Raw genomic sequence first — 55,622 nt, 5'->3', positions numbered from 1 at the left:
TGTCAAGGAAATGTTACACTAGGATTCGTTGTTTTGCCGAAACACTGTGTCTGCTTGTTTTCTTAAAATACCTTTCAGGCGAGTTTTCGGCCGGCATGGGCCTGCTGTCTATCTGCGGGCAGACTCCCGTCAAGAAGGGTTTTCAATCAGCCGCGGCGGCTCACTACCCGCGGTCCCTCTGTTCCACCCTGGCTCCAATGTCCATTCAATGATAAGAAACATCCCATAAATAGAGTCCTGCCCCGCTCACATTGAGTCCTGAGATATCCCGTTTCTTTTCCCGGAGCATTGTGCCGATCTCTTCAGGCGCAAGCTTCCCCTGGCCGACACGGAGCAGGTCGCCGACGATGAGGCGGACCATGTTGTACAAAAACCCATTGCCGGCGACCCGGATGACGAGCTCATCCGCTTCTTCCATCAGCTCAAGCTCATAGATCGTTCTTATCCTTGAATCGACCTCCGCTTTCGCTGAGGAAAACGCCGTGAAGTCATGTGTGCCGATAAAATAGGGAATGGCGGATTTCACTGCATCAAGATCAAGATCGTACGGCATATGAAGCGTGTAATGCCTCCGGAACACATCACGATCCTTCGTCCGCAAAATGAAGTAGCGGTACTCCTTGCGGGTTACATCGAAACGGGCGTGGAAGTCAGGCCTTGCCTCCTCTGCCTCCAAAATAACGATATCCGCCGGAAGCTGGGCATTCAAGGCCGTCTTCCACTTATCCTTCTCAATTATAAGAGGGCTGTCGAAATGAAACACCTGTCCGCGGGCATGCACGCCGGCATCTGTCCGCCCGGAAGCGGTTATCCGGACCGGACCGCCTTTATGCATCACAGCCAGCACACGTTCAATTTCTGCCTGGACGGTTCGCGCCCCCGGCTGCACCTGATAACCGGAAAAATGAGTGCCGTCATATGAAACTTTGCATTTTATCCGCTTCATGTCCATCACCTGTCAGCTTCGTAAGTATAAAAGTGCTGCTGCAAGCAAGATGACCAGCCCCAGTGCGGCTGTGTCAGCGCCTGACCATTTCAGTTCACGCAGTTTTGTCCTGCCTTCGCCGCCCTGGTATCCCCTTGCTTCCATTGCAAGCGCAAGGTCCTCAGCCCGTTTGAAGGCTCCGATGAAAAGCGGAACGAGCAGGGCCGCAATCGCCTGCAGCCTTTCTTTTATCGGTCCGTGTTTAAAATCGACCCCTCTGGCGCTCTGCGCTTTGATCAGTTTTTCCGTCTCCTGCATGAGGGTAGGAATGAACCGGAGTGAAATCGACATCATCAGTGCCAGCTCGTGGACCGGAAACTTGACTTTCTTCAGCGGTCCAAGCAGCGTCTCCATTCCATCGGTAATTTCAATAGGCGTCGTTGTAAGCGTGAGGAGCGATGTCATCATAATTAAAAACAAAAAACGCATCGAGATGAATACCGCTTGCCTGGCCCCTTCTTCATACACAGTGAACCAGCCGTACTTGAACAGCAGTTCGCCTTCCTTCGTCATGAAGATATGCAAAACCACTGTGAATAAAATGATCCAGAGCACCGGCCGGAGCCCCCGCAAAATGAAGGACGCCTGAATCCTGGAAGCTGCAACAGCCAAAATTGAAAATGCGCCAAGCGCCAGATACGACCACATATTGTTCGCAAGAAAAACGATAAAGACATAAAAAAAGATAATCGTCAGCTTGGCGCGCGGATCGAGACGGTGGATGAATGAACTGCCCGGCACATATTGGCCGATGACCGCATACTGCATCATGAAGGATCGCCCCCTCTCATGAGCGATTCAATGAGATCTGCGGTTTCCTTAAGCGTAAAACGGTCATATGAAAGCCGGGTGCCGAATTTTTCTTCCAGTTCCATTGCAAACCGGGTCGTCTCCGGAACATCAAGGCCAAGGCCGATTAATTGTTCGGGATTTGAAAAAATCTCCTGAGGCGCCCCTCTGGCAACGAGCGTGCCTTTATCCATCACGGCGATTTCATCGGCATAGCGGGCAGCATCCTCCATGCTGTGCGTAACAAGGATAGTTGTCAGCCCTCGCTGTTTATGCAGCATGGAAAACATATCCATGATTTCATGGCGTCCTTTTGGGTCCAGGCCGGCTGTCGGTTCATCGAGAATCAGAATCTCCGGCTCCATTGCCAGCACACCGGCTATGGCTACACGTCGCATCTGACCTCCGCTCAAGTCAAAGGGTGACTTCTGCAGAACATCTTCCGGGAGCCCAAGCATCAAGACGGTTTCCCGTGCCTTTTTCCGAGCTTTCTCCTCAGGGACACCGAAATTCCGCGGACCGAACATCACATCTTTTTCCACCGTTTCCTCAAACAGCTGGTGTTCGGGATATTGGAAGACAATGCCGGCCTTTTTCCGCAATGGTTTCAAGCTTTTATCCTTTTTATCTGCCGTGATGACGGTTTCACCGATACGGATTTCGCCTGATGTCGGTTTGAGCAGGCCGTTCAAGTGCTGGACGAGTGTCGACTTTCCCGAACCGGTATGGCCGATCACCGCCAGGAAAGTGCCTGAATCGATATGTGTTGTCACGTCATGGAGTGCGAGCCGTTCAAAGGGCGTGCGCGGCATGTAGCGGTGCTCTAGGTTTGTGATTTTAATTTCCATAACGCATCCACCAATTCCTCTTGAGAAAGATATGGGCCTGATGAGAGAATGCCGCGCCGTGACAGTTCATGACTCAGTTTCACACTGAAAGGCAAATCAAGCCCGATTTGAGTCAGCTCTTCTTCTTTGCTGAAAATATCCGCTGCACGCCCTGCAGCATGTACTTCACCCTGGTTCATGACAAGCACGCGGTCCGCTTTCGCTGCCTCTTCCAGGTCATGAGTGATGGAAATGACTGTAATGGCGCCTTCATCGTTAAGGGAGCGGACGGTATTGATCACTTCAAGGCGGCCGCGCGGGTCAAGCATGGAGGTCGCTTCATCAAGAATCATAATTGACGGCCTGAGAGCAATGATACCTGCAATTGCCACCCGTTGTTTTTGCCCGCCTGACAGATGGTGAGGCTCTTGATCAAGAAATTCAATCATGCCGACAGATTTAAGGCTTTCCTGAATCCGTTTTTTCATGATATCTCGAGCGACGCCGTTGTTTTCCAGACCAAAAGCCACATCATCCCTTACTGTTGTCCCGACAAACTGATTATCGGGGTTTTGGAAGACGACCCCCAGCCTGCGGCGTATATCCGCTATATCGGTTTCTTTGGCCGTACTGAACCCTTCTACTGATACAGTGCCGGTTTCAGGAAGCAATAGGCCGTTCATAAGCTTGGCAAGGGTTGACTTGCCGGAGCCGTTATGTCCGACAATTGCCAGCCACTCGCTTTCATACACGGAAAAACTGACGTCATTTACTGCCCATTTTCCTTCCCGGTCATATCGAAAACTTACATCCTTTACAGAAACGAGTTCTTTCATGAAGGTCTCTCTCCCGCTTCGACATATTTCCCTGGAAATAGGGAAATCGTGCCGATTTTCTCTTCTAATCTCGACAAGCTTTTCTCACCTGGTGCCGCTTTGAAAAACGGGCGGCAAAAAAGCTGGATAAACAAAAAAAGGGCACAGAATCAGACCCGTGAAGAGTTTCTGTCCCGCCCTTTTCGTTACATGTGTATGATTGTTACACAAGCTCGATAATAACCATTGGTGCACCATCACCGCGGCGAGGCCCAAGCTTCATGATACGAGTGTATCCGCCTTGACGGTTTTCATAACGAGAAGCGACATCACCGAACAGTTTTTGGATTGCATCTTCGCCAGTCTCTTCGTTTGCAGTTTCCTTGCGAACGAAAGCAGAAGCTTGACGGCGCGCATGCAAATCACCGCGCTTGCCGAGAGTGATCATTTTTTCAACAACTGACTTGAGCTCTTTCGCTTTCGCTTCAGTTGTTTCGATGCGCTCGTTGATGATCAGGTCTGTCGCAAGGTCACGAAGAAGTGCTTTACGCTGTGAACTAGTGCGTCCCAGTTTTTGATATGCCATGAGAGATTCCCTCCTTTGTTGAAAGTCTATCCGTTGTATCTATCGTTGCTCACCTGCAGGGAACTACTCTTCCTTACGGAGTCCGAGTCCCAGGTCATGAAGTTTATGCTTTACTTCTTCAAGAGATTTCCGTCCGAGGTTGCGGACTTTCATCATGTCCTCTTCAGACTTATGGGAAAGCTCTTGAACTGTATTAATGCCAGCGCGCTTCAGGCAGTTATATGAACGGACAGATAAGTCCAGTTCTTCAATTGTCATCTCAAGAACTTTTTCTTTTTGATCTTCTTCTTTTTCGACCATGATTTCTGCATTTTGGGCTTCATCAGTCAGGCCGATGAAGATGTTCAGGTGCTCATTCATGATCTTGGCACCTAAAGAAACGGCTTCTTCCGGTCTAATACTTCCATCTGTCCATACATCGAGGGTTAATTTATCGTAATTAGACACTTGGCCTACACGTGTATTTTCTACCTGGTACGTTGCACGGGCAACCGGTGTATAGATGGAATCAATCGGAATCACGCCGATTGGCTGATCCTCCGTATTGTTATCATCAGCCGGTGAATAGCCGCGGCCGCTCTGGGCAGTCATACGTATGTGAAGGTTGGCGCTGCTGGATGACAGTGTCGCAATATGAAGATCCGGATTCAAAATCTCTACATCACTGTCATGCGTAATATCCGCAGCAGTAACGGGACCTTCGCGCTTCACGTCAATTTCCATCGTCTTCTCTTCATCAGAGTAGATTTTGAGTGCGAGTTTTTTAATGTTCAAGATAATGGAAGTGACGTCTTCCACTACACCTTCAATTGTTGAGAATTCATGAAGGACCCCATCAATTTGAATAGATGTTACAGCGGCACCAGGGAGTGAAGATAAAAGGATACGACGTAAGGAGTTCCCTAATGTGGTACCATAGCCACGTTCAAGCGGTTCGATGACAAATTTCCCAAACTTGCCGTCATCGCTGACATCAACCGTTTCAATTTTTGGTTTCTCAATTTCGATCATTCAATAACCCTCCTTCAAAACGTCGAAACCCCGGTTAGACTGTTACAGAGTCTAACCGAAATTCCCCATTTGCAGTTCCCGATTGTGTGCACAGCGGATCTGGTTAAGATCCCCTTAGAACCTTCTATGAAACTTTTTTCATCATAACCCAGTATAGACAGTGTGCCAAAATCTATACAGGATGATTAGACGCGTCGACGTTTTGGCGGGCGGCAGCCGTTATGAGGAACTGGCGTTACGTCCTGGATTGCAGTTACTTCAAGGCCTGCAGCCTGAAGGGCGCGGATGGCAGCTTCACGGCCGGCACCAGGTCCTTTAACTGTAACCTCAAGAGTTTTCATGCCATGATCAACTGAAGCTTTAGCTGCTGTTTCTGCAGCCATTTGTGCCGCAAAAGGAGTGGATTTACGGGATCCTCTGAAACCTAATGCACCAGCACTTGACCAGGCTATTGCATTACCATGGGTATCAGTGATCGTAACGATTGTGTTATTGAATGTAGAACGGATATGAGCAATTCCGGACTCAATATTCTTTTTCACGCGCTTTTTGCGTGTGTTTGTTTTACGTGCCATATGATCGTTTTACCTCCTTTACTTCTTCTTGTTCGCTACTGTACGGCGAGGTCCCTTACGCGTACGTGCGTTGTTTTTTGTGCCCTGTCCACGGACTGGAAGACCGCGGCGATGACGCATTCCACGGTAAGAACCGATTTCGATCAAACGTTTGATGTTAAGTGATGTTTCACGGCGAAGGTCACCTTCAACCTTGTACGTATCAACGATTTCACGAATTTTTGTCAACTCGTCTTCCGTTAGATCACGCACACGTGTATCTTCAGAAACACCAGCTTCTTTCAAAATTTGTTGAGCCTTCGACTTCCCAATACCAAAGATATATGTGAGAGAGATTACTATGCGCTTTTCACGCGGAATATCTACACCAGCAATACGTGCCATTCAGACGTGCACCTCCTTCAAGATTAACCTTGTTTTTGTTTGTGTTTCGGATTTTCACAGATAACCATTACTTTACCTTTACGGCGGATAACCTTACATTTTTCACAGATTGGTTTAACTGATGGTCTTACTTTCATCTTTCCTACCTCCTCATTCACGGAGTGATGCAACTATTTGTAGCGATAAGTAATCCGGCCACGTGATAAATCATATGGAGATAATTCTACAGTAACTTTATCTCCAGGCAAAATGCGGATGAAATGCATGCGGATTTTGCCCGATACATGAGCAAGAACGGTGTGCCCGTTTTCCAGCTCTACTTTGAACATAGCGTTAGGCAATGTTTCAACGATGGTTCCTTCAACTTCAATTACATCATCTTTCGCCATCGAGTTGCTCTCCCTTCTTCAAATCAGTAACTTGTTCATCGACAAACACTTCCGAATGCTCGCTCAAAAAACGCGTCATCACATACCGGAGTTTCGAGTTTGTCACACGACCCGTTTCTTGGATACTGCTCTGAACTTCCGGAGATACGTAATCTATTAACTCAAGGTGATTTACGTTTTTCTTCTTGGGACGGTCATATTTTCGTTTGTCTCCGTCTGCCAGCAAAACGATCCGTTCGTCTTCAATACCGATGATGACACTGTACTGTCCGTTATCCCTTCCTTGAAGGATACGGACAAACTGCCCTAACCGCGGCATCGTCTCGGTTTCACTCACCCATTATCACCTTCACTTAGGCTTTTGTTAGTATTTCATACCCGATTTCTGTTATGGCAATCGTGTGTTCGAAGTGCGCACACATTTTACCATCTTCTGTTACAACAGTCCAGTTATCTGCCAGAGTACGCACATAACGCTCTCCGGCATTCACCATTGGTTCTATCGCCAGCACCATTCCTGGTTTCAAGCGCGGTCCTTTATTCGGCGGACCATAATGGGGGATTTGGGGATCCTCATGAAGGTCCTGACCCACTCCGTGCCCTACATATTCTTTGACAATGGAAAACCCATTTTCTTCAACATAGGTCTGGATCGCATGTGAGATGTTGGATAACCGTTCTTTCGGTTTGGCTTCCGCCAGCCCTTTATATAAAGCTTCTTCCGTTACATCGAGAAGACGCTGGTTTTCCTCGCTTATCTCTCCAACTCCGTAGGTCCAGGCGGAATCACCATGATAACCATTATACTTTGCACCGATATCAATGCTGATGATATCGCCTTCCTTCAGTATGCGGTCACCTGGAATGCCGTGAACCAATTCTTCGTTGACAGATGCACAAACACTTCCCGGAAAACCATTATACCCTTTAAATGACGGAATTGCATCGTTTTCGCGAATTATCTTCTCCGCAATGGCATCCAGCTCTTTTGTCGTGACGCCGGGTTTAATATGCTTCTTGAGCTCCTGGTGTGTCAAAGCGACGATTCGTCCGGCCTCACGCATTATCTCAATCTCACGCGGGGTTTTACTAATGATCATTTAGTGATTCCCCCAATAATGGAATCAACATCTTCAAAGACTTTATCGATATCCTGATCTCCGTTCACTTTTTCCAAATAACCTTTTCCTTCATAAAAGTCAATCAAAGGCTGCGTTTGCTTCAAATTGACTTCCAGACGGTTGGCCACTGTTTTTTCGTTATCATCTTCACGTTGATACAGCTCGCCACCGCACTTATCACATTTCCCCTCTGCTGCCGGTGGATTAAACACAACGTGATAAGTTGCTCCACAATTCTTGCAGATCCGTCGTCCAGTTAGACGTTCCATTAAAATATCTTTATCAACATCTATATAAATAACGTGATCTATCGGGCGTTCCAGCTCACTGAGCAGTTTTTCCAGCGCTTCAGCCTGAGCTGTCGTGCGCGGAAAACCATCCAACAAAAAGCCCTTACGGCAATCATCTTTTCCTAAACGGTCGCGAACAATACCAACAGTTACTTCATCAGGTACGAGTTCGCCTTTATCCATAAAGGATTTTGCTTCCAGACCCAGTGGAGTTCCTTCTTTAATAGCTGCACGGAACATATCTCCAGTCGAGATATGAGGGACGCCGTATTTTTCAACGATGCGTTCAGCCTGGGTACCTTTTCCGGCCCCGGGAAGACCCATTAACACTAAGTTCATGATTATACCCCCCTCGATCCCATTTGAGGTGAAGGGAAGAGTATCCTTCCCAACCTCCTCTTACTTGATAAAACCTTTATAATGGCGTTTAACGAGCTGGCTTTCAAGCTGCTTCATTGTTTCCAGTGCAACACCGACAACAATCAGCAAACTTGTTCCGCCAATTTGTACGGACTGCGGCAACTCTGCAAACTTGATGAACAAGATTGGAAGAACAGAAACGGACGCCAGGAAGATGGAACCTACGAATGTAAGGCGGTACAAAATCCTTGTGACATACGTCTGTGTGTTCTTGCCTGGACGGATACCAGGAATATAGCCGCCCTGTTTTTTCAGGTTTTCAGCCATTTGCTCCGGGTTGACTTGCACGAACGTATAGAAGTAAGTGAAAGCAATAATTAAGGCAACATAGACGATCATTCCCACCGGCTGTGTGTAATCAAATGCGTTTTGAATCCACAGCGTAACGTCATTGCTTCCGAAGAAGCTTGCGATCGTCGGCGGTGTGATAATGAACGAGATTGCAAAGATTACCGGGATAACGCCCGCGGCATTCACTTTCAACGGCAAATGCGTTGACTGCCCGCCAGTTGTGTTGCGGCCGACAACCCGCTTGGCATATTGAACCGGAATCTTACGCAATGCTTGCTGGAAGAAGATAACGCCAACCACGATAGCCAGTACTGCCAGAAGCAGAAGGGCAACAGTGACGATTCTGATGAAAAGTGCTTCCCCAGCACCTTCAATTTGCTGCGCATATATTTGGTTGACTCCATTTGGGATAGCTGCAACGATACCCGCAAAGATGAGAATGGAAATACCGTTCCCTACACCTTTAGCGGTGATCTGCTCGCCAAGCCACATCAGGAATGCTGTTCCTGCTGTAAGCACCAGTGCAATCAACAGATAAGCCTGGAACCCTGTGTTGGTGATCAACTGACCGCCAGCAAGGTTGTTAAAACCGATTGACATTCCGATCGCCTGGATGAAACCAAGAGCGATAGTGAAGTAGCGCGTGAACTGTGCCAGTTTACGCCGTCCGACTTCACCCTGCTTTGACCATTCTGTAAACTTGGGAACAACATCCATTTGCAGAAGCTGCACGATAATGGATGCTGTGATGTAAGGCATAATCCCCATTGCGAAAATGGAGAAGTTGCTTAACGCACCGCCCCCGAATGTATTCAGAAGACCAAAAACACTGTCATCCTGGATCTGCAGGACTTCCGGGTTAACACCCGGTACCGGAATGAAACTCCCAACACGGAAAACAATCAGCATTAAAAGGGTGAATATTATCTTATTTCTAATATCACCCACGCGCATAAAATTGGAGAGTGTTTGAAACATTAGATCACCTCTGTAGTACCGCCGGCAGCTTCGACAGCTTCTTTAGCAGACGCTGAGAACTTGTGAGCCTTAACAGTAAGCTTCTTCTCAAGCTTGCCGCTGCCAAGTATCTTCACGCCGGACTGCAGCTTGCTGATGACACCAGTTTCAAGCAGCAGCTCAGGAGTTACTTCAGTACCCTCTTCAAAACGATTCAACGTTTCAAGGTTTACAATTGCGTATTCCTTACGGTTGATGTTCGTGAACCCGCGCTTCGGAAGACGCTGGAACAATGGCATCTGGCCGCCTTCAAAGCCAGGTCTTACTCCGCCGCCTGAACGGGCGTTTTGACCCTTATGGCCTTTTCCTGATGTTTTGCCGTTGCCGGAACCCATTCCGCGCCCTACCCGGTTGCGTTCTTTACGGGAGCCTTTTGCTGGCTTTAACTCATGAAGTTTCATTGGTGCACCTCCTCGTTATTAATTTCTATTTATGCTTCCTTAACCGTAACAAGGTGAGCGACTTTGTTGATCATGCCGCGAATTGCAGGATTATCTTCTTGAACGACTGTCTGATTGACTTTGCGCAGACCAAGTGTTTTAACGGTAACACGCTGGTCCTGCGGACGACCAATTACACTGCGTTTGAGGGTAATTTCAAGTTTGTTTGCCATCTAATTTCCCTCCTTATCCTAACAATTCTTCTACAGATTTACCGCGAAGTTTTGCAACTTCTTCTGCACGCTTAAGATTTTGTAAACCGTTCATTGTAGCACGGATCATGTTGATCGGTGTATTGGAGCCCAATGACTTGGACAGAATGTCGCCGATACCGGCCAATTCCAATACCGCACGGACTGGTCCGCCTGCAATAACTCCAGTACCTTCTGATGCCGGCTTAAGAAGTACGCTTCCTGCACCGAAACCACCAGTGATTTCATGTGGAATTGTAGTTCCAACCATCGGTACGCTGATCAAGTTTTTCTTGGCATCCTCAATCGCTTTACGGATGGCTTCAGGCACTTCCTGTGCTTTACCTGTTCCGAAACCTACGTTGCCGTTCTTGTCTCCTACTACCACCAGTGCAGCAAAACGGAAACGACGTCCGCCTTTTACAACTTTAGCTACACGGTTAATTGTAACTACGCGTTCTTCAAGATCTAACTTGCTTGAATCAATGCGACGCATCAATATCCCTCCTTCTTTTTAAAATTCAAGTCCGCCTTCACGTGCGGCTTCTGCCAATGCTTTCACACGTCCGTGATACAGATATCCACCGCGGTCGAATACTACCTGGCTTACACCGTTGTCTACTGCACGCTTGGCGATAAGTTCGCCAACCTTTTGAGCAGCTTCGACATTGCCTGTAGCATCTAAGGTAAGCTCGTTATCAACTGTAGATGCGCTTGCGATTGTTTTCGCGTTCACATCATCAATGATCTGAGCATAAATGTGGTTGTTGGAACGATATACATTCAAACGCGGGCGTTCAGGAGTTCCTGTCAGTTTCGCACGAACACGCGCGTGGCGCTTTTTACGAGTAGCGTTTTTATCAGGCTTAGTGATCACTTGTGTCACTCCTTTCTTCTACCTAACCGGATTACTTCGCTGTTTTACCTTCTTTACGACGTACATATTCACCTTCATAACGGATACCTTTGCCTTTGTACGGCTCTGGCGGGCGAACAGCGCGGATGTTGGCAGCAAGGGCGCCTACGCGCTCTTTGTCGATGCCTTTAATGATGATTTTTGTGTTGGTTGGCACTTCGATCTCGATGCCTTCTTCAGGCGTCATTTCAACCGGATGTGAGTAGCCGACGCTTAACACAAGGTTCTTTCCCTGCTTGGCAGCACGGTAACCGACACCGATCAGTTCAAGGGCACGCTCATAGCCGTTCGTTACGCCCTCTACCATGTTGCCAAGGAGGCTGCGGGTAGTACCGTGAAGTGCACGGTGCTCTTTATGTTCAGTTGGACGCTCAACAGTAAGCGTACCATCTTCTTGTTTGATTACCATATCAGGGTGGAATGAACGAGTCAATTCTCCCTTCGGTCCTTTGACTGTTACAGTGTTATTGTCGTTTGTAATTGTTACACCTTCAGGAATCTGAAGGATTTTATTACCGACACGGGACATATCTTACACCTCCATTCACTCTTTACTTTATTACCAGATGTATGCCAATACTTCGCCGCCGGCTTTTTGTTGGCGGGCTTCTTTGTCAGTCAATACGCCTTTAGAAGTTGATACCACTGCGATTCCAAGGCCGTTAAGCACGCGAGGCACCTCTGTCGCTTTCGCATATACGCGGAGGCCAGGCTTACTGATTTTTTTCAAACCAGTGATGATGCGCTCGTCGTTCGGGCCGTATTTAAGGAAAATACGGATGATTCCCTGCTTGTTATCTTCGATAAATTCTACGTCACGTACGAAACCTTCGCGCTTAAGGATCTCCGCGATTTCTCTTTTCATTTTAGAAGCCGGGATCTCCAGCTGATCGTGACGCACTGAGTTCGCATTACGGATACGAGTCAGCATATCTGCGATTGGATCTGTCATAACCATAAATAGATTACCTCCTTCCCTAAATCGGGTTTACCAGCTAGCTTTTTTAACACCAGGGATTTGACCCTTGTATGCAAGTTCACGGAAACAAATACGGCAAAGCTTGAATTTACGGATTACTGAATGCGGGCGGCCGCAGCGTTCACAGCGAGTGTATTCGCGTACTTTGTACTTTTGCTCGCGCTTGTGCTTTGCGATCATTGATTTCTTAGCCACGCTTTTCCCTCCTCTTAATGTTGATTACTTTTGAAATGGCATGCCGACTTGAGAAAGCAGCTCTTGTGCTTCTTCGTCAGTGTTAGCCGTTGTTACGATAACAATGTCCATACCGCGAACTTTGTTTACTTGATCGTAATCAATTTCCGGGAAGATCAGCTGTTCTTTGACGCCGAGCGTGTAGTTTCCACGGCCGTCGAATGCTTTCTTGGATACACCGCGGAAGTCACGGACACGCGGAAGTGATACACTGATCAGCTTATCCAAGAAATCATACATGCGTTCACCGCGCAAAGTAACTTTTGCACCGATTGGCATTCCTTCACGAAGACGGAATCCGGCGATAGATTTCTTCGCTTTTGTGACAACAGGCTTTTGCCCTGCAATCTGGGAAAGCTCTTCAACTGCAGTGTCAAGTGCTTTCGCATTTTGCACAGCGTCACCTACACCCATGTTAATTACGATCTTTTCTATTTTCGGTACTTCCATTACAGAAGAGTAGTTGAACTTATCAACCATGCTTGGAACGATTTCGTTCTGGTATCTTTCTTTCAAACGGTTCATTGAGCGGACCTCCTTTCACTGCTGAACTATTTATCTAAAACCTCTCCAGATTTCTTTGCCACACGGACTTTCTCGCCGTTCTCCACTTTATAGCCGACACGAGTCGGTTCACCGCTCTTTGGATCGAGCATCATGACGTTGGAAACATGAATCGGTGCTTCCAGTTCATTGATGCCGCCCTGCGGATTCATTTGAGATGGCTTGGAGTGTTTTTTAACCAAATTAACGCCTTCAACAAGGACACGGTCTTTCTTCGGGTAAGCTTCAAGGATGATGCCTTCTTTGCCCTTATCTTTACCAGAGATCACTTTCACTTTATCGCCCTTTTTAACATGCATCGTACGCGCACCTCCTTACAAGGCCTGTAATTTCATCTATTATAGTACTTCTGGAGCTAGAGAAACGATTTTCATGAAATCATTCTCCCGCAATTCGCGAGCAACCGGTCCGAAGATACGAGTTCCTCTTGGACTCTTATCTTCCCGGATAACAACTGCTGCGTTCTCATCGAAGCGGATGTAAGAACCGTCTGGGCGGCGAGCGCCAGTCTTCGAACGTACGATTACGGCACGAACAACTTCACCCTTTTTGACAACGCCTCCTGGTGTTGCTTGTTTTACCGTAGCAACAATTACATCACCGATATTGGCTGTCTTGCGTCCGGACCCACCCAATACTTTGATTGTGAGCAATTCGCGCGCACCAGAGTTATCTGCAACTTTTAAACGGGTTTCTTGTTGAATCATACAACAAAACCTCCCCTCGGAATAGTTTTTTTATCCGAACCATCATTATATGATTACTGATTCTTCTACAACGTCCACAAGACGGAAACGTTTTGTTGCGGAAGTAGGACGAGTTTCCATGATTCTTACGATATCGCCCATTTTCGCAGTATTGTTTTCATCATGTGCTTTGAACTTTTTAGAGTACTTTACACGCTTGCCGTATAAAGAGTCTTTTTTGTACGTTTCTACGAGAACCGTAATGGTTTTGTCCATTTTGTCGGACACTACACGCCCAGTGTAGACTTTACGTTGGTTGCGTTCCATTCTGCAAACCTCCTCTCACATTAAGGGTTTTTAGCGGCTGACACCGAGTTCCCTTTCACGGACAACAGTTTTCATGCGCGCAATCGCCTTGCGTACTTCACGGATGCGAGCGGTGTTTTCCAATTGGCCCGTAGCCAGTTGGAAGCGAAGATTAAAGAGCTCTTCTTTAAGGGATTTAACTTTTTGTTCAATTTCGGCAGTGGTCAGTTCACGAATTTCATTAGCTTTCATTTGATTCACCACCAATTTCTTCGCGTTTTACGATCTTCGTCTTAATTGGCAGCTTGTGGGAAGCGAGACGCAATGCTTCACGGGCAACTTCTTCAGATACACCCGCAATTTCGAACATGATTTTACCTGGCTTCACTACAGCTACCCAGCCCTCAGGAGCACCTTTACCGGAACCCATGCGGACTTCAAGAGGTTTTGCAGTATATGGCTTATGCGGAAAGATTTTAATCCATACTTTACCGCCACGTTTCATATAACGAGTCATCGCGATACGGGCAGCTTCGATCTGGCGGTTTGTGATCCACGCCGCTTCAACAGCTTGGAGGCCGTATTCACCGAAAGATACTTCAGTTCCGCCTTTTGCTTTACCGCGCATTTTTCCACGATGTTCTCTGCGGTACTTTACACGTTTAGGCATCAACATGATTATTTTCCTCCTTCCCCGTCTTGCTTTTTAGTAGGAAGAACTTCACCACGATAGATCCATACTTTTACGCCGAGCTTACCGTACGTTGTATCTGCTTCTGCAGTTCCATAATCGATATCTGCACGTAAAGTATGAAGCGGTACAGTTCCTTCACTATAATGTTCAGCACGAGCGATGTCCGCTCCGCCAAGACGTCCGGAAACCATTGTGCGGATTCCTTTAGCGCCTGCACGCATTGCGCGCTGGATAGCCTGCTTCTGCACACGGCGGAAAGAAACACGGTTTTCCAATTGACGGGCAATGTTATCAGCTACAAGAGCAGCATCAAGGTCAACTTTCTTCACTTCGACGATGTTGATGTGTACTCTCTTGCCTGTTAATGCGTTCAAAGATTTGCGAAGAGATTCAACTTCAGACCCGCCTTTACCGATTACCATACCAGGTTTAGCCGTATTGATGGTAATGTTTACACGGTTGGCAGCACGTTCAATTTCAACGCTGGATACAGAAGCGTCTTTCAAACGTTTTTCAATGTATTCACGAATTTTAATGTCTTCATGCAGCAAATCAGCATAGTCTTTACCTGCATACCATTTTGACTCCCAGTCACGGATGACACCGATACGCAGACCGACCGGATTAACTTTTTGACCCACTGATTATCCCTCCTTCTTTTCTGATACCACAACAGTGATGTGGCTCGTGCGTTTGTTGATCTGGCTTGCGCGTCCCATTGCACGTGGACGGAAACGCTTCAGCGTTGGTCCTTCGTTTACATAAGCTTCCGTGATAACGAGGTTATCAGGATTCAATTCATAGTTATGCTCCGCATTAGCAATAGCAGACTTCAACACTTTCTCTACAACCGGGGAAGCTGCTTTTGGAGTGTGGCGAAGAATTGCGACCGCTTCGCCGACTTGCTTGCCTCGAATCAGGTCAGCAACCAGGCGGACTTTACGAGGAGCAATGCGGATTGTTTTAGCAACAGCCTTAGCTTGCATCGGAATGCCTCCTCTCATTAACGTCTAGTTTTCTTGTCATCATTGGCATGACCTTTGTATGTGCGGGTTGGAGCAAACTCACCCAGTTTGTGTCCGACCATATCTTCTGTTACGAAAACAGGCACATGTTTGCGTCCATCATAAACGGCAATTGTATGTCCGATAAACTCCGGAAAAATTGTAGAACGGCGAGACCATGTTTTGATGACTTCTTTTTTGTTGGACTCATTCAGATTCTCAACTTTTTTCATCAGATGATCATCAACAAAAGGTCCTTTTTTTAAGCTGCGGCCCATGTGGAAACCTCCCTTCGTGATTGCACTACGGTTCTTGCGAACCGTAGGACAACCCCGTTATTTTTTACGACGGCGTACAATATATTTATCAGATGGCTTGTTGCGTTTGCGTGTCTTGTAGCCAAGTGTCGGCTTGCCCCAAGGGGACATTGGTGATTTGCGTCCGATTGGCGCACGTCCTTCACCACCACCGTGAGGGTGATCGTTAGGGTTCATGACAGAACCGCGGACAGTTGGGCGCTTGCCTAACCAGCGGGAGCGTCCAGCTTTACCGACATTTACAAGTTCATGCTCAACGTTACCCACTTGACCGATCGTAGCACGGCATGTGCCAAGAATCAAGCGGACTTCGCCGGAAGTCAAACGAACGAGTACATATTTATCTTCTTTACCAAGAACCTGTGCTTCAGCGCCTGCAGAACGTGCAAGCTGGCCTCCGCGTCCCGGTTTAAGTTCGATATTGTGGATGACAGTACCGACTGGGATATTTTGCAGCGGCAGAGCGTTGGCGACTTTGATATCCGCATCTGCACCAGACATGATTTCCATGCCCACTTGAAGAGTTTTCGGTGCGAGAATGTAACGTTTCTCACCATCCGCATAGTTTACAAGCGCGATGTTCGCAGAACGGTTAGGATCGTATTCGATTGTAGCAACGCGTCCTGGAATGCCATCTTTGTCACGCTTAAAGTCAATTACACGGTACTTCCGCTTATGACCGCCGCCTTGATGGCGTGTAGTCAATTTACCCTGGTTGTTGCGGCCGCCTTTTTTATGAAGCGGTGCAAGCAAGGATTTTTCCGGCTGGTCCGTAGTGATGTCTGCATAGTCTAGTGTAGTCATGCCACGGCGGCCGTTTGATGTTGGTTTATACTTTTTAATCGCCATTTAGTTTCCCTCCTTCACAGTAAAATGAATTAAACTCCCTCGAAGAATTCGAGTTCTTTGCTGTCTTCAGTAAGCTTTACAACAGCTTTCTTGCGCTTAGCAGTATATCCGCCGTAACGGCCCATACGCTTGAATTTACCTTTATAATTCTGAACGTTGATTTTCTCAACTTTTACACCAAAGATCGTTTCTAGCGCATCTTTGATTTCAGTTTTGTTTGCTTTAGGGTCAACTTCGAACGTGTACTTCTTATCAACCATAAGTTCAGTAGAACGTTCTGTAATTACGGGGCGCTTAATGATATCACGAGCGTCTTTCATTATCCAAGCACCTCCTCTACTTTTGCAACCGCGTCTTTCGTCATGATGAGCTTATCATGGTTCAAGACATCAAGGACACTCACACCATTTGAAGGAACAACGGTTACTCCAGGGATGTTGCGTGCTGAAAGTTCAACTGCTTCATCGATATCGGCAGTGACGATCAGTGCCTTGCGGTCTACAGAAAGGTTTTTAAGAACTGCTACGAGTTCTTTTGTTTTTGGTTTTTCAAATGACAGGCTATCCATTACAACAACTTCGTTGTCGATAACTTTAGTGGATAGTGCTGATTTGATTGCCAAACGGCGTACTTTTTTAGGCATTTTGAAGCTGTAGCTTCTTGGCGTCGGTCCGAAAACAACTCCGCCGCCTACCCATTGTGGTGAACGAATGGAACCCTGGCGTGCACGGCCTGTTCCTTTTTGGCGCCACGGCTTGCGTCCGCCGCCGCGTACTTCTGAACGGTTTTTGACAGCGTGTGTTCCCTGGCGCAGAGATGCTTGCTGCATAAGGACTGCTTCAGTCAACACATGCTGGTTAGGCTCAATACCAAATACGGCATCGGAAAGCTCGATATCGCCGACTTGAGAGCCGCTCTGGTTAAACAATGCTACTTTAGGCATTGGTATTCCTCCTTTCTTGACGGATATTAGTCTGCTTTCACCGCGCTGGTGACTTTAACAAAACTTTTTTTCGCTCCAGGCACGTTGCCTTTTACGAGAAGAAGATTACGTTCTGCATCTACTTTTACGATTTCAAGGTTTTGGATGGTTACTGTCTCTCCACCCATACGGCCTGGCAATGCTTTACCTTTAAAAACATGCATCGGATCGACAGCGCCCATAGAACCTGGACGGCGATGGTAGCGGGAACCGTGGCTCATAGGTCCGCGGGATTGGTTGTGCCTCTTGATGGAGCCTGAGAAGCCTTTACCTTTCCCTGTTCCTGTTACATCGATCATGTCTCCAGCTGCAAAGATATCAACCTTTACTTCCTGGCCTGTTTCTAATCCTTCTGCATTACGGATTTCCTTAATGAAGCGCTTAGGCGCAGTGTTTGCTTTTTCAGCATGTCCCTTTTCAGGCTTGTTGGCGTTCTTTTTATCAGCGAAGCCAAGCTGTACGGCGGAATAACCGTCTGCCTCTTCAGTTTTTGCTTGAAGCACAACGTTCGGCTGGGCTTCGATAACCGTTACCGGGACGAGTTCGCCGTTTTCTGTAAACACTTGCGTCATACCGATCTTCTTACCTAAGATTCCTTTGGTCATCCGTTACACCTCCTGTATAATACAATTTTTATTTATAATTAAAGTTTGATTTCAATGTCTACACCAGATGGTAGATCAAGACGCATTAATGAATCAACAGTCTGCGGAGTCGGATTGACGATGTCAATCAGACGCTTATGTGTACGCATTTCAAACTGCTCACGTGAATCCTTGTACTTGTGAACCGCACGAAGGATCGTGTATACAGTCTTCTCAGTTGGAAGCGGGATCGGACCGGATACCTTTGCACCGGAACGCTTTGCTGTCTCAACGATTTTTTCTGCAGACTGATCAAGAATACGATGGTCGTACGCTTTTAAGCGGATGCGAATCTTTTCTTTTGCCATTATTTTCCCTCCTTTATCGCCCATTTTTAAAATAGACATTCTCCGTGAAAATTTACCTGAACACCAGCCATGGCAAAGGGGCCGGGTGTGTCAGCAACCTTTCACTTCATCGCTGTCAATGACCAACATTGTCAATTATATAAAATATTGGCCGGAAATGCAACAAAAACTTTTATGGCTTTGCTGCACACTTTCACTATTATAAGGGCTGTCAGGGCAAAATGCAAGGTTGCGAGAAATTCTTTTTATGGAAAGTGATATGGAAAAAGAAATAATTATCATATGCCGGATTACGGCAGGTAATAGTGAATGGAATGCTGCGCAGCTTCTCGTTTCTTGCCTATTTGAGGGAGTGGATGTACCTGATTTTCGAGTTTCTTCTATATAAGTATGTGTAGAGTTTGATGCAGCTTGAATTTGAGTTGTGATATAGAAGGGGTATGGTTTTATGCCTGCCATGTGTTGGTGTTGATGACAAGGCATAACCAGGGAACGGATCGTAATCTGGCATTACCTAGTTCTTTTAAAATTGCACTTTTTAGTACGGGGAATGCTTAAGTGGGCGCTGGCTTTTGTATGCCTGCAGCTGTTAGGTGGGATGTTCTAAGGGGAAAAGCGGGTGCTTCGTGTTTTGTGTATGCCGTGCTGGCTTGGGCGGGGTAAGCCCTCGGATGTATGTCCGCCAGTTTTGGCGTGAAAGCGGGTTTATATGGTGCGTAATGAATGCTTTGGCTTGAAATTATCGTAGTTTCGCTTGTAAACTGATTGCCTCTGCGCGAATAGTCAATGGTTTGGCGCAAAACCGGGCAGTTACGGCGTGAAATCAGCGCCTGGCTGCATTCAGATTAAAATTATCCGCTCGCAAAGCTTGCTGTTTGGAATGATTTCGACTGAATTCGGCCTAAAAAGCTGCTTTCGACTTTCCTTACTTCGGTAAAATGAGCTTTTTCATTTATTATCTAATAATTTATATCATTTTACTGTCCGGTTATGGGGCGTTACTCACAAGTTTCATTGTTTTCGTCGTCAATTTTTATCCTTTACTCACCAGTTACGTTCCTTGCCGCCAGTTCACCAAACAAGCTGCGCTACATTTACTTGTTACTATTACACCCATATAGAATACTTTTTGGCTTCCAACACAGACTGCAAAAGAGATCTGCTCCCTTTCCGCTGATTCCCTGACAGGCAGCGCGGTCCTGTTCCCTCACTTCAGTCTGCTTTTCCCCCTGGATTCCCGCCGATTCCCTGCCTGAACAGTACAATTGCGCAAGCCGCCAGCTTATGCGTACCCCTCTTGCGCCTGGAGCTGGACGATTCCCTTCTGGCTTTTTATCCACAACGTTTTACATTTATAATTCCTTAACAATAAAAAAGGCAGGCAATCAAATGATTGCCTGCCCCTTTATCAAGATTCAACCGTGCCGCTATTACTCGATGATTGAAGCAACAACGCCAGCGCCTACAGTACGGCCGCCTTCACGGATAGAGAACTTAGTACCGTCTTCGATCGCAATCGGAGAGATAAGTTCTACAGTCATTTCAACGTTATCGCCAGGCATAACCATTTCTACGCCTTCTGGAAGCGCGATTGTGCCAGTTACGTCAGTTGTACGGAAGTAGAACTGCGGGCGATAGTTAGAGAAGAATGGAGTGTGACGTCCGCCTTCTTCTTTTGAAAGGACATATACTTCAGCTTTGAACTTTGTGTGTGGTGTGATTGTACCTGGCTTTGCAAGTACCTGGCCACGCTGGATATCTTCACGGGAAACACCGCGAAGAAGGGCGCCGATGTTGTCACCAGCTTCAGCATAGTCAAGAAGCTTACGGAACATTTCAACACCAGTGACAGTTGTCTTCTTAGGAGCTTCCATAAGACCTACGATTTCAATTTCGTCACCAACATTCAATTTACCACGCTCAACACGGCCAGTTGCAACTGTACCACGGCCAGTGATGGAGAATACGTCCTCAACAGGCATCATGAAGTCTTTGTCCGTGTCGCGCTCTGGAGTTGGGATATACTCGTCAACCGCATCCATAAGTTCGAAGATTTTTGCTTCATAGTCAGCATCGCCTTCAAGAGCTTTAAGTGCAGAACCTTTGATTACTGGTACATCATCACCAGGGAAGTCATACTCAGTAAGAAGATCGCGAACTTCCATTTCTACTAGCTCAAGAAGTTCTTCGTCGTCTACCATATCAGTTTTGTTCAAGAACACAACGATAAATGGTACACCAACCTGACGGGAAAGAAGGATATGCTCGCGAGTTTGCGGCATAGGGCCGTCAGCTGCTGATACTACAAGGATCGCACCGTCCATTTGCGCTGCACCAGTGATCATGTTTTTAACATAGTCAGCGTGTCCAGGGCAGTCAACGTGTGCATAGTGACGGTTATCAGTTTCGTACTCTACGTGTGCAGTAGCGATTGTGATACCGCGCTCACGCTCTTCTGGAGCACCATCAATTTGGTCATATGCCATTGCAGAACCTTTACCTGATTTCTTATGAAGTACAGTTGTGATTGCTGCAGTCAGTGTAGTTTTACCATGGTCAACGTGTCCAATTGTACCAATGTTGACGTGCGCTTTGGAACGATCAAACTTCTCTTTACCCATTAGTAATTTCCTCCTTTAGATACCTTAATATAAGTAAGATTGAAATCTATTGTTGCCAGCCGGAATTCAGGGGAGCCGGTCCAGCCCCCTCTGCTCTCCAAGCTTACAATACAGTTATAACGGAACAAATGTTGGAAATCAATTATTGGCCGCTATTTTTTTTGATGATCTCTTCAGAGATTGACTTCGGCACCTCTTCATAGTGGTCGAAGTGCATTGTATACGTTCCGCGGCCCTGTGTGTTGGAACGCAATGCTGTTGCATATCCAAACATCTCGGAAAGTGGAACCATCGCTTTTACAACCTGTGCGTTACCGCGGGCTTCCATGCCTTCCACGCGTCCACGGCGGGAAGTGACGTCACCCATGATGTCTCCCATGTACTCTTCCGGTACGACAACTTCGACTTTCATCACCGGCTCAAGAAGTACTGGACCACATTTTGTCTTTGCATTTTTCAACGCAAGGGATGCGGCTACTTTAAAGGCCATTTCGTTGGAGTCAACATCATGGTAAGAACCATCGAACAATGTCGCTTTGATGTCGACCATCGGATAGCCTGCAAGCGGGCCTGTTTCCAATGACTCTTTAAGTCCCTGTTCAACCGGGCCGATGTATTCACGAGGAACGACACCGCCGACGATTTTATTCTGGAACTCAAAGCCTGAGCCTTCTTCATTCGGCTCAAACTTGACCCAAACGTGGCCATATTGTCCGCGTCCGCCGGATTGGCGTACAAACTTACCTTCAACATCAGCAGACTTGCGGAATGTTTCGCGGTAAGCAACCTGTGGTGCACCCACATTCGCTTCCACTTTGAATTCACGTCTCATACGGTCCACGATAATGTCGAGGTGAAGCTCACCCATACCGGAAATGATCGTCTGGCCAGTTTCAACGTTTGTTTCAGTTCTGAAAGTCGGATCCTCTTCAGCAAGCTTGCCAAGCGCCACTGCCATTTTATCCTGGTCAGATTTAGTCTTAGGCTCGATTGCAACAGAGATAACCGGCTCAGGGAATTCCATGGATTCAAGGATGACGAGATCCTTTTCATCACATAGAGTGTCACCTGTTGAAGTATCCTTCAGTCCGACTGCTCCGGCAATGTCACCGGAATAAACAGTGGAGATCTCTTCACGGTGGTTCGCGTGCATCTGCAGGATACGGCCGACACGCTCACGCTTGTCTTTCGTAGAGTTCCTTACATATGAACCGGAATCAAGTGTCCCGGAGTACACGCGGAAGAATGTAAGCTTCCCGACATATGGGTCAGTCATGACTTTGAATGCAAGCGCCGAGAACGGTCCGTTATCGTCTGCTTTGCGTGTCACTTCTTCTTCTGTGCCAGGGCGGAAGCCTTTGATTGCTGCAACGTCAGTTGGTCCAGGAAGATAATCAAGAACCGAGTCCAACAGAAGCTGGACACCTTTGTTCTTAAACGCTGAACCGCAAAGAACCGGATAGAACTCGATGTTAAGAGTCGCTGTACGGATAGCCTGCTTCAGCTCATCCGTTGTAATCTCTTCACCTTCGAGATATTTCATCATCAGTTCTTCATCAAGTTCGGAAACTGCCTCTACAAGCTTGTTATGATATTCTTCGGCCTGGTCTTTGTACTCATCCGGAATATCACCGGCTGTTGTACGTGTGCCAAGGTCGTCTTCATAGAAGTAAGCTTTCATTTCGACCAGATCGATAATTCCTTCGAAGTTATCTTCTGCGCCGATCGGAAGCTGGATCGCATGGGCATTTCCCTGCAGGCGGTCCTTGATGGTCCCTACAGAATAAAGGAAGTCAGCACCAATTTTGTCCATTTTGTTTACGAAAACGATTCTCGGTACACCGTACGTTGTGGCCTGACGCCAAACAGTCTCTGTTTGAGGCTCAACACCGGACTGGGCATCAAGTACAGCCACAGCACCATCCAGTACACGGAGGGAGCGTTCCACTTCAACTGTGAAGTCCACGTGTCCCGGAGTGTCGATGATGTTGATACGGTAACCTTTCCACTGTGCAGTGGTGGCAGCAGAAGTGATCGTGATACCACGTTCCTGCTCCTGCTCCATCCAGTCCATTTGCGAAGCTCCTTCATGAGTTTCGCCGATTTTATGGATACGGCCTGTATAAAACAGGATACGTTCTGTTGCCGTCGTTTTACCGGCATCAATGTGTGCCATGATACCAATATTACGAGTCTTTTCTAAGGAGAACTCTCTAGGCATTAATCTTTCTCCTTCCATGGGTTTTATAATGTGCCAAAAAGGCCCAGTGAAAAAGCCGGTCGGACCGCAGCTGTTTGCAGGCGGTGTTCTCGGCTTTTTCCATCCATGACGGATTTCCGGCCTTTATGGTATTACCAGCGGTAGTGAGCAAATGCTTTGTTCGCTTCCGCCATCTTGTGTGTATCTTCACGTTTCTTAACGGCTGCGCCTGTGTTGTTGGCAGCATCCATGATTTCGTAAGCAAGACGCTCTTCCATCGTTTTTTCACCACGGAGGCGAGCGTAGTTTACGAGCCAGCGAAGGCCAAGTGTCGTACGGCGTTCCGGACGCACTTCAACCGGCACCTGATAGTTCGCACCACCGACACGGCGGGCACGTACTTCAAGAACTGGCATGATGTTTTTCAGCGCCTGTTCAAAAACTTCCATCGGATCGTTACCAGTACGTTCCTGGATCAGGTTGAACGCATTGTAAATGATTGTTTGTGATTTACCGCGCTTTCCATCAACCATTGTACGGTTGATCAAACGGGATACAAGCTTAGACTTGTAAATCGGATCAGGCAATACATCTCTCTTTGCAACAGGTCCTTTACGAGGCATTGATGTCACTCCTTCCTATGTGTAATTTTATAAGCGAATCATTATTTTTTAGGTCGCTTCGTACCGTATTTGGAACGGCCCTGCATACGGCCTTCAACGCCTGCAGTGTCAAGAGCACCGCGGACGATGTGGTAACGTACACCAGGCAAGTCCTTAACACGTCCGCCGCGGATCAAGACTACGCTGTGTTCCTGGAGGTTATGGCCGATTCCAGGAATGTATGCTGTAACTTCGATGCCGTTGGACAAACGAACACGCGCATATTTACGGAGCGCTGAGTTCGGCTTCTTCGGAGTCATTGTGCCAACACGGGTGCAGACACCACGCTTTTGTGGTGAAGACTGGTTGGTCAAAGACTTTTTAAAGCTGTTATAACCTTTATTCAATGCAGGGGAGTCAGATTTCTTTGACTTGGAAACGCGTCCCTTGCGAATTAATTGGTTAATAGTAGGCATGCTGTTTTCCTCCTTCCTATCTATGTTTTTAAGCCCACATATCCAGGTGGTTCATTAAAGGGCAAAAACAAAGTTTTTGCGAGGGCGGGCGAACCCGCCCTGCAAAAACATATTTATCCCTTTATTGCTACAGTAGCTGCTGCGACTTCAATTCCGCAGGCTTTCCCCAGTTTCTTTGAGGATTCAACTCTCAAAACGGGTACGCCACGGTCATCGGCAGCGGTAAGCACTTTATTGGTCACACGCCGATCAGCATCTTCGGCAATGATGACTTCAGTTGCTTCGCCATTTTTTATGGCTTTGATTGTCTGCTTAGTGCCTACAATCAAATCGGATGCCTGTGATACTTTTTCATAAGACATTCTCATATCCTCCAAAGTAACAGGTGTTTAATCAAAGCACCTTGAATATCATATCACTATGATCTTGGGATTGTCAACAAATGTTTGCAGATTATCGAACGAGATTTTCACTCTCATCTTCGACCTCTTGCACTTCCAATTCAGGTGCATCCATTTCCACCTGGCGGTAACGGTTCATTCCTGTTCCGGCAGGTACAAGCTTACCGATGATGACGTTCTCCTTCAAGCCGAGGAGCTCATCGCGTTTGCCTTTGATGGCTGCATCGGTAAGGACTCTTGTCGTTTCCTGGAACGATGCGGCAGACAGGAAGGAATCCGTTTCAAGAGATGCTTTTGTGATACCGAGCAGTACCGGCTTGCCTGTTGCAGGCTTGCCGCCGCCGAGCAGCACTTTTTTGTTGGCATCTTTGAATTGATGGATTTCCAGGAGTGATCCCGGAAGAACCTCTGTGTCCCCTGCATCGGTTACACGGATTTTGCGAAGCATCTGGCGGACCATGACCTCGACGTGCTTGTCGCCGATCTCAACACCCTGCATCCGGTACACTTTCTGCACTTCACGCAGCAAGTATTCCTGCACCCCGTCGATGCCGCGGATTTTCAGAAGTTCTTTCGGGTCGATGGAACCTTCGGTAAGTTCCTGCCCGGCCGTTACTTCCTGACCTTCGCGGACTTTCACGCGGGCGCCGTATGGAGCAGTGTATGTCCGTGTTTCCACATCACTTTGTACGACGATCTCATGCTTTTCTTTTACTTCGTTTATCGCGGTAACTGTACCGTAAATTTCTGTGATGACAGCCTGGCCTTTCGGGTTCCGGGCTTCGAAAAGCTCCTGGATACGCGGTAGACCCTGTGTGATATCGTCTCCGGCAACGCCGCCTGTGTGGAACGTACGCATTGTCAGCTGGGTGCCAGGTTCACCGATTGACTGGGCTGCAATGATACCGACAGCTTCGCCGACTTCAACGCGCTGGCCTGTCGCCAGGTTCCGTCCGTAACATTTTTTGCAGACGCCATGTTCAGTATCACAAGTGAATGCTGAACGGATGATGAGTTTCTCGACACCTGCTTCTACAATGATGCGGGAGATATCTTCTGTTATCAACTCGTTCGGTGCAACAATGACTTCTCCCGTTTCCGGATGGCGCACCGTCTTGAATGCAACACGTCCGACGATCCGGTCATAAAGCGGTTCGATAATTTCATTTCCTTCTTTGATGGCCGCGACTTCAAGCCCGCGGTCAGTATTACAATCGTCTTCGCGGACGATGACATCCTGGGCGACATCGACAAGACGGCGTGTGAGGTAGCCGGAGTCAGCCGTTTTAAGGGCTGTATCGGCAAGACCTTTACGCGCACCGTGCGTGGAAATGAAGTATTCCAGAACGGTCAGGCCTTCACGGAAGCTGGACCTGATCGGCAACTCGATGATCCGTCCGGCCGGGTTCGCCATGAGTCCGCGCATACCGGCAAGCTGGGTGAAGTTGGACGCGTTACCACGGGCGCCGGAGTCACTCATCATAAAGATCGGATTATCTTTATTAAGCGTCGCCATCAGTTTGCCCTGGATCGTGTCTTTCGCCTGGCTCCAGATCGAAATGATTCTGTCATAGCGTTCTTCTTCGGTGATCAAACCGCGGCGGAACTGCTTAAGGACGTTTTCGACTTTTTCTTCAGACTCAGCCAGAATCTCCTGTTTCTCAGGAAGGACGATGATGTCGGATACACCAACTGTAATACCGGCTTTTGTAGAGTACTTGAAGCCAAGGTCTTTCATGCGGTCAAGCATTTTGGAAGTCTCAGTGATCTTAAACTTCTTGAATACTTCGGCAATGATGTTTCCGAGAATCTTCTTTTTGAACGGAACAATGAGTTCCCTTGATTGAATCTCTTTTTTCAGGTCTGTTCCAGGCTTTACAAAATACTCAGCCGGTGTTTCATTTTCAAGGTTGTGCTGCGTCGGCTCATTGATGTAAGGGAATGAATCCGGCAGGATCTCGTTGAAAATGAGCTTTCCGACAGTTGTAAGCAGGAACATGCCGTTTTGTTCTTCAGTGAATGTCTTATTCTTCAGCGATTTGGCAGCAACCGCAATACGCGTATGCAAATGGACATATCCGTTTTGATATGCGATCAGCGCCTCGTTGATGTCGCTGAATACTTTCCCCTCACCGACAGCACCTTCGCGCTCCATCGTCAGGTAATAGTTTCCGAGTACCATATCCTGTGATGGTGTGACAACAGGTTTGCCGTCTTTCGGGTTAAGGATATTCTGGGCGGCCAGCATAAGCAGGCGCGCTTCTGCCTGCGCTTCGGCTGACAGCGGTACGTGGACGGCCATCTGGTCACCGTCAAAGTCAGCGTTGTAAGCTGTACAGACAAGCGGGTGCAGGCGGATTGCCCGGCCTTCCACCAGTGTCGGCTCAAATGCCTGGATGCCGAGACGGTGAAGGGTTGGGGCACGGTTCAGCAGGACAGGGTGTTCCTTGATTACATCTTCAAGGACATCCCACACTTCCGGCTGAAGCCGTTCGATTTTCCGCTTTGCGCTTTTGATGTTATGGGCAATGCCCTTCTCAACAAGCTCTTTCATGACGAAAGGCTTGAACAATTCAATTGCCATCTCTTTCGGAAGGCCGCATTGATACATTTTCAGGTTCGGCCCGACAACGATAACGGAACGGCCAGAATAGTCAACACGCTTACCGAGCAAATTCTGGCGGAAACGGCCCTGTTTCCCTTTCAGCATATGGGAAAGGGACTTGAGCGGACGGTTTCCCGGTCCTGTTACAGGACGGCCTCTTCTGCCATTATCGATCAGAGCATCAACAGCCTCCTGCAGCATACGTTTCTCATTCTGAACGATGATGCTTGGTGCACCAAGGTCAAGCAGACGCTTCAAGCGGTTGTTCCGGTTGATGACACGGCGGTAAAGGTCATTCAAGTCGGAAGTGGCGAAACGGCCGCCGTCCAGCTGGACCATTGGGCGCAGCTCTGGCGGGATGACCGGCAGTACATCAAGGATCATCCATGATGGGTCATTTCCGGAATTACGGAATGACTCAAGCACTTCCAGGCGCTTTATCGCACGTGTGCGGCGCTGTCCCTGTGCCGTTTTCAACTCTTCTTTCAAGGTGTCGACATCTTTGTCCAGATTGATGTCCTGAAGCAATTTCTTGATCGCTTCAGCACCCATAGCCGCCTGGAAGGAGCTGCCGTACTTATCGCGGTAAGTACGGTATTCCTTCTCAGAAAGCAGCTGCTTCTTCTCAAGCGGCGTATCCGCTGGTTCTGTCACGACATAAGAAGCGAAATAAATGACTTCTTCGAGTGCCCGCGGTGACATATCAAGCACAAGTCCCATGCGGCTTGGAATTCCTTTGAAATACCAGATATGAGACACAGGGGCAGCTAATTCGATATGGCCCATCCGCTCACGCCGTACTTTGGCTCTTGTGACTTCCACTCCGCATCGGTCACAAACGACACCCTTATAACGGACGCGCTTGTACTTTCCACAGTGGCATTCCCAATCTTTTGTCGGACCGAAAATGCGTTCACAGAACAGCCCGTCTTTTTCAGGCTTTAACGTACGGTAGTTGATGGTCTCAGGTTTTTTCACTTCTCCGTAAGACCAGGAACGGATCTTATCAGGTGATGCAAGGCCGATTTTCATATATTCAAAGTTATTAACATCCAACAAGGGGCCTACCTCCCTTTTGATCTCAGGTTTTACCCTTATGGCTTTCGCAGCGATTTACTCGTTTGTTGCTTCTACGTCCAGGTTCAACCTGTCAGCTGATTGATTGTCGTCTTCGTCGAGTTCACGGATATCGATTTCCTGCTCATCGCTTGAAAGCATTTTTACATCCATTCCAAGGCTTTGCAGTTCTTTAATAAGGACTTTGAACGATTCCGGTACACCTGGTTCCGGAACATTGTCGCCTTTGACAATCGCTTCGTATGTTTTCACACGGCCGACAACGTCATCAGACTTGACTGTAAGAATTTCCTGCAATGTGTAAGCTGCACCATATGCTTCGAGTGCCCAAACTTCCATCTCACCGAAACGCTGTCCGCCGAACTGGGCTTTACCGCCGAGCGGCTGCTGCGTCACGAGTGAGTAAGGGCCTGTCGAACGGGCATGAAGTTTGTCGTCTACCATGTGAGCCAGTTTGATCATATACATGACGCCGACGGAAACCCTGTTATCGAACGGATCGCCTGTACGCCCGTCATAAAGGATCGTCTTCGCATCACGCGGCATTCCGGCTTCATCAAGGGTTGCCCAGACATCTTCCTCACGTGCACCGTCGAAAACAGGTGTGGCGACGTGGATTCCAAGCGCCCGTGCCGCCATGCCGAGATGCATTTCAAGCACCTGCCCGATGTTCATACGGGAAGGTACGCCAAGCGGGTTCAGCATGATATCGATCGGTGTGCCGTCCGGAAGGAAAGGCATGTCTTCCTCAGGCAGGATCCGGGAGATGACACCTTTGTTACCATGGCGTCCGGCCATCTTGTCACCTTCGGAAATTTTTCGTTTCTGAACAATGTAAACCCGTACAAGCTGGTTCACACCTGGAGGGAGTTCATCACCGTCTTCGCGATTGAACACTTTCACATCGTGAATGATACCGCCGCCTCCATGAGGCACACGGAGGGATGTATCCCTGACTTCCCGGGCCTTCTCGCCGAAGATGGCGTGCAGGAGTCTTTCTTCCGCTGTCAGTTCTGTCACACCTTTTGGCGTAACCTTTCCGACTAGAAGGTCACCGTCATCCACTTCTGCCCCGATACGGACAATGCCGCGCTCATCCAGGTTGCGCAGGGCATCTTCCCCGACATTCGGGATGTCACGGGTGATTTCCTCCGGCCCGAGCTTGGTGTCGCGTGCTTCGGATTCATACTCTTCAATATGAACGGAAGTGTAAACATCATCTTTAACAAGGCGCTCACTCATAATGATGGCATCCTCATAGTTGTAGCCGTCCCATGTCATGAATCCGACGAGTACGTTGCGGCCAAGCGCAAGCTCTCCGTTATCCATTGACGGTCCGTCAGCGAGGATTTCGCCTTTCACTACGCTGTCCCCGTTTTTCACAATCGGGCGCTGGTTATAGCAAGTTCCCTGGTTGGAACGTTCAAACTTGAGAAGCTTGTACCGGTCAAGGTCACCTTTAACGAGGCTGCCATCGACTTCTTCTGTTCTGCGGACGCGGACCTCATGGGCGCTGACCTGTTCGACGATTCCATCATGCTTGCAGATGACAGCTGCGCCGGAGTCCTTGCCGGATACGTATTCCATTCCGGTGCCGACCCGCGGTGCTTCCGGCTGAAGCAGCGGCACAGCCTGGCGCTGCATGTTCGCCCCCATCAAGGCACGGTTGGAGTCATCATTTTCAAGGAACGGGATACATGCCGTAGCGGCAGATACAACCTGCTTTGGCGATACATCCATGTAATCGATGCGCTCGCGTTTTACAACGGTATTTTCACCGCGGAAACGTGCAATAATATTATCGTCGATGAAGGAACCGTCATCGGCAAGCTTTGCATTCGCCTGGGCCACAACATAGTTGTCTTCTTCATCGGCAGTCAGGTAATCGATTCTTGCCGTTACTTTGCCTGTTTCAGGGTCAACTCTACGGTACGGCGTTTCAATAAAACCGAACCGGTTCACTTTCGCATAACTGGATAGGGAGTTGATCAACCCGATGTTCGGGCCTTCAGGCGTTTCAATCGGACACATACGCCCATAATGGGAGTAGTGTACGTCACGGACTTCAAAGCCGGCACGCTCACGTGTCAAACCGCCAGGCCCGAGTGCAGACAGACGGCGTTTATGCGTCAGTTCGGCAAGCGGGTTCGTCTGGTCCATGAACTGGGACAGCTGTGAGCTTCCGAAGAACTCTTTAATAGATGCAATCACCGGGCGGATATTGATCAAAGCCTGCGGTGTAATTGCGTTGGTGTCCTGAATGGACATCCGTTCGCGAACTACTCTCTCCATCCTTGAAAGGCCGATGCGGAACTGGTTTTGCAGCAATTCGCCGACCGAACGCAGACGGCGGTTTCCAAGATGGTCGATATCATCCGTGTTGCCCACACCATGGAGCAAATTGAAGAAATAACTGATGGAAGCAATGATGTCAGCAGGTGTAATGTTCTTCACATTGGATTCGATGATTCCGTTGCTGATGACATTGATCACCTGTTCTCCATCCTGATCGCTTGGAGCGAAAATCTTGATGGACTGGAGGCTGATATCCTCCTCAAGCACTCCTCCATGCGGAGTTGCTGTAGTAAACCCGACGTTCTTTTCAAAGTACGGAAGCAGCTTATCAAGGAGGCGGCGGTCAAGCAGTGCGCCTTCTGCAGCCAGTACTTCTCCTGTTTCCGGGTCGACAATCGTTTCAGCGACCCGCTGATTGAACAACCGGTTCTTAATATGGAGTTTCTTATTCATTTTGTAACGTCCGACAGATGCAAGATCGTAACGCTTCGGATCAAAGAAGCGGGATTCAAGCAGGTTCTTGGCATTTTCTACTGTCGGCGGTTCACCCGGGCGCAGACGCTCATAGATTTCAAGCAGCGCTTTTTCAGTATTTTCGGTGTTGTCTTTTTCGAGTGTATTCTTTAAGTACTCGTTATCACCGATCAATTCGGTGATTTCTTGATCAGACCCAAACCCGAGAGCACGTAAAAGCACCGTAATCGGCAATTTACGAGTACGGTCTATGCGGACATAAACGACATCTTTCGCGTCAGTTTCATACTCAAGCCATGCTCCACGGTTTGGAATAACGGTGGCTGTATAGCCTCTCTTCCCGTTTTTATCCACTTTGTCACTGAAATAGACACTCGGAGAACGGACAAGCTGTGATACGATGACCCGCTCTGCTCCATTAATAATGAAGGTTCCGGTTTCTGTCATCAGTGGGAAGTCCCCCATGAAAACATCCTGTTCCTTCACTTCTCCGGTTTCTTTGTTGATGAGCCGCACCTTCACACGAAGCGGCGCGGAATAAGTGACATCGCGCTCTTTGGCTTCTTCTACTGGATACTTCGGTTCTGCAAGACTATAATCAATGAACTCTAGAACCAAATTGCCAGTGAAGTCCTCGATCGGGGAAATATCCTGAAACATTTCCCGCAAACCCTCATCAAGAAACCACTGATAAGAAGAGGTTTGGATTTCAATAAGATTAGGTAATTCCAAAACTTCACTGATTCGTGCGTAGCTTCTGCGCTGGCGGTGGCGTCCATACTGAACTAGTTGACCTGTCAACTGATTCACCCCTCAAATCAAGCGTTTTAATCTTGAAAAAATGTTATAATCATAACACAAGATTATGTAATAGATGTAACCCTGTGTCTGTTTACAAGACAAAAAAGAAAAAGGGTTTCATATAGAAAACCGCTAAAAAAATAAACATTTTTTATTTTTCCCAATTAGGACGGTTTCTATACACACCTTTTTTTGTTACAAAATGTACAAAAAATCATTCATTGGCATTTTATAATACTATCATAGCCAAAAAATCAAGTCAACTTTTTTTTGCTTTTATGATATAATAGCCTTTTTTCTTCATTATTGTATCCACTTCAGCAAACATCTCCCCGAGCTTCTCAAGTGCTGAGGGCGCCCCCTGTTTTTTCTGGATGACAACCCACAGCTCCCCTTCCTCAGCCAGGTGACTGTATGCTTCTTCAAAAATCCGGTGGACGACTTTCTTTCCTGCACGAATCGGCGGATTTGTCAGGACTGCCGCAAAGTCCTGCCGATTAATTTCCTCAAACAGGTTGCTTTTCAACACTTCCGTATTGCCGGCATTGTTGGCATCGGCATTTTTCCTGGCCAGCGCCACCGCCCTTTCATTGATATCTGCCATTACCACATTGCGGCTCTCAAAATCTTTTGCAAGCGCAATGCCGATCGGGCCGTACCCGCAGCCCATATCGAGAAGATCCCCTTCAAGTTCAGGCAGTTCAAATGCTTCTATTAATAAACGGCTTCCAAAATCAACTTCCTTTTTGGAAAAAACACCTTGATCTGAGGTGAACGTCAACGAATGACCCCGGAGTGTAAATGTCCAGGTGACAGGATCGCTTTCGACTGAAGGCTGATCCGAATAATAATGTTCTGTCATATGAAAATGACCCAACCTCTCTATCATTTGTTTGGGAGGGGCGCGTTTTTTGCCGCACCCTATTAGTTTATGCAGGAGATCATCCAATATTCCCGGAGTGATACTGTTTTTTTAATCGGATGCATGCGTGGAAACTTAATTGCTGGTTGGGACGGCAGGCCCAGGGCTCCTGCAGGGAAAAACGCATCTGGCTGAGATCCAGCTTGATCGTGCTGTCGCGGAAGCTCCCGAGTTATTCTGCGAAAAAGGCGACTGATGCGCTTGCCGTGTTAATGCCTGGCTGAATTCTGCGGATTATGGATAGTTTGAGCAGGTTGAGTGTGTTAAGTGGGTTTTTGATTGTATTTTTATGATTGTAGGTCTGATTTCGCCTGGTGAAGGCAGATTCGTGGCAATCCACTACTCCGTTTCGCGCGGGAGGTGGATGGTTTCACGCCATAACGGTGTGATTTCATGCCCTTATATTCCCGGCGCGTGTACGAGGGAACAAATTCACGCCGTAACTCTACTCTTTCGCGCCAAATCCCACAAGTTTCATGCCCAAACCTGATGGTTTCACGCCGTATCGTACGTTTTTCACGCGGCAACTGTACTTTCGCGCCATAAAGAGACGATTTCACGCCGTTCGCCCTCCGCTTGCCAGCCAGGAAACAAATTCACGCCGCAGCCGGACAACTTCTTGTCCTTCACCCTTTCCACTCCCGTCAGCAGGCCCTTCAACTATTCATTCCCGGTCTGCCAAAACTGAAATCCTGTCTCGCCGCTTCCAATCACAGCAGCAATTTACGTTAAAAAAAGCCCGCTTACGTGTAAGCGAGCTTTCTTTCTTTATTCCAAGCGGTCATTACTTAACTTCTACAGAAGCGCCTACTTCTTCAAGCTTAGCTTTAAGTTCTTCAGCTTCTTCTTTTGCAATGCCTTCTTTAAGCGGCTTCGGCGCGTTGTCAACTAGCTCTTTCGCTTCTTTCAAGCCAAGGCCAGTGATTTCGCGGACCACTTTGATGACTTTGATTTTGGAGCTTCCAGCGGCTTCAAGTACAACGTCGAATTCAGTTTGCTCAGCAGCTTCAGCACCGCCAGCAGCACCGCCGGCAACAGCCATAGGAGCAGCTGCAGTTACACCAAATTCTTCTTCAATAGCCTTTACCAGGTCGTTAAGTTCCAAAACAGTCATTTCTTTGATCGCATCGATCATTTGTTCTTTAGTCATCTTGAAATCCTCCTTAAATGTCTTTTTTCATTTATCGTAAAACGTAAGATTGAATTCTGGTTGAATTCAGATTAAGCACCCTGTTCTTCTTCTTTTTGTTCTGCAACTGCTTTAGTCGCAAGAGCAAAGTTGCGCACTGGCGCTTGAAGAACGCTAAGCAGCATGGAAAGCAAACCGTCGCGGGATGGGAGCTCCGCAAGTTCCTTCACTTTATCAACTGACACGACCCTGCCTTCAAGTACGCCTGCTTTAATCTCTAGTTCTTCGTGATCTTTCGCGAAGTTGTTGATGATTTTAGCAGGAGCGATAACATCTTCACCGCCGAATGCGATTGCGTTCGGGCCGGTAAGAACGTCGTTAAGGTCAGTCAATTCTGCTTTTTCGACCGCGCGGCGAGTCATTGTGTTTTTGTAAACTTTGAAGTCTACGCCAGCTTCACGAAGCTGCTTGCGAAGTTCAGTGACTTCTGCAACGTCAAGACCGCGGTAGTCAACAATAACTGTAGATTGGCTCGCTTTCAGCTTGTCTGCAATTTCGTCTACAATCTGTTTCTTCTGTTCTAAGATACTGCTCATCGTGACACCTCCTATGAATTCTTTTATACCGTGAGGCGTTTCATAAAAAAAGCCTCTGTGTGCAGACACAGAGGCGCAAGTATTCGATCTCATCAAAGATGACACGTCATCATTTATCGAACACCTCGGCAGGAAATTAAGCTGGTCAGCACCTGCTGTCTACGGTATTAGTGATTAAGTTTTTACAACCGACACCAATTATATAACGCCGGGTTTTTAAAGTCAACTTATTTTTTTGCAGCTGCAAAAGTGGAAACGTCGACTTTGATTCCAGGGCCCATAGTTGATGCGATTGCGGCATTTTTCATATATGTGCCTTTCGCAGCGGAAGGCTTCACTTTGAAAAGTGTATCCAGGATTGTGCCGAAGTTTTCAGCAAGTTTGTCGTCCTCGAATGAAACTTTGCCAATCGGGACAGCGATGTTACCGGCTTTATCAACACGGTACTCGACTTTACCAGCTTTGATTTCGGACACTGCTTTTTCGACTTCGAATGTGACTGTGCCGGTTTTAGGGTTTGGCATCAAGCCTTTTGGACCCAATACGCGTCCAAGCTTACCGACCTGGCCCATCATGTCAGGAGTCGCAACGATGACATCAAAATCGAACCATCCCTGGTTGATCTTATCGATGTACTCAGCTTCACCTACATAGTCAGCACCCGCAGCTTCTGCTTCTTTCGCCTTTTCGCCTTTTGCGAAAACAAGAACACGCTGGGTTTTACCAGTTCCGTGCGGAAGAACGACTGCTCCGCGGATTTGCTGGTCTGCTTTCTTAGGGTCAACACCCAGGCGGAAAGCAGCTTCAACAGTTTCATCGAATTTCGCTGTAGAAGTCTTTTTGACAAGTTCTACAGCTTCGTCAATTGCGTAAGCTTGTGAACGATCAACAAGCTTTGCAGCTTCTACGTACTTTTTACCTCTTTTAGCCATTTTAAAATTTCCTCCTTATGTGGTATTAGCGGTTGAACCTCCCACGAATAAAGGTTGCGAATTGGAAACCCCACACTCGCAACCTTCCATTCCCATTCACAGGATTAGTCTTCGATAACGATTCCCATGCTGCGCGCTGTACCTTCGACCATACGCATGGCCGCATCAACGTCGGCAGCATTCAGGTCAGGCATTTTTGTTTCAGCGATTTCGCGTACTTTATCGCGCTTCACTGTCGCAACTTTATTACGGTTCGGTTCACCAGAACCTGACTCGATGCCGGCTGCTTTTTTCAAAAGAACGGCAGCAGGCGGAGTTTTCGTAATAAATGTAAATGAACGGTCCTCGAATACCGTAATTTCAACTGGAATGATCATGCCAGCTTGATCCGCTGTGCGAGCGTTGAATTCCTTACAGAATCCCATGATGTTTACACCCGCTTGACCAAGTGCTGGACCTACCGGCGGCGCTGGGTTTGCTTTACCAGCCGGGATCTGCAGTTTTACAAGCTTGATTACTTTTTTAGCCACGAGACACACCTCCTTAAGTCCGTGATGTGGTAAATGGACAATCTAATTTTGTCCTCCCACTCTTTATATCAGTCTCTTGCTGTTTGAGACATCGTGAAACACAAAAATTTTATCACTAATCCAAACTCATTTCAAGTTTAAATTTATTTAAATGGTTTGGATCTGGGCAAAGTCCAGTTCAACAGGGGTTTCACGCCCAAACATGTTTACATGGACCTTCACCTTTTGCTTGTCGGCATCAATTTCTTCAATTGTGCCTGTGAAGTCGGCAAACGGGCCCTCTTTCACTTTGACGGTTTCTTTAAGCTCGAAGTCCACATCCGTTTGAGGTTTTTCCATTCCCATGCGCTTGAGCACCCGGTCTACCTCGTCAGGCTGAAGCGGTATCGGTTTTGAGCCGGAACCTGTGGATCCGACAAATCCTGTTACACCAGGGGTGTTGCGGACGACATACCATGAGTCGTCAGTCATCACCAATTCAGCCAGTACATATCCCGGGAACACTTTCTTTTTCGTCGTTTTCTTCTTTCCGTTCTTGATTTCCGTCTCTTCCTCTTCAGGAACGATGACCCGGAAAATCTTATCTTGCATTCCCATGGATTCTACGCGTTTTTCCAAATTCGCTTTTACTTTGTTCTCATAACCGGAGTACGTGTGAACAACATACCAATTTTTTTCCATATCATCGGACAAGTTCGTCCGTCCCTCCTCAATGGATGTATTCTCGCCTTTATCTATAATACTATATGGACAGCAGCTTTTCTATCGCCGCTTAGCGGCCGCCTTCTGCTTTTCTGCATAAGTGCAAAAAACCCGTTGACCGGGCTTTTTCTGTCGTTTCTGTATATGCATTCACCATTATAGCCAAAAAACCGCCGTGGTTATTCAAGAATCAGACGGATCAAAGAAGAAATGCCCATGTCAATGACCGCAAAAAACACCGCTACAAACGCTACGGTTGTCACTACTGTGATGGTGTAGCGCGTCAACTCCTTGCGCTTCGGCCAGCTGACTCTTTTCATTTCTTTACCTACGTTACGAAGAAACTTAATCATACCGGTTAAACCTCCAACTTTAATCGGAAAACCGTACCGCTGTTTGTTATTTGGTTTCTCGATGGATGGTGTGAGCATTACAATGCTTGCAAAACTTTTTAACTTCAAGTCTATCTGAATTCTGCTGTGTGTTTTTCATTGTCGTATAATTGCGATTATGGCACTCTGTACAGGCCAATATCACTTTTTTTCTCATCTTGAGCACCTACCCAAATACAAAAGCATGCTTTTCCACTTTTAAAAAGATATCATAGAGCCTATTGACTGTCAATAAAAGGCGGGGTGATTCCTCTCACTACTATAGCATAAAAGCCTGAACTAAACCTCGCTTCCAGATTTTAATCAGACTTTTCTTCCATTGGCAGGAGAATCAACTCGCTTTCCACGGACTGCCGGCCAAACTCCCCGCCCGTTTTGCGGGGCGCTGTCCCGTCCGCATTCCGGCATAGGCCCGGACTGTGCCCCAATCCTGCAAAAAGGAAAATAAGCCTTGTTTAAAGGCTTATTTCCCGTAATTCAAGATACCGTTCCAGTTTTCGTTTGACCCTCTGGAGGGCGTTATCGATCGATTTGACATGGCGGTTCAAATCTACCGAAATTTCCTGGTAGGAACGGCCGTCAAGATAGAGCATAAGGACTTTGCGCTCAAGATCGCTCAAGAGCTCTGTCATCTTGTCTTCGATATCATCGAACTCTTCCTGGTTGATGAACAGTTCTTCCGGATCAAGAACTTTGGTTCCGGAAATGACATCCAGGAGCGTCCTGTCCGATTCCTCATCGTAAATGGGCTTGTCCAATGAAACATAAGAATTGAGCGGGATATGTTTCTGGCGTGTCGCCGTTTTGATTGCGGTGATAATTTGACGAGTGATGCATAGTTCGGCAAATGCCTTGAAAGAAGAAAGCTTGTCCCCTTTATAGTCGCGAATTGCTTTATAAAGGCCAATCATACCTTCCTGGACAATATCCTCCCGGTCCGCCCCAATCAAAAAATACGATCTGGCTTTTGCACGGACGAAGTTTTTGTACTTATGAATCAAGTAATCTAGCGCGTCGCTGTTGCCGGCGTGCACAAGCCTGACAATCTCATCATCTTCAAACTGGTCAAATTTTATGCCGTTGGTTTTTTCTTTGAGATGTATGCTCACTCGTATCCCCCCGACCACGCAAGCAATCATATATAGAAATATTATACAGTAAGCGCTTCAGCACCGTCAACCGTTCACCGCTCGCCGCGGCGCCATTTTTCAAAAAATTCTGCCACTTCATCAGAAAGCTGGATTTTTGATTTCGCTTTTACCCGGTGTTTCGTTTCTACATCTTTCGAAATCTTATTTTCCATTTCTTTTATGTCGGAAATCAATTCCCTCGCTGATATCCTGAGTGCCCCCTGGGCGAATATCACCCATTGTTCCGTATAATCGGAAGTGGCGACATGGACCTGGGTGCGGACATCGTTCAACTCTTTCGCCAATTTTTCAATGCGTTCATCCGCCGTTTCATTTTCCCTTGTATACACGATCTCGACCTTATGCCGGAGATGCTTTTTTTCAATCCCCGGCACGAGGTGGGCATCAAAGATGATCATGACGCGCATTCCTTTGTAAGCCTGGTACTCCGCCATTTTTTCAACAAGCTTGTCCCGTGCTCCGGCAAAATCATTTTCCTTCATCCGTTTCAGCTCATCCCAAGCGCCGATAATGTTGTAACCGTCGACAAGCAGTACATCCATCGGTCTCTAAGTCCCGAGCGGATGGCGTTTGCGGTGGACTTCATACATCAGCAGCGCTGCGGCAACCGATGCATTCAAAGAAGTCACTTTGCCTTCCATCGGGAGGCGGATAAGGAAATCGCATTTTTCCTTAATAATTCTGCCCATTCCTTTGCCTTCACTGCCGATGACCAGCCCAAGCGGCATCGTCCCGTCAAGCTGCCGGTAATCTTCGTCCGCTGAAGCATCTGTGCCTGCAATCCACACGCCCCGCTCTTTCAGTTCCTCGATCGCCCGCGAGAGATTTGTGACCCGCGCAACCGGCACATATTCAACCGCACCTGTCGAGGACTTGGCAACCGCAGCTGTAAGGCCGACAGCACGCCGTTTCGGAATGATGATGCCGTGCACCCCGGCCGCATCCGCCGTCCGGAGGATTGAACCGAGGTTATGGGGATCTTCAATTTCATCGAGGATCAGGAAAAAGGGGGCTTCCCCTTTTTCTTCCGCCCCGGCAAACAAGTCATCGATTTCCGCATATTGGTATGCGGCAACGGCGGCTGCCACACCCTGGTGATTGCCTTCCACCAACTGGTCAAGCTTTTTCTTCGGCACCTGCTGCACGATGACCCCATTCTTTTTCGCAAGTTGGATCACTTGCTGGATTTGCCCTTTTTGCGCCCCTTCAGCGACAAGCACCTTGTTCATGTCCCTTCCGGAGCGAAGCGCCTCCAGAACGGGATTCCGGCCAATAATCCATTCAGATTCCATATTATTCACCTCTTTCGGATCCGCTCTCTAGAATGTCAAAAAACCACGCGATGATTTCTTCTATCCGCTCTTCATTTCCAGATAGATAGTGATAGCCTAACAGGGCCTCAAAGGCGGTACTGTAGCGGTACGTAGCCACATCCGTGTTTTTCGGTGTCGAACCGGACTTGGCATTGCGGCCCCGGCGGACGACCCCTTCCTCTTCCTCCGTCAGGCGCCCCTCTTCAAGCAGCCGGCGAATGACCCGTGCCTGTCCTTTTGCGGAAACAAAGCTGGTGGCCGCATGGTGCAGGCCGTTCGGCTTCACTTTCCCACCTGCTATCAGCCTCAGCCGGACAGCCTGCTCCAATACAGCATCCCCCATATATGCGAGGGCAAGTGAATTCAGCAATTTCGGATTAACGTTATGTTTCACCGGCCTACATCCTTTTCCACCGCGTACCCTGCGGTGTGTCTTCCAACATGATATTCTTTTCCTTCAGTTCGTCCCGAATCCGGTCGGCAAGGGCAAAGTCCCTGTCTTTACGGGCCTGGATCCGCTTCTCGATCAGCGCTTCGATATCTTCATCCAGCAGCTCTTGTTCTCCTTCAAGCGTAAGGCCGAGCACACCCGAAAATTCGGCCAGCTTGCTGATGAACGCATTCAGTACATCCTCTGACGTGTTTTTCTCCTGCAAATACAGATTGGCTTCTTTTGCAAGTTCGAACAAAACGGTGATGGCATTTGCTGTGTTGAAATCGTCGTCCATTTCTTTAATAAATCGTTCCTGGAGCACATTTAATTTTACATGCCATTTATCATCGCCTTCCGTCAAATTTGCGGTATTATCAAGGCGGTGCTGCAAATTGCTGTAGGCTGCTTTGATACGTTCAAGGCCGCTTTTCGCACTTTCGAGCAAATCTTCACTGAAGTTGACCGGATTGCGGTAATGGACCGACAGCATGAAAAAGCGGATGACTTGCGGATCGATTTCTTTGATCATGTCATGGACCAGCACAAAATTCCCAAGTGACTTTGACATTTTTTCATCATTGATCTTAATATACCCATTATGCATCCAATAGTTCGCAAATGTTTGGCCTGTCAATGCCTCTGACTGGGCAATCTCATTTTCATGATGCGGAAATGTCAGGTCCTGCCCGCCTGCATGGATATCTATCGTATTACCGAGATATTTTTTGACTAGAGCGGAACATTCAATGTGCCATCCCGGCCGTCCATTTCCCCACGGGCTTTGCCAGTATACTTCGTCTGGTTTCGCCTGTTTCCAGAGAACGAAATCCAGCGGGTCCTTTTTCTTATCGCCCACTTCAATTCTCGCGCCCATGCGCAAATCATCGATGGACTGGTGGGATAGTTTTCCATATCCGTCAAAGGCGCGGGTTTTGAAATAGACATCCCCTTCCGCCTCATATGCATAGCCTTTGTCGATCAATTTGCTGATGAAGGTGATGATATAATCCATATTCTCGGTCACCCGCGGATGGACATGCGCCTTCAAAACACCGAGTGAGCCGACATCTTCATGGTATGCCTTGATGAAGCGGTCAGCAAGCATGCCGACATCCTCGCCCAGCTCATTTGCGGCTTTGATGATTTTGTCATCGACATCTGTGAAATTGGAGACGAATTGTACATCATAATTCCGGTATTCCAGATATCTTCTGACGGTATCGAATACGATTGCCGGCCTGGCGTTTCCGATATGGATATAGTTATAGACGGTGGGACCGCACACATACATTTTTACCTTGCCCGGCTCAAGCGGGCGGAATTCTTCTTTTTTACGTGTGAGCGTATTATACAGGCGGATTGCCATGTTGTTTTTCCCCTTTCATGCTTGCTAATTCCTGCTCCAGCAGCTGAAGCCTTTTATCCAATTGCCTGAAGTGGTCGGCAACCGGATCGGGAAGGTCCTGATGATTCAAGTCCCTCCGAACTTTTACGCCGTTTTTGATCACGACTCTTCCTGGTATCCCGACAACCGTGGAATTCGGCGGCACGTCGTGCAGGACGACGGAACCGGCGCCGACTTTCGAGTCCCTTCCAACTGTTATCGACCCAAGCACTTTCGCGCCGGTTGCCACCAGTGTGTTATCTTCAAGAGTCGGATGGCGCTTTCCCTTTTCCTTTCCGGTTCCTCCGAGAGTGACACCCTGGAAAATCGTGACGTTATCTCCGATTTCACATGTTTCCCCGATGACGACACCCATACCGTGGTCAATGAAAAAGCGGCGGCCGATCTTGGCTCCGGGATGAATCTCAATCCCGGTGAAAAAACGGCTTACTTGTGAAATGACACGGGCCAGGAAAAAGAATTTATGTTTAAAAAACCAGTGGGCCAGACGGTGGGACCAGATGGCGTGGAGCCCCGAATAGGTCAGGATGACTTCAATGTAACTGCGGGCCGCCGGGTCCTGGTCAAAGACGACATCGACATCTTCTTTAAGCATTTTGAACATCTATGTTGTACCCCCTTCTTTCCGGTCCTCGCCGGCAGTGTAGTAAAAATGACATAATCCGGGCAGGGTTCTTCCCTTTTGACGCAAATGAACAACCTTATGAACAAAAGTGCAAGGCGCCCGCTTAGCGGCGTACGCATAAGCGGGGGTACCCGCAGGAAGGTGATCTTTCCCGCTGGCGCCTGGAGCTGGATGACTCCCTTCTCGCTTTTTATCCACAACGCAAAAATTTTATAATTTCCTTAACAATAAAAAAGCGCCCCTGTGCCTGTGCACAGAGACGCTTACGCGCGGTTCCACTCTGTTTGAGCAGCAAGCAGCCGCTCCAAACTCTCCCTATAACGGCAGGGTCCCGCTCTTATTTACTGTTGCTTCAATAAGAGGCTCCGGGGCGCACTTCGAAATCCCTATGACATGGACCGCTTCCAGCCGCGGCAGTCCTCTCTGTCATGCACAGAAACTTCTACTCTTCCCCATCGACGCATTATCACTGATTAAGTTATTCTTACTATATTACAAACCCGAGAAAATGTTAACCGTTTAGTTTTGTCAGCAGCTGCTCAAGCCTTGTTTCGACGACTTCACTGCCAAGCAGCTCGATTGCCAGCGGGAGTTCCGGGCCGTGTGACTGACCGGTCGTAGCGACACGAATCGGCATGAACAGCTTTTTACCCTTATGGCCGGTCGCTTTTTGGGTCGCTTTGATGGCTTTTTTGATTTCAGCCGCCTCAAAATTCCCCAGTTTCTTAATCTGATCCAGGAATCCCTGAAGCACTTCAGGAACCTGCTCCTCTTCAAGGATTGCCATTGCTTCTTCATCATATTCAATCTCGGTTTTGAAGAACATATCGCTCAGTTCGACGATTTCGCCTGCGTAACTCATCTGTTCTTTGTACAATTCGACAAGGCCGCGTGCCCATCTGCTCTTCTCTTCATCCATGTCGGCCGGAAGCCTGTCTGCTTTCACAAGATGCTCAAGCGACATTTCAAATACCCGCTCGAAGTCAGCCTCTTTCATATACTGATTATTCATCCAGGAAAGCTTCTTGTTATCAAACACGGCCGGTGACGTGGACAGCCGTTCCGGATCGAAAATTTCAATGAACTGTTCCTTTGTAAAAATTTCCTCTTCACCTTTTGGCGACCAGCCGAGCAAAGCGATAAAGTTGAACATCGCTTCCGGCAGATAGCCAAGGTCGTTGTACTGACCGATGTACTGGATGATCGAATGGTCGCGCTTGCTCAGCTTCTTCCGCTCATCATTGACGATCAGCGTCATATGCCCGAACACCGGATGCTCCCACCCGAATGCTTCATAAATCATCATTTGCTTTGGTGTGTTGGAAATGTGGTCTTCCCCGCGAAGCACGTGGGTGATTTCCATTAGATGATCATCGACTGCGACCGCGAAATTATATGTCGGCATCCCGTCTTTTTTCACAATGACAAAATCACCGATTCCATTTGATTCGAAGGAGACCTCATTTTTCACGATATCGTTGAACGTATATACCTTATCAGCCGGAACTTTGAAGCGGATGCTCGGCTGGCGTCCCTCGTCTTCAAGCTTGCTGCGCTCTTCTTCCGTCAGGTGCCTGCATTTGCCGGAATAACGCGGCATTTCTCCGCGGGCCCGCTGTGCTTCACGCTCTTCTTCCAGCTCTTCTTCTGTGCAGTAGCATTTGTAAGCTGCGCCGTTTTCAAGCAGGCTGTTATAGTGCTTTTCGTAAATGTCACGGCGCTCAGACTGGCGGTAAGGGCCGTATTCGCCAGGGTTATCGACACTTTCGTCCCAGTCGATGCCGAGCCATTTCAAATAATGAAATTGGTTCTCTTCCCCGCCTTCCACATTACGTTTCTGGTCCGTATCCTCCACGCGAATAATGAATTTTCCGTTCTGGTTTCTGGCAAAAAGGTAGTTGAATAGGGCTGTACGCGCATTTCCGATATGAAGATAGCCGGTCGGGCTTGGCGCATAGCGCACTCTTACTTCTTTGGTCATTTGAGACACCTTCCATTTCTTTTATCGTTCCATTACATACGTCATATTTTATCAGTCTATTGCCGGTGGTCAAGTTTTTGCAACAGCACCACTGCTTCGGCAGCCATACCTTCTTTCCGGCCTGTGAAACCGAGCTTTTCGGTCGTCGTCGCCTTCACGTTCACCTGACCGGCCTCCGCTTCAAGCAAGCCGGCAATCCTCTCTCTCATCGCATCAATGTATGGGGCCATCTTCGGCGCCTGGGCGATAATCGTGCAGTCGATATTACCAAGCGTGTACCCTTTATCTGTCGTTATTTTCCATACGTGCTCTAAAAGCTTTCCTGAATCGGCGTCTTTGAAATCCGGATCGGAATCCGGAAAATGGCGCCCGATATCGCCTTCTCCAACTGCGCCAAGGCAGGCATCTGCAATCGCATGAAGAAGCACATCAGCATCGGAGTGGCCTGCAAGCCCGTATTCATATGGGATTTCGATTCCACCGACGATGCATTTTCTGCCTTCTGCAAATTTATGTACATCATATCCATGCCCTATTCGGAACATTCGTTTTCCCCCTTCTCTATTTTCTATTGAGCAAGAATCGCTTCTGCAAAAATGAGATCTTCAGGCGTTGTCAGCTTAATATTCCGGTAGCTGCCCTCAATAATTTTCACCGGAAAGCCAAGCAGTTCGGCAAGGCTGGAATCATCCGTACCGACAAAGCTGGTTTGCCGGGCATGCTCATGTGCTTTTAAAATAAGATCCCGACGGAAAGCCTGCGGTGTCTGAACAGTCATAAGCGTGGACCGATCCACTGTTTCCGTAACAAAGCCGGCCTCTGCTTTTTTAATTGTATCTTTGACCGGCACAGCCGCAATAGCCGCACCGTGCTCTGCCGCTGCTTCAGCAAGCCTGCCGACCATATTTCCGGTAATGAATGGCCGGGCCCCGTCATGAACGAGAATAATATCGCCTGTTGTTTTCTTCAAGCCGTTATATACGCTGTCCTGCCGTTCTTTCCCGCCTTCCGCCAGCTTGATTTCCGTTTCAAACCCAATTCGCGAAATCATTTTTTTGAATTCGCCCATTTCTTCTTTATGTACAGCCAGGATAATTTCCGTACAATCTGGTTCCCTATCAAACACCTTCATCGTATAGGCGATGACAGGTTCACCATTCATGTCAATGAATAACTTGTTTTTCCCGGCATTCATCCTTTTCCCCCGGCCCGCTGCCGGTATGACCACAGAATACTTCATTCTCCACCTCTTCCTACCCCGAAATGCTGAGGGCCGATGTTTAGCAACGTCTGGATCAGCAGGTCAAAGCCGCTTTCTATTCATTCAACCGGCCAACTGCATGCGCCTATCCCCACGGTTATGGCCAAGTCACGCAACTGCTTCATCCGCGGTTCAATCCGTATCCGGACAATAAAGTGAAGATAGCGCAGCCTCAAGCAGCTGCGCTTCATCTCTCTTTCCTATAGTAAAGGAATTACCCGTATTTATAAAGCTTTTTCAAGAAGCTTCGGCTTTGCGAAGATCATGCGGCCCGCTGATGTCTGGAGAACGCTCGTAACGAGTACATCGATATGTTTGCCGATGTAATCCCGGCCTTCTTCCACAACGATCATCGTGCCGTCGTCAAGATATGCGACACCCTGGTTATGCTCTTTGCCGTCTTTGATGACCTGGACTTTCAGCTCTTCGCCAGGAAGGACAACCGGCTTCACGGCGTTAGCCAGATCATTGATGTTCAGCACGGCCACCTTTTGGAGTTCACATACTTTATTCAAGTTGAAATCGTTTGTTACGACAACGCCGGAAAGCAGTTTCGCCAATTTCACAAGCTTGCTGTCGACTTCCTGGACATCTTCAAAATCACCTTCGTAAATCTCGACATTGACAGGGAGTTCCTTTTGGATTTTATTCAAGATATCCAGTCCCCTGCGGCCGCGGTTCCGTTTCAGTGCATCTGATGAATCTGCAATATGCTGCAGTTCTTCCAATACGAAGTGCGGAATGATCAAGGTTCCTTCAAGAAATCCTGTTTTGCAGATGTCGGCAATTCGTCCATCGATGATGACGCTTGTATCAAGGATTTTAAGCGAGCCTCCTGCAGTGCCGTCTTCCTGTTCCTGATCATCTTCCTTTTTCTTGTCTTTCGAAGAATCCTTGCGGGCCGTTGAAAATAAATGGATGACTTCCTCTTTCTTTTTGAAACCGACTCTGAACCCAAGATATCCAAGGATCAAAGGAAGAAAAATACCGACCGTAATGTTTACAATCTGGATGCCGATATCATTCAGGGGCAGAACAACCAAAAACGCTACAATCAGTCCCAGGATCAATCCAAATGTCCCGGAAATCACATCCGTTACCGGCGCATTCACCAGCAGGTCCTCAACTTTACGAATAAATTCAACAACGTAATCCGCAAGCCATAACATTAATAAAAAGAATAATGCCGCTCCAATCACAGCCCCGATGATCGGAAATAGCCAGTCCGAGCCAAACGATAGATTAAAGGCTTCAAGTAACGCCGGGATATACAGATATCCTGTCATGCCCCCGACAATGATAAAAAAGAGTTGCACAAATTTTTTTAGCATCGGGTCACCTCCTCCTCTTCATTATTGACAGTTTGTTCAAAAAGAAACCCTTCAAAATATATATACGGTAGAAAACTTAATAAAGTTTCAGAGGTCTTACGTCTGAAATTGTTAAAAACAATCAATTTTTTATTGTAAGGATAGCACACAGGCCAGATGGTGTCAATTTTACAAAAATATTTATTTTATCACAAAAATATTACAGTGTCAATCCGAGTAACCATCTGTCTAAATATGCCTGTCAACAAATAGCTGCTCCTGAATCCGTTTTAAGCCTTCCTTAATTTTTCTGCCTCGGATTTCGCCGATTCCATCCACGACCGTCAGCTTTTCGGAGGAAGCCTTCAATATAGCCGGAAGCTGGCCGAATTCATGGACAAGATTATCGATGATATGGCTCGGCAGTCTCGGAATCTTATGGAGGATCCGGTAACCGCGCGGAACAAGCGGTGTTTCCTCGGCGTTTTCCGTAACTGAATAGCCGAGCAGCTTCAGCAGTACCTGGTCATCAAGCAGATTATGGTTGGAAAGTTCCTGGATTCTGGCAATGGCCTTAAACGGATCGATATCGTGGTGCAGGCTGTAATCTTTGATGAGCAATGCTGCTTCTTCTTCGACATTGGAGACAAGCTCGGTCATTTGAAGGCGGATCAGCCTCCCTTCTGTTCCGAGTTCACTTACATAATTGATGATTTCATGCTTGATCCTCAATACCATTTCAATTCGGTGAATGACCTGCAGAACCTCAGACATCGTGACGAGCTCCTCGAACTCGAGCGCCCCCAGATTCGTGATGCCCTGGTCGAGCACGCTTTTATACTTCTCCAGCGTCTGAACGGCCTGATTCGCTTTTGTCAAAATGACACCCATGTCCTTCAGGGCATATTTCAGATTCCCTTTATATAACGTCACAACATTCCTTCGTTCTGATACGGCAATTACAAGAAATCCGGTTTGTTTAGCCACCCGCTCTGCTGTCCGGTGGCGCATCCCGGTCTCCGTTGTCGGAATCGAATTATCGGGAATGAGCTGTGTATTCGCAAAGACAATTTTATTTCCTGATTCCGTTAAAATGATGGCGCCGTCCATTTTGGCGAGTTCATATAAAGAAGAAGGGGAAAATGGGCAGTTGATCAAAAATCCGCCGTCAATGACTTTTTTCAGCTTCTCCTGGTTCCCTAGGACGATCAGGCCGCCCGTTCCCGCCCTGAGGACATTGTCTATTCCTTCCCGGAGCGGGGTGCCGGGAGCCACAAACTGCAATATTTGGCTGATATTATTGCCGGGACGATGGACGTTCATGGGGTACTCCTCCTATTGTATTGTATGTTGAAGCGCCTCATTGATTGTATTGACGCCAATCACTTCAATATCGGCAGGCTTCGCCCAGCCCTCAAGGTTTTTAGCCGGGATGACCGCCCTTTTAAAGCCGAGCTTCGCGGCTTCATTCACTCGCTGTTCAATACGGGAAACCCTGCGTATCTCACCGGTAAGGCCGACCTCACCGATCAACACGTCAAACGGATTTGAAGGCTTATCGCGGAAACTCGAGGCAATGCTCACAGCGATGGCAAGGTCGATTGCCGGTTCATCCAGTTTAACGCCGCCTGCCACCTTCAAAAAAGCGTCCTGGTTCTGTAAAAGCATGCCGACCCGTTTTTCAAGAACAGCCATTAGCAATGAAACTCGGTTCTGGTCCATGCCGGTCGCCATCCGTTTCGCATTTCCATAGCCGGAGGGCGATATCAGGGCCTGGACTTCAACAAGCACAGGACGCGTACCTTCCATTGATGCGACAACTGTCGAACCTGCCGCTCCCTGTGAACGCTCTTCGAGGAAAATTTCCGACGGATTCAGCACTTCTTCAAGGCCGGCTTCCTTCATTTCAAAAATACCCATTTCATTTGTCGAACCGAACCGGTTTTTCACTGCGCGCAGGATGCGGTACGTATGATGCCGTTCCCCTTCAAAATAAAGGACGGCATCAACCATATGCTCCAACAGGCGCGGTCCGGCGATTGCCCCTTCCTTCGTCACATGCCCGACGATGAAAACCGGAATCCCTCTCGTTTTCGCCAGCCGCATCAATTCCGACGTGCATTCCCGCACCTGGGACACACTGCCGGGCGCTGACTGGATTTCGGGATGATAGACCGTTTGGATTGAATCAATGACGACAAAACCGGGCTTCATCTGTTCGATTGCCTGCGTGATCAATTCAAGATTCGTTTCGGCAAGGACATACAGCTGGTCGGCACTGACTCCGAGCCGGTCGGAACGGAGCTTGGTTTGCTTCACCGATTCTTCCCCTGATATATAGAGAACTTCCTCCTTGGACAGTGCCAGCTGTGAAGAGACTTGCAAAAGCAAGGTGGACTTACCGATGCCCGGGTCACCGCCGATCAGCACCAGCGAACCCGGTACGATGCCCCCGCCAAGCACCCTGTTGAATTCAGGCATTTTCGTATGGACTCTCGTTTCCGCAACCATTTCAATGCTGGTGATCGATTGTGGGGTATGAATTGTGTTGTCAGACGTAACAAATGATTGCCGTTTGGCTTGTTTCAGTTCTTTCTCTTCGACCATTGTATTCCATGAAGCACAGCCGGGACATTTCCCCATCCACTTCGGTGACTCATAGCCGCATGATTGGCAGCTGAATTTCGTTTTCGTTTTTCCCATGAATATATTACCCTCACTTTTACAATACCACTGTAGTTTCTTACTTATGATAACAAATAACAAATTTGATATAAAAGCAGAAACGCCAATATGGCAGGAGATGGACTGTCCACATCGGGTTCCTTGACTTTTTCCATGCCGGCCTCATTTGAAAAACTGTTTTCGCCGCCGGGGCAATATGATGGGGTGAACCGAAAAAGCAGGCCAGTATGACAAGAGTAAAAACCGGAAGACTCTGCGGTCTTCCGGCCCTGCCACAGTCATTATTTTGATTTCACTTTGAATTCATCGTCTTCATAATCAAGAATGATTTGCTTGCCTTTTTCAATATTTCCTTTCAGGAGCTCTTCGGAAAGACGGTCCTCCACTTCACGCTGCAGGGCGCGGCGGAGCGGCCTTGCCCCATATTCTGGATCATAGCCTTCATCTGCGATTTTTTCTTTTGCCGGTTCTGTCAATTCAAAATGGATCTCCTGGTCAGAAAGGCGTTTCCGCAGCTGGTCGGCCATGAGCTTCACAATTTCCTTGATATGCTCTTTCTCGAGTGCGTGGAAAACGATGATTTCATCAATCCGGTTCAGGAATTCAGGACGGAATGACTTTTTAAGCTCTTCCATCACTTTAGATTTCATATCTTTATAATCCTGGTTTTCATCCTCGACCGCAAAGCCGACATATTTGTTGCGTCGGAGTTCGCTGGCACCGACATTCGATGTCATGATGACAACCGTATTCCGGAAATCGACCGATCTTCCCTTCGAATCTGTCAGCCTGCCGTCTTCAAGCACCTGTAAAAGGATATTGAATACTTCCGGATGGGCTTTCTCGATTTCATCAAGCAGGATGACGGAATAAGGTTTACGGCGTACTTTCTCGGTCAGCTGCCCGCCTTCCTCATGGCCGACATATCCCGGAGGAGAACCGACCAGGCGGGACGTCGCATGCTTTTCCATGTACTCGGACATATCAATCCGGATCATGGCATCATCATCACCGAAAAGAGATTCTGCAAGGGCCCGCGCCAATTCAGTTTTACCGACACCGGTAGGACCAAGGAAAATGAAAGATCCGATCGGACGTTTAGGGTCTTTCAGCCCTGCCCTGGCGCGCCTTACCGCTTTGGAAACGGCCTTCACCGCTTCAGCCTGGCCGATGACCCGGTTATGCAGGATGTCTTCCATATTCAGCAGCCGCTCTGATTCTTCCTGGGCCAGCTTGGAAACCGGAACACCGGTCCAGTTCGCTACGACAATTGCAATATCATCAGCTGTGACTTCGGTGTTTTCCTGACCCTGTTTTTCCTTCCAGCTCTTTTTCGTTTCTTCCACTTCTTCACGCAAACGCTGCTCCGTATCCCGGAGTGATGCTGCTTTTTCAAACTCCTGGCTTTGCACGGCCGCATCTTTTTCTTTCCGAACCTCTTCCAGCTTTTGTTCAAGCTCCTTCAGATTTGGCGGAGCGGTATAAGAACGGAGCCGTACTTTCGATCCGGCTTCATCAATCAAGTCGATCGCCTTATCCGGCAGGAACCGGTCGGAGATATAGCGGTCGGACAGCGTAACCGCGGCCTCGATCGCTTCATCGGTAATCGTGACGCGGTGATGCGCTTCATAGCGGTCGCGGAGACCCTGCAGAATCTGGATGGATTCCTCATTTGTCGGTTCATCAACTTGAATCGGCTGGAATCTCCGTTCAAGCGCCGCGTCTTTTTCGATATATTTTCGGTATTCGTCAAGCGTTGTTGCGCCGATACACTGAAGCTCGCCGCGGGCAAGCGCCGGCTTCAGGATGTTGGATGCATCAATCGCACCTTCAGCACCGCCGGCACCAATCAATGTGTGCAGCTCATCGATGAACAAAATGATATTGCCGGCCTGTCGGATTTCATCCATAACTTTTTTAAGGCGGTCTTCAAACTCACCGCGGTACTTTGTTCCGGCAACGACCGTTCCCATATCAAGTGTCATGACGCGTTTTTCCCGTAGAATTTCCGGAACCTCATTATTGACGATTTGCTGGGCAAGACCTTCGGCAATCGCCGTTTTACCGACACCAGGTTCGCCGATCAGGACAGGGTTGTTCTTGGTGCGGCGGCTCAGCACTTCAATGACGCGCTGGATTTCTTTGCTGCGTCCGATGACCGGGTCGAGGCTGCCTTCTTTTGCAATGACCGTCAAATCACGGGCAAGGCTGTCAAGCGTCGGTGTATTGGCACCCTGAGCCGATCCGCTTTGCTGGCTTGACGATGAATCATTGCTGCCGAGAAGCTGCAGCACCTGCTGGCGGGCCCTGTTCAGACTGACACCGAGGTTATTCAGCACCCGTGCCGCCACACCTTCACCTTCCCTGATAAGGCCGAGAAGGATATGTTCTGTTCCCACATAGGAGTGGCTCAGCTTTCTTGCTTCATCCATCGATAATTCGATGACTTTTTTGGCACGCGGCGTATAGTGGATCGTCTGGGAGACGTCCTGGCCGCGGCCTATCAATGCTTCAACTTCCTTTTGGATTTTTTCCGATCCGAGTCCGAGAGCAAGCAGGGCTTTCGCTGCAATCCCTTCGCCTTCTCGTACAAGTCCAAGAAGGATGTGTTCTGTTCCGATATTGTTATGACCGAGACGGATTGCTTCTTCCTGTGCCAATGCGAGTACTTTTTGAGCCCGTTCTGTAAATCGTCCAAACATCATTTTCAGATCAACCTCCTATAGAATCTGCTTTATCGTCTTCCATTCTCAGCCGTTCGCGTATCAATGCGGCCCGTCGTACATCCCGTTCTCCCGGGGAGAGACGTTCACCGGCATATTGCTGCAAAAAGCCCGGCTGGGTCAACACCATCAACTCATTCAAAATATTTCTCGGTACATCCTTAATCAATCCCATGTCGATTCCGAGCCTTACATCGGATAAGCAGCTTGCCGCCTCTTTCGTCTCGATGATCCGGCTGTGGGCAAGGGTGCCGAATGACCGGTAAACCCGGTCTTCAAGCTGTATGCGGGAAGCCTGCAGCAAATGCCTTCGTGATGCCCTTTCCTGCTGAATCAGCTGGAGCACAACACTTTGCAAATCGTCAACGATGTCTTCCTCCGACTTGCCAAGGGTGATCTGGTTGGAGATTTGAAAGAGATTGCCCTGTGCTTCACTTCCTTCTCCATAAATTCCTCTTACAACAAGGCCGAGCTGATTGATTGCCGGAATGATCCGATTGATCTGCCCCGTCATCACCATCGCGGGCAAATGCATCATGACAGAGGCCCTGAGACCGGTGCCGACATTTGTGGGGCAGCTTGTCAAATACCCTCTCTTTTCATCAAACGCATAATCAATTTTTTCTTCCAGCCAATCATCAAGCCTGTTGGATAAGCTTAATGATTCCGCCAGCTGAAAACCCGGCAGCAGGCACTGGATTCGGATATGGTCTTCTTCATTTATCATAATGCTTACCGATTCGTCTTCAGAAAGCAAAACGGCACTCTTATCTCTTTCGATAAGCGCCGGGCTAATCAGGTGTTTTTCAATAAGCACCTGTTTTTGGAGAGGCTGGATCTCATCTATTCTGATCAATTCGAACCGCAGCTTGCCATCCAATGACTGCTGATCGAAATGCTCATCCGCAAGCTGGATAACTTCTTCCAGCTGATCCGCCTTCGCAAGAGTCGGAAAAATAAAGGATGTAATGTTTCTCGCCAGGCGGATGCGGCTGCTCAGGACAATGTCTGCATCCGGTCCGCTGTCACTCATCCACGGACTGAGTGCCTGATTGATAAATCGTTCCAGCGACATCTTACTCGCCTCCCCCCTCTTCTCCGTTCAGCTGCTTTTCCAGAGAGCGAAGCTGATCCCGTATTTCTGCGGCTTTTTCAAATTCCTCCGCTTTGATATGTTCCTGCATCGTATCCCTCAGGCGATTCATTTCTTTGCGGAGATGAATGGTGCCCCCGATCCGTTTCGGAATCTTCCCTGCATGAACCGTATTACCACTATGTACTCTCTTTAAAATCGGTTCGATCCGGCCCTTGAACGTTTCATAGCAATCGGCACAGCCGAACCGGCCAATCTTCGTGAACTCCCGGTAGGTCATTCCGCATCTGTCACAGGCCAGTTCTTCCGGCTGCCCATATGATAACGGCTTGCTTTCTGCGCCAGGCTGTTCATAATTAAGCAATCCTGAAAGCAAATGATTCAGTGAGAAAGACTGATTACCCGAAAAGAAATCCCCCTGCTGGTGAGCACACTGTTCACATAAATGCATTTCTGTCTTTTCCCCATTCACGATATTCGTGTAATGGACAGTGGCCGGGCGTTCATGACAGTTCTGGCATTCCATCGGCTTCACCTCTCTTACATAATCTATTCGGTGTTAAACAGCATACACCTTTTAATTGCCTATTTATACTTAAGGGCGCTGAGCATCGCCTTCATAATCCGTGCCCTGATTTCATCCCGCTCGGGAAGATCGGTAAGAATCACGGCCCGGTCAATGGCACTTATCATGAGCTTCGCTTCCCGCTGCGTGACGATATCTTCCTCTAAAAGCCTTGCGATCAAATTTTCAGCTACATTTTGAGGAAGCTTATTTTCGACAAAAGCCAGCATCTGATCGATGAGATCAGCCTGATCATGTGCTTCGACCTTAATGATGCGGATATACCCGCCGCCGCCCCGCTTACTCTCCACCATATACCCTTTCTCCACGGTGAAACGCGTGTTAATGACATAGTTGATCTGGGAAGGCACGCATTGAAACTTTTCTGCTATTTCCTGGCGCCTGATTTCCACTATTTTTTCGTCGCTTACTTTCAGGACTTCTTTTAAATATTGTTCAATGATATCTGATATATTTCTCATTTTGCATGCCCCCCTTCTGACTTTGACTATATTTGACTATACTTCTATTATAAACCGCTCCCCTTTTTTTGCAAATAAAAGCTTACCCCATATAATGAATCGATTCGACATACTCCTGTTCAGTCAATTCTTCAATAAGTTCAATCCTGGTCTCCTGGTTAGGCTTGTCGATACTGAGCGTATAACGCACCAGGTTCTTCTTATTGGACGGTTTATCAACGTCAATATGGCGGACTTTTATCGCTTTTTTATCCAGTTGGGATAGGAGTGTGCTCAGCACGTTTTTTTCCAGATATACCGTAACCTGCAAAGTCCGTGCTGATTTCGAACGAAGCATCTTATTTTCAAACATATTCAAAACCCAGAGACTGATCAGCACCGTAACCGTCGTCACCATCGAAATGTCATACATTCCATTGCCGGCAAGAAGACCGATCCCCGCTACCACCCATATGGAAGCTGCAGTTGTCAGTCCCTTAACAGCGGCTCCGCGTACAATTATCGTTCCTGCCCCAAGAAATCCAATCCCGCTTATGACATAAGAGGGGATCCTCGCAGGGTCAAAGCGGACATTCGAGTCTTCGTATATGTAGTCACTAAAGCCGAATACAGAAAGCATCATCATGACACTTGAACCAATCCCCACAAGCAAATGGGTCCGTAATCCGGCTGGCTGATTTTTAATTTCCCGTTCAAGTCCGATTAGCCCGGAAAGCGTCGCAGCAACAAAAACCCTGAACATCATGACATAAATGTGATCGGAGTATCCGATATCTGCTATCAAGCTGTCCATTTTCTTTCCCCCTCCTCTGTAATTACCCATTTTGTCTCTTTCTATAACTATCTTTTATATATAGTGACTTTATTACCGCAAAAAGCTCTGGAATGGCCGGTTATTGCTTCTTTATTTCAGTATATGCCAAACTGAAGATTATTTTATGAAAGAATGTGTTGGACTTGCTGATATTTTAAAACGGTCTTTACAATGCTGAGCTTTGGCGGCGGCAGGAGGCGGGAGCCGAATTTTGCAGAAGAGCGGTAATCCTGGTGGAATGACCGCAATGACATTAAATTGGCGTAAACCGGCAGGGGAAAAGGGATTTGGTTTATATGAACGTGTTTTGGCTGACTGCTCCTGCCTGGCAAATGCAAAACAGACAGTTTGCCTCCTTGTGAAAACGAACAGCCCGGGGTTGGCTGTTCGGGACAATTTTTGGTTTTGAGGG

At 47.9% G+C, this 55,622-nt stretch carries 67 protein-coding genes and 2 other annotated features; all 67 genes read right to left on the bottom strand.

The features are described 5' to 3' along the window. Positions 1 to 205: 205 nt before the first annotated feature. Positions 206 to 946, bottom strand: coding sequence for a tRNA pseudouridine(38-40) synthase TruA (truA, locus tag A4U59_RS17430; protein ID WP_070121501.1), 741 nt, complete (start codon positions 944 to 946; stop codon positions 206 to 208). 12 nt (positions 947 to 958) lie between these two features. Continuing rightward, positions 959 to 1,756, bottom strand: coding sequence for an energy-coupling factor transporter transmembrane component T family protein (locus tag A4U59_RS17425; protein ID WP_070121500.1), 798 nt, complete (start codon positions 1,754 to 1,756; stop codon positions 959 to 961). Next, positions 1,753 to 2,622: an energy-coupling factor ABC transporter ATP-binding protein gene (locus A4U59_RS17420; protein ID WP_070121499.1), complete on the bottom strand. Its 870-nt coding sequence runs from the start codon at positions 2,620 to 2,622 to the stop codon at positions 1,753 to 1,755. The genes A4U59_RS17425 and A4U59_RS17420 overlap by 4 nt, the downstream gene beginning before the upstream one ends. Then, complete coding sequence (locus tag A4U59_RS17415; protein WP_070121506.1) at positions 2,598 to 3,437, bottom strand: energy-coupling factor ABC transporter ATP-binding protein; 840 nt, start codon at positions 3,435 to 3,437, stop codon at positions 2,598 to 2,600. The genes A4U59_RS17420 and A4U59_RS17415 overlap by 25 nt, the downstream gene beginning before the upstream one ends. A 202-nt stretch (positions 3,438 to 3,639) precedes the next feature. Then, positions 3,640 to 4,002: a 50S ribosomal protein L17 gene (gene rplQ / locus A4U59_RS17410; protein ID WP_070121498.1), complete on the bottom strand. Its 363-nt coding sequence runs from the start codon at positions 4,000 to 4,002 to the stop codon at positions 3,640 to 3,642. A gap of 63 nt (positions 4,003 to 4,065) precedes the next feature. Continuing rightward, the gene (locus tag A4U59_RS17405; RefSeq protein WP_070121497.1) at positions 4,066 to 5,013 is read right to left on the bottom strand and encodes a DNA-directed RNA polymerase subunit alpha; all 948 of its coding nucleotides are present in this window, start codon (positions 5,011 to 5,013) and stop codon (positions 4,066 to 4,068) included. Positions 5,014 to 5,198: 185 nt separating this feature from the next. Then, positions 5,199 to 5,588 (bottom strand): 30S ribosomal protein S11, encoded by a 390-nt coding sequence (gene rpsK / locus A4U59_RS17400; protein WP_070121496.1) that lies wholly within the window; start codon positions 5,586 to 5,588, stop codon positions 5,199 to 5,201. An 18-nt stretch (positions 5,589 to 5,606) separates the two neighbouring features. Next, on the bottom strand, positions 5,607 to 5,972 hold the full coding sequence (rpsM, locus tag A4U59_RS17395) for a 30S ribosomal protein S13 (protein ID WP_070121495.1): 366 nt from the start codon (positions 5,970 to 5,972) through the stop codon (positions 5,607 to 5,609). Between the two features lie 23 nt (positions 5,973 to 5,995). Next, positions 5,996 to 6,109: a 50S ribosomal protein L36 gene (gene rpmJ / locus A4U59_RS17390; protein ID WP_003156543.1), complete on the bottom strand. Its 114-nt coding sequence runs from the start codon at positions 6,107 to 6,109 to the stop codon at positions 5,996 to 5,998. Positions 6,110 to 6,142: 33 nt separating this feature from the next. Beyond that, positions 6,143 to 6,361 (bottom strand): translation initiation factor IF-1, encoded by a 219-nt coding sequence (gene infA / locus A4U59_RS17385; RefSeq protein WP_026801474.1) that lies wholly within the window; start codon positions 6,359 to 6,361, stop codon positions 6,143 to 6,145. After that, positions 6,348 to 6,698, bottom strand: a complete 351-nt coding sequence (locus tag A4U59_RS17380) for a KOW domain-containing RNA-binding protein (protein WP_070121494.1) — start codon at positions 6,696 to 6,698, stop codon at positions 6,348 to 6,350. The genes infA and A4U59_RS17380 overlap by 14 nt, the downstream gene beginning before the upstream one ends. Positions 6,699 to 6,714: 16 nt before the next feature. Further along, entirely contained in the window at positions 6,715 to 7,461 is a 747-nt protein-coding gene (gene map, locus A4U59_RS17375; protein WP_070121493.1) for a type I methionyl aminopeptidase, read from the bottom strand. Then, entirely contained in the window at positions 7,458 to 8,111 is a 654-nt protein-coding gene (locus A4U59_RS17370; protein WP_070121492.1) for an adenylate kinase, read from the bottom strand. The genes map and A4U59_RS17370 overlap by 4 nt, the downstream gene beginning before the upstream one ends. A 60-nt stretch (positions 8,112 to 8,171) precedes the next feature. Then, positions 8,172 to 9,461 carry a preprotein translocase subunit SecY gene (secY, locus tag A4U59_RS17365; RefSeq protein ID WP_070121491.1) on the bottom strand — a complete coding sequence of 430 codons (1,290 nt, stop codon included), beginning with the start codon at positions 9,459 to 9,461 and terminating at the stop codon, positions 8,172 to 8,174. Next, positions 9,461 to 9,901 carry a 50S ribosomal protein L15 gene (gene rplO / locus A4U59_RS17360; protein ID WP_070121490.1) on the bottom strand — a complete coding sequence of 147 codons (441 nt, stop codon included), beginning with the start codon at positions 9,899 to 9,901 and terminating at the stop codon, positions 9,461 to 9,463. The genes secY and rplO overlap by 1 nt, the downstream gene beginning before the upstream one ends. 29 nt (positions 9,902 to 9,930) lie before the next feature. Continuing rightward, positions 9,931 to 10,113: a 50S ribosomal protein L30 gene (gene rpmD / locus A4U59_RS17355; protein ID WP_070121489.1), complete on the bottom strand. Its 183-nt coding sequence runs from the start codon at positions 10,111 to 10,113 to the stop codon at positions 9,931 to 9,933. 13 nt (positions 10,114 to 10,126) lie between these two features. After that, positions 10,127 to 10,627, bottom strand: a complete 501-nt coding sequence (rpsE, locus tag A4U59_RS17350) for a 30S ribosomal protein S5 (RefSeq protein WP_070121488.1) — start codon at positions 10,625 to 10,627, stop codon at positions 10,127 to 10,129. Positions 10,628 to 10,645: 18 nt separating this feature from the next. After that, complete coding sequence (rplR, locus tag A4U59_RS17345; protein ID WP_070121487.1) at positions 10,646 to 11,008, bottom strand: 50S ribosomal protein L18; 363 nt, start codon at positions 11,006 to 11,008, stop codon at positions 10,646 to 10,648. Positions 11,009 to 11,039: 31 nt separating this feature from the next. Beyond that, the gene (rplF, locus tag A4U59_RS17340) at positions 11,040 to 11,576 is read right to left on the bottom strand and encodes a 50S ribosomal protein L6 (RefSeq protein WP_070121486.1); all 537 of its coding nucleotides are present in this window, start codon (positions 11,574 to 11,576) and stop codon (positions 11,040 to 11,042) included. A gap of 30 nt (positions 11,577 to 11,606) precedes the next feature. Then, positions 11,607 to 12,005, bottom strand: coding sequence for a 30S ribosomal protein S8 (gene rpsH / locus A4U59_RS17335; protein ID WP_070121485.1), 399 nt, complete (start codon positions 12,003 to 12,005; stop codon positions 11,607 to 11,609). A 30-nt stretch (positions 12,006 to 12,035) separates the two neighbouring features. Continuing rightward, the gene (locus tag A4U59_RS17330; protein WP_070121484.1) at positions 12,036 to 12,221 is read right to left on the bottom strand and encodes a type Z 30S ribosomal protein S14; all 186 of its coding nucleotides are present in this window, start codon (positions 12,219 to 12,221) and stop codon (positions 12,036 to 12,038) included. Between the two features lie 24 nt (positions 12,222 to 12,245). Continuing rightward, the gene (gene rplE, locus A4U59_RS17325; RefSeq protein ID WP_070121483.1) at positions 12,246 to 12,785 is read right to left on the bottom strand and encodes a 50S ribosomal protein L5; all 540 of its coding nucleotides are present in this window, start codon (positions 12,783 to 12,785) and stop codon (positions 12,246 to 12,248) included. A gap of 26 nt (positions 12,786 to 12,811) precedes the next feature. Further along, complete coding sequence (gene rplX / locus A4U59_RS17320; protein WP_070121482.1) at positions 12,812 to 13,123, bottom strand: 50S ribosomal protein L24; 312 nt, start codon at positions 13,121 to 13,123, stop codon at positions 12,812 to 12,814. A 39-nt stretch (positions 13,124 to 13,162) separates the two neighbouring features. Beyond that, positions 13,163 to 13,531: a 50S ribosomal protein L14 gene (gene rplN, locus A4U59_RS17315; RefSeq protein ID WP_070121481.1), complete on the bottom strand. Its 369-nt coding sequence runs from the start codon at positions 13,529 to 13,531 to the stop codon at positions 13,163 to 13,165. A gap of 45 nt (positions 13,532 to 13,576) precedes the next feature. After that, entirely contained in the window at positions 13,577 to 13,837 is a 261-nt protein-coding gene (gene rpsQ, locus A4U59_RS17310) for a 30S ribosomal protein S17 (protein WP_070121480.1), read from the bottom strand. A 30-nt stretch (positions 13,838 to 13,867) separates the two neighbouring features. Continuing rightward, complete coding sequence (gene rpmC / locus A4U59_RS17305) at positions 13,868 to 14,068, bottom strand: 50S ribosomal protein L29 (RefSeq protein WP_070121479.1); 201 nt, start codon at positions 14,066 to 14,068, stop codon at positions 13,868 to 13,870. Next, entirely contained in the window at positions 14,058 to 14,492 is a 435-nt protein-coding gene (gene rplP, locus A4U59_RS17300; RefSeq protein WP_070121478.1) for a 50S ribosomal protein L16, read from the bottom strand. The genes rpmC and rplP overlap by 11 nt, the downstream gene beginning before the upstream one ends. Before the next feature lie 2 nt (positions 14,493 to 14,494). Further along, positions 14,495 to 15,151 (bottom strand): 30S ribosomal protein S3, encoded by a 657-nt coding sequence (rpsC, locus tag A4U59_RS17295; RefSeq protein WP_070121477.1) that lies wholly within the window; start codon positions 15,149 to 15,151, stop codon positions 14,495 to 14,497. 3 nt (positions 15,152 to 15,154) lie between these two features. Further along, positions 15,155 to 15,496, bottom strand: coding sequence for a 50S ribosomal protein L22 (rplV, locus tag A4U59_RS17290; RefSeq protein ID WP_070121476.1), 342 nt, complete (start codon positions 15,494 to 15,496; stop codon positions 15,155 to 15,157). A 17-nt stretch (positions 15,497 to 15,513) separates the two neighbouring features. Beyond that, positions 15,514 to 15,792, bottom strand: a complete 279-nt coding sequence (gene rpsS, locus A4U59_RS17285; protein ID WP_070121475.1) for a 30S ribosomal protein S19 — start codon at positions 15,790 to 15,792, stop codon at positions 15,514 to 15,516. 57 nt (positions 15,793 to 15,849) lie between these two features. After that, on the bottom strand, positions 15,850 to 16,680 hold the full coding sequence (gene rplB, locus A4U59_RS17280; protein ID WP_070121474.1) for a 50S ribosomal protein L2: 831 nt from the start codon (positions 16,678 to 16,680) through the stop codon (positions 15,850 to 15,852). A 29-nt stretch (positions 16,681 to 16,709) separates the two neighbouring features. Then, positions 16,710 to 17,000, bottom strand: a complete 291-nt coding sequence (gene rplW / locus A4U59_RS17275) for a 50S ribosomal protein L23 (protein ID WP_070121473.1) — start codon at positions 16,998 to 17,000, stop codon at positions 16,710 to 16,712. After that, positions 17,000 to 17,623, bottom strand: coding sequence for a 50S ribosomal protein L4 (rplD, locus tag A4U59_RS17270; RefSeq protein ID WP_070121472.1), 624 nt, complete (start codon positions 17,621 to 17,623; stop codon positions 17,000 to 17,002). Before rplD ends, rplW begins: the two co-directional genes overlap by 1 nt. Before the next feature lie 26 nt (positions 17,624 to 17,649). Continuing rightward, entirely contained in the window at positions 17,650 to 18,267 is a 618-nt protein-coding gene (rplC, locus tag A4U59_RS17265; RefSeq protein WP_070121471.1) for a 50S ribosomal protein L3, read from the bottom strand. 38 nt (positions 18,268 to 18,305) lie between these two features. Beyond that, a complete protein-coding gene (rpsJ, locus tag A4U59_RS17260; protein ID WP_070121470.1) occupies positions 18,306 to 18,614 on the bottom strand; it encodes a 30S ribosomal protein S10 in 309 nt (102 codons plus the stop codon). Positions 18,615 to 20,044: 1,430 nt separating this feature from the next. Beyond that, positions 20,045 to 21,235 carry an elongation factor Tu gene (tuf, locus tag A4U59_RS17255; protein WP_070121469.1) on the bottom strand — a complete coding sequence of 397 codons (1,191 nt, stop codon included), beginning with the start codon at positions 21,233 to 21,235 and terminating at the stop codon, positions 20,045 to 20,047. A gap of 142 nt (positions 21,236 to 21,377) precedes the next feature. Next, complete coding sequence (gene fusA / locus A4U59_RS17250) at positions 21,378 to 23,456, bottom strand: elongation factor G (protein WP_070121468.1); 2,079 nt, start codon at positions 23,454 to 23,456, stop codon at positions 21,378 to 21,380. Positions 23,457 to 23,587: 131 nt separating this feature from the next. After that, complete coding sequence (gene rpsG / locus A4U59_RS17245; RefSeq protein ID WP_070121467.1) at positions 23,588 to 24,058, bottom strand: 30S ribosomal protein S7; 471 nt, start codon at positions 24,056 to 24,058, stop codon at positions 23,588 to 23,590. 41 nt (positions 24,059 to 24,099) lie between these two features. Then, positions 24,100 to 24,513 carry a 30S ribosomal protein S12 gene (rpsL, locus tag A4U59_RS17240; RefSeq protein WP_070121466.1) on the bottom strand — a complete coding sequence of 138 codons (414 nt, stop codon included), beginning with the start codon at positions 24,511 to 24,513 and terminating at the stop codon, positions 24,100 to 24,102. 113 nt (positions 24,514 to 24,626) lie between these two features. Then, on the bottom strand, positions 24,627 to 24,875 hold the full coding sequence (locus A4U59_RS17235; RefSeq protein ID WP_070121465.1) for a 50S ribosomal protein L7ae-like protein: 249 nt from the start codon (positions 24,873 to 24,875) through the stop codon (positions 24,627 to 24,629). 91 nt (positions 24,876 to 24,966) lie between these two features. After that, positions 24,967 to 28,578: a DNA-directed RNA polymerase subunit beta' gene (rpoC, locus tag A4U59_RS17230; protein WP_070121464.1), complete on the bottom strand. Its 3,612-nt coding sequence runs from the start codon at positions 28,576 to 28,578 to the stop codon at positions 24,967 to 24,969. Between the two features lie 54 nt (positions 28,579 to 28,632). Continuing rightward, complete coding sequence (gene rpoB / locus A4U59_RS17225) at positions 28,633 to 32,166, bottom strand: DNA-directed RNA polymerase subunit beta (RefSeq protein WP_070121463.1); 3,534 nt, start codon at positions 32,164 to 32,166, stop codon at positions 28,633 to 28,635. 259 nt (positions 32,167 to 32,425) lie between these two features. After that, a complete protein-coding gene (locus A4U59_RS17220) occupies positions 32,426 to 33,028 on the bottom strand; it encodes a class I SAM-dependent methyltransferase (RefSeq protein ID WP_070121462.1) in 603 nt (200 codons plus the stop codon). A gap of 844 nt (positions 33,029 to 33,872) precedes the next feature. Next, a complete protein-coding gene (rplL, locus tag A4U59_RS17215; protein ID WP_070121461.1) occupies positions 33,873 to 34,238 on the bottom strand; it encodes a 50S ribosomal protein L7/L12 in 366 nt (121 codons plus the stop codon). A gap of 71 nt (positions 34,239 to 34,309) precedes the next feature. Beyond that, positions 34,310 to 34,813, bottom strand: coding sequence for a 50S ribosomal protein L10 (rplJ, locus tag A4U59_RS17210; RefSeq protein ID WP_070121460.1), 504 nt, complete (start codon positions 34,811 to 34,813; stop codon positions 34,310 to 34,312). A 36-nt stretch (positions 34,814 to 34,849) separates the two neighbouring features. Beyond that, positions 34,850 to 34,996: a sequence feature (ribosomal protein L10 leader region), on the bottom strand. Positions 34,997 to 35,040: 44 nt separating this feature from the next. Next, positions 35,041 to 35,745 carry a 50S ribosomal protein L1 gene (gene rplA / locus A4U59_RS17205; protein ID WP_070121459.1) on the bottom strand — a complete coding sequence of 235 codons (705 nt, stop codon included), beginning with the start codon at positions 35,743 to 35,745 and terminating at the stop codon, positions 35,041 to 35,043. Positions 35,746 to 35,849: 104 nt separating this feature from the next. Further along, complete coding sequence (gene rplK, locus A4U59_RS17200) at positions 35,850 to 36,275, bottom strand: 50S ribosomal protein L11 (protein ID WP_070121458.1); 426 nt, start codon at positions 36,273 to 36,275, stop codon at positions 35,850 to 35,852. Between the two features lie 147 nt (positions 36,276 to 36,422). Then, a complete protein-coding gene (gene nusG / locus A4U59_RS17195; RefSeq protein ID WP_070121505.1) occupies positions 36,423 to 36,956 on the bottom strand; it encodes a transcription termination/antitermination protein NusG in 534 nt (177 codons plus the stop codon). A gap of 200 nt (positions 36,957 to 37,156) precedes the next feature. Beyond that, positions 37,157 to 37,330: a preprotein translocase subunit SecE gene (secE, locus tag A4U59_RS17190; protein ID WP_070121457.1), complete on the bottom strand. Its 174-nt coding sequence runs from the start codon at positions 37,328 to 37,330 to the stop codon at positions 37,157 to 37,159. A gap of 46 nt (positions 37,331 to 37,376) precedes the next feature. Next, complete coding sequence (gene rpmG, locus A4U59_RS21005) at positions 37,377 to 37,526, bottom strand: 50S ribosomal protein L33 (RefSeq protein WP_083270926.1); 150 nt, start codon at positions 37,524 to 37,526, stop codon at positions 37,377 to 37,379. Between the two features lie 298 nt (positions 37,527 to 37,824). Continuing rightward, a complete protein-coding gene (gene sigH / locus A4U59_RS17185; RefSeq protein ID WP_245680583.1) occupies positions 37,825 to 38,508 on the bottom strand; it encodes an RNA polymerase sporulation sigma factor SigH in 684 nt (227 codons plus the stop codon). A 44-nt stretch (positions 38,509 to 38,552) separates the two neighbouring features. After that, entirely contained in the window at positions 38,553 to 39,062 is a 510-nt protein-coding gene (locus A4U59_RS17180; protein ID WP_070121455.1) for an NYN domain-containing protein, read from the bottom strand. Between the two features lie 6 nt (positions 39,063 to 39,068). Next, complete coding sequence (gene rlmB, locus A4U59_RS17175) at positions 39,069 to 39,812, bottom strand: 23S rRNA (guanosine(2251)-2'-O)-methyltransferase RlmB (protein ID WP_070121454.1); 744 nt, start codon at positions 39,810 to 39,812, stop codon at positions 39,069 to 39,071. Position 39,813: 1 nt separating this feature from the next. Further along, positions 39,814 to 40,176, bottom strand: coding sequence for a Mini-ribonuclease 3 (locus tag A4U59_RS17170; protein WP_070121504.1), 363 nt, complete (start codon positions 40,174 to 40,176; stop codon positions 39,814 to 39,816). Between the two features lie 55 nt (positions 40,177 to 40,231). Next, the gene (gene cysS / locus A4U59_RS17165) at positions 40,232 to 41,632 is read right to left on the bottom strand and encodes a cysteine--tRNA ligase (protein WP_070121453.1); all 1,401 of its coding nucleotides are present in this window, start codon (positions 41,630 to 41,632) and stop codon (positions 40,232 to 40,234) included. Further along, complete coding sequence (gene cysE, locus A4U59_RS17160) at positions 41,613 to 42,275, bottom strand: serine O-acetyltransferase (protein WP_070121452.1); 663 nt, start codon at positions 42,273 to 42,275, stop codon at positions 41,613 to 41,615. Before cysE ends, cysS begins: the two co-directional genes overlap by 20 nt. 273 nt (positions 42,276 to 42,548) lie before the next feature. Beyond that, positions 42,549 to 42,764: a binding site (T-box leader), on the bottom strand. 43 nt (positions 42,765 to 42,807) lie between these two features. After that, the gene (gltX, locus tag A4U59_RS17155) at positions 42,808 to 44,277 is read right to left on the bottom strand and encodes a glutamate--tRNA ligase (protein ID WP_070121451.1); all 1,470 of its coding nucleotides are present in this window, start codon (positions 44,275 to 44,277) and stop codon (positions 42,808 to 42,810) included. 56 nt (positions 44,278 to 44,333) lie between these two features. After that, positions 44,334 to 44,822: a 2-C-methyl-D-erythritol 2,4-cyclodiphosphate synthase gene (ispF, locus tag A4U59_RS17150; RefSeq protein ID WP_070121450.1), complete on the bottom strand. Its 489-nt coding sequence runs from the start codon at positions 44,820 to 44,822 to the stop codon at positions 44,334 to 44,336. A 23-nt stretch (positions 44,823 to 44,845) separates the two neighbouring features. Continuing rightward, positions 44,846 to 45,517, bottom strand: a complete 672-nt coding sequence (gene ispD / locus A4U59_RS17145; protein WP_070121449.1) for a 2-C-methyl-D-erythritol 4-phosphate cytidylyltransferase — start codon at positions 45,515 to 45,517, stop codon at positions 44,846 to 44,848. Between the two features lie 245 nt (positions 45,518 to 45,762). Further along, positions 45,763 to 46,869, bottom strand: a complete 1,107-nt coding sequence (locus A4U59_RS17140; RefSeq protein WP_070121448.1) for a PIN/TRAM domain-containing protein — start codon at positions 46,867 to 46,869, stop codon at positions 45,763 to 45,765. A gap of 228 nt (positions 46,870 to 47,097) precedes the next feature. Then, positions 47,098 to 48,171, bottom strand: coding sequence for a DNA integrity scanning diadenylate cyclase DisA (disA, locus tag A4U59_RS17135; protein ID WP_070121447.1), 1,074 nt, complete (start codon positions 48,169 to 48,171; stop codon positions 47,098 to 47,100). Positions 48,172 to 48,183: 12 nt separating this feature from the next. After that, complete coding sequence (gene radA, locus A4U59_RS17130; protein WP_070121446.1) at positions 48,184 to 49,551, bottom strand: DNA repair protein RadA; 1,368 nt, start codon at positions 49,549 to 49,551, stop codon at positions 48,184 to 48,186. A gap of 263 nt (positions 49,552 to 49,814) precedes the next feature. Further along, positions 49,815 to 52,238: an ATP-dependent protease ATP-binding subunit ClpC gene (gene clpC, locus A4U59_RS17125; RefSeq protein WP_070121445.1), complete on the bottom strand. Its 2,424-nt coding sequence runs from the start codon at positions 52,236 to 52,238 to the stop codon at positions 49,815 to 49,817. A 7-nt stretch (positions 52,239 to 52,245) separates the two neighbouring features. After that, entirely contained in the window at positions 52,246 to 53,331 is a 1,086-nt protein-coding gene (gene mcsB / locus A4U59_RS17120) for a protein-arginine kinase McsB (RefSeq protein ID WP_070121444.1), read from the bottom strand. A 1-nt stretch (position 53,332) separates the two neighbouring features. After that, on the bottom strand, positions 53,333 to 53,875 hold the full coding sequence (mcsA, locus tag A4U59_RS17115; protein ID WP_070121443.1) for a protein-arginine kinase activator protein McsA: 543 nt from the start codon (positions 53,873 to 53,875) through the stop codon (positions 53,333 to 53,335). A gap of 59 nt (positions 53,876 to 53,934) precedes the next feature. Then, positions 53,935 to 54,396, bottom strand: a complete 462-nt coding sequence (locus A4U59_RS17110) for a CtsR family transcriptional regulator (RefSeq protein WP_070121442.1) — start codon at positions 54,394 to 54,396, stop codon at positions 53,935 to 53,937. An 82-nt stretch (positions 54,397 to 54,478) separates the two neighbouring features. Next, entirely contained in the window at positions 54,479 to 55,189 is a 711-nt protein-coding gene (locus A4U59_RS17105) for an MgtC/SapB family protein (protein WP_070121441.1), read from the bottom strand. Positions 55,190 to 55,622 lie beyond the last annotated feature (433 nt).

The sequence above is a fragment of the Bacillus marinisedimentorum genome (genome assembly GCF_001644195.2).
GTDB classification, from domain to species: domain Bacteria; phylum Bacillota; class Bacilli; order Bacillales; family Bacillaceae_O; genus Bacillus_BL; species Bacillus_BL marinisedimentorum.
This window is presented reverse-complemented; position numbering and strand designations above follow the sequence as displayed.

Coding starts and splice junctions, on each gene's coding strand:
- truA (WP_070121501.1), bottom strand. CDS start 946: ATGAAGCGGATAAAATGCAAAGTTTCATATGACGGCACTCATTTTTCC.
- A4U59_RS17425 (WP_070121500.1), bottom strand. CDS start 1,756: ATGATGCAGTATGCGGTCATCGGCCAATATGTGCCGGGCAGTTCATTC.
- A4U59_RS17420 (WP_070121499.1), bottom strand. CDS start 2,622: ATGGAAATTAAAATCACAAACCTAGAGCACCGCTACATGCCGCGCACG.
- A4U59_RS17415 (WP_070121506.1), bottom strand. CDS start 3,437: ATGAAAGAACTCGTTTCTGTAAAGGATGTAAGTTTTCGATATGACCGG.
- rplQ (WP_070121498.1), bottom strand. CDS start 4,002: ATGGCATATCAAAAACTGGGACGCACTAGTTCACAGCGTAAAGCACTT.
- A4U59_RS17405 (WP_070121497.1), bottom strand. CDS start 5,013: ATGATCGAAATTGAGAAACCAAAAATTGAAACGGTTGATGTCAGCGAT.
- rpsK (WP_070121496.1), bottom strand. CDS start 5,588: ATGGCACGTAAAACAAACACACGCAAAAAGCGCGTGAAAAAGAATATT.
- rpsM (WP_070121495.1), bottom strand. CDS start 5,972: ATGGCACGTATTGCTGGTGTAGATATTCCGCGTGAAAAGCGCATAGTA.
- rpmJ (WP_003156543.1), bottom strand. CDS start 6,109: ATGAAAGTAAGACCATCAGTTAAACCAATCTGTGAAAAATGTAAGGTT.
- infA (WP_026801474.1), bottom strand. CDS start 6,361: ATGGCGAAAGATGATGTAATTGAAGTTGAAGGAACCATCGTTGAAACA.
- map (WP_070121493.1), bottom strand. CDS start 7,461: ATGATCATTAGTAAAACCCCGCGTGAGATTGAGATAATGCGTGAGGCC.
- A4U59_RS17370 (WP_070121492.1), bottom strand. CDS start 8,111: ATGAACTTAGTGTTAATGGGTCTTCCCGGGGCCGGAAAAGGTACCCAG.
- secY (WP_070121491.1), bottom strand. CDS start 9,461: ATGTTTCAAACACTCTCCAATTTTATGCGCGTGGGTGATATTAGAAAT.
- rplO (WP_070121490.1), bottom strand. CDS start 9,901: ATGAAACTTCATGAGTTAAAGCCAGCAAAAGGCTCCCGTAAAGAACGC.
- rpmD (WP_070121489.1), bottom strand. CDS start 10,113: ATGGCAAACAAACTTGAAATTACCCTCAAACGCAGTGTAATTGGTCGT.
- rpsE (WP_070121488.1), bottom strand. CDS start 10,627: ATGCGTCGCATTGATTCAAGCAAGTTAGATCTTGAAGAACGCGTAGTT.
- rplF (WP_070121486.1), bottom strand. CDS start 11,576: ATGTCCCGTGTCGGTAATAAAATCCTTCAGATTCCTGAAGGTGTAACA.
- rpsH (WP_070121485.1), bottom strand. CDS start 12,005: ATGGTTATGACAGATCCAATCGCAGATATGCTGACTCGTATCCGTAAT.
- rplE (WP_070121483.1), bottom strand. CDS start 12,785: ATGAACCGTTTGAAAGAAAGATACCAGAACGAAATCGTTCCAAGCATG.
- rplX (WP_070121482.1), bottom strand. CDS start 13,123: ATGCATGTTAAAAAGGGCGATAAAGTGAAAGTGATCTCTGGTAAAGAT.
- rplN (WP_070121481.1), bottom strand. CDS start 13,531: ATGATTCAACAAGAAACCCGTTTAAAAGTTGCAGATAACTCTGGTGCG.
- rpsQ (WP_070121480.1), bottom strand. CDS start 13,837: ATGGAACGCAACCAACGTAAAGTCTACACTGGGCGTGTAGTGTCCGAC.
- rpmC (WP_070121479.1), bottom strand. CDS start 14,068: ATGAAAGCTAATGAAATTCGTGAACTGACCACTGCCGAAATTGAACAA.
- rplP (WP_070121478.1), bottom strand. CDS start 14,492: ATGTTGATGCCTAAACGTGTAAAGTACCGCAGAGAACATCGTGGAAAA.
- rplV (WP_070121476.1), bottom strand. CDS start 15,496: ATGCAAGCTAAGGCTGTTGCTAAAACAATCCGCATTGCTCCTCGTAAA.
- rpsS (WP_070121475.1), bottom strand. CDS start 15,792: ATGGGCCGCAGCTTAAAAAAAGGACCTTTTGTTGATGATCATCTGATG.
- rplB (WP_070121474.1), bottom strand. CDS start 16,680: ATGGCGATTAAAAAGTATAAACCAACATCAAACGGCCGCCGTGGCATG.
- rplW (WP_070121473.1), bottom strand. CDS start 17,000: ATGAAAGACGCTCGTGATATCATTAAGCGCCCCGTAATTACAGAACGT.
- rplD (WP_070121472.1), bottom strand. CDS start 17,623: ATGCCTAAAGTAGCATTGTTTAACCAGAGCGGCTCTCAAGTCGGCGAT.
- rplC (WP_070121471.1), bottom strand. CDS start 18,267: ATGACCAAAGGAATCTTAGGTAAGAAGATCGGTATGACGCAAGTGTTT.
- rpsJ (WP_070121470.1), bottom strand. CDS start 18,614: ATGGCAAAAGAAAAGATTCGCATCCGCTTAAAAGCGTACGACCATCGT.
- tuf (WP_070121469.1), bottom strand. CDS start 21,235: ATGGGTAAAGAGAAGTTTGATCGTTCCAAAGCGCACGTCAACATTGGT.
- fusA (WP_070121468.1), bottom strand. CDS start 23,456: ATGCCTAGAGAGTTCTCCTTAGAAAAGACTCGTAATATTGGTATCATG.
- rpsG (WP_070121467.1), bottom strand. CDS start 24,058: ATGCCTCGTAAAGGACCTGTTGCAAAGAGAGATGTATTGCCTGATCCG.
- rpsL (WP_070121466.1), bottom strand. CDS start 24,513: ATGCCTACTATTAACCAATTAATTCGCAAGGGACGCGTTTCCAAGTCA.
- A4U59_RS17235 (WP_070121465.1), bottom strand. CDS start 24,875: ATGTCTTATGAAAAAGTATCACAGGCATCCGATTTGATTGTAGGCACT.
- A4U59_RS17220 (WP_070121462.1), bottom strand. CDS start 33,028: ATGACAGAACATTATTATTCGGATCAGCCTTCAGTCGAAAGCGATCCT.
- rplL (WP_070121461.1), bottom strand. CDS start 34,238: ATGACTAAAGAACAAATGATCGATGCGATCAAAGAAATGACTGTTTTG.
- rplJ (WP_070121460.1), bottom strand. CDS start 34,813: ATGAGCAGTATCTTAGAACAGAAGAAACAGATTGTAGACGAAATTGCA.
- rplA (WP_070121459.1), bottom strand. CDS start 35,745: ATGGCTAAAAGAGGTAAAAAGTACGTAGAAGCTGCAAAGCTTGTTGAT.
- nusG (WP_070121505.1), bottom strand. CDS start 36,956: ATGGAAAAAAATTGGTATGTTGTTCACACGTACTCCGGTTATGAGAAC.
- secE (WP_070121457.1), bottom strand. CDS start 37,330: ATGATTAAGTTTCTTCGTAACGTAGGTAAAGAAATGAAAAGAGTCAGC.
- rpmG (WP_083270926.1), bottom strand. CDS start 37,526: ATGAGAAAAAAAGTGATATTGGCCTGTACAGAGTGCCATAATCGCAAT.
- sigH (WP_245680583.1), bottom strand. CDS start 38,508: ATGATTGCTTGCGTGGTCGGGGGGATACGAGTGAGCATACATCTCAAA.
- A4U59_RS17180 (WP_070121455.1), bottom strand. CDS start 39,062: ATGGATGTACTGCTTGTCGACGGTTACAACATTATCGGCGCTTGGGAT.
- rlmB (WP_070121454.1), bottom strand. CDS start 39,812: ATGGAATCTGAATGGATTATTGGCCGGAATCCCGTTCTGGAGGCGCTT.
- A4U59_RS17170 (WP_070121504.1), bottom strand. CDS start 40,176: ATGGGGGATGCTGTATTGGAGCAGGCTGTCCGGCTGAGGCTGATAGCA.
- cysS (WP_070121453.1), bottom strand. CDS start 41,632: ATGGCAATCCGCCTGTATAATACGCTCACACGTAAAAAAGAAGAATTC.
- cysE (WP_070121452.1), bottom strand. CDS start 42,275: ATGTTCAAAATGCTTAAAGAAGATGTCGATGTCGTCTTTGACCAGGAC.
- gltX (WP_070121451.1), bottom strand. CDS start 44,277: ATGACCAAAGAAGTAAGAGTGCGCTATGCGCCAAGCCCGACCGGCTAT.
- ispF (WP_070121450.1), bottom strand. CDS start 44,822: ATGTTCCGAATAGGGCATGGATATGATGTACATAAATTTGCAGAAGGC.
- ispD (WP_070121449.1), bottom strand. CDS start 45,517: ATGAAGTATTCTGTGGTCATACCGGCAGCGGGCCGGGGGAAAAGGATG.
- A4U59_RS17140 (WP_070121448.1), bottom strand. CDS start 46,869: ATGCTAAAAAAATTTGTGCAACTCTTTTTTATCATTGTCGGGGGCATG.
- disA (WP_070121447.1), bottom strand. CDS start 48,171: ATGAACGTCCATCGTCCCGGCAATAATATCAGCCAAATATTGCAGTTT.
- radA (WP_070121446.1), bottom strand. CDS start 49,551: ATGGGAAAAACGAAAACGAAATTCAGCTGCCAATCATGCGGCTATGAG.
- clpC (WP_070121445.1), bottom strand. CDS start 52,238: ATGATGTTTGGACGATTTACAGAACGGGCTCAAAAAGTACTCGCATTG.
- mcsB (WP_070121444.1), bottom strand. CDS start 53,331: ATGTCGCTGGAACGATTTATCAATCAGGCACTCAGTCCGTGGATGAGT.
- mcsA (WP_070121443.1), bottom strand. CDS start 53,875: ATGGAATGCCAGAACTGTCATGAACGCCCGGCCACTGTCCATTACACG.
- A4U59_RS17110 (WP_070121442.1), bottom strand. CDS start 54,396: ATGAGAAATATATCAGATATCATTGAACAATATTTAAAAGAAGTCCTG.
- A4U59_RS17105 (WP_070121441.1), bottom strand. CDS start 55,189: ATGGACAGCTTGATAGCAGATATCGGATACTCCGATCACATTTATGTC.